Below are 57,671 nucleotides of genomic sequence, written 5' to 3'. Positions count from 1 at the left end.
GACAGCACGAAGAGGTTCAGCGCTTCGGACACACGGGTGATGTTCCCAACCAGTTGACGCTTGCCGAATTCGTGGCGACAAGGGCAGATGAGCACCTCAGTTATCCTTACCTCACATGGACTTCCGATGACTGTACTGCGGTCCGAGATGAGTGGGTTTATTGGCGTGAAGCAACGCCCGCGGATTATGCAGCCAATCAGAACACAGGCAGATGGGTGAGTATCACTCTTCCGGTGTATTGGGCATGTTGGAGGCATGACTTCAATTGGCGCAATCTTGCACGCATTGAGCATTTTGTCGACCTGCTCGTTGATTCGTGGAATAAGCAAGCGAGAGACGATTCCGACGATCAATTTGAATTGGACCTCCGCGTCATTTGCGACGAGTTTCTGCAAACAAGCCTCTGGTACAACGCCAAGAGGAAGTGTTATAGCAACGCTTGGGCGTACAGGTTCGGCGTCGCCAATCTCGCATGGGTGACACCATCACCTGATATCGGACCGCCTGAACGCATCGAATAGATACCTTCAGACATAGGACGTGTGAATGGATTACATTATCCAATTGGAGGCCATTAGATTGATCGAATATGCAACGCAAGAGCGTTCCGTGACAGCAGCGCGGTTACGGGCACTTCGGCAAATTGCGCAGAGCTGGCGACAATCCACATCCACAGATCAGCATCTGGATTATACGCCACGAACAAGACTGTCACAGACCACCAACGAAGTTCTCGGCCCGGTCACTGAACGGTATCGTTCGGCTGGGTGGAGGACCGTTAATCTGCTGGGCGGTGCAGCGCTAGTGTTGAGCGGCATCGCATGCACTTCCGCTGAGTCGGGCGACCGGCTGACCGATGTGTTAGTGAATGATGAGGTGATAGCCGAGTTGCGATATGATCCGACGGTGGTCCTTGGTTCCTCTCAATCAGAATCGGTATCGACTGTTGTGCTCAACGTCGAGGAATTTGTTTCGGAAATCGTAAGTTCCGAGGAAGGATGGCCGTCCTGGCTCTCGATCGGTGAGTCGACAATCGATTCAACTGTCGGAGAGGCTGAATACGATGCGCACATAGCGCTCGATTGGCTACATCGATACTTGCCAGCTGAAACTCAAGAAGGCAATGGCACATATGTGTGGGCATTGTACTGGACATTGGCGATGCCCCCAGCCCAAGTTCAATTGGCGATCCTTGAACGAGAGTTTGGGGTCGGAGAACTAGCTGAGCAAAACATCGCTGAGTTTCGGGCGCGCTATCCAGAGTATCTAGCGGAATTGGCAAGAGCGTGGTTAGCTGTCAACTCAGAGCACCGCCCGGGATGGCTCAGAGTCGAGTAGCCGTGAGCAGTAGCTGGAATCTCGAGGGCTGGGACGGCACCAGCAGGGTCTCGCTCACGCAGAGACGAGTAGCGGCCCGTGCGATCGATCTAGCAATTACGGGCATGTTGACACTAGTGTTGGCGTCTGCATCTGGCATGGTCTTGGCGCGAGATGACCCGGAATCATGGGGTTTGTGGACCTTTATGATCTATCCGGTGCTGTGGACCTGTTTGATGTTTGTGTCTGACGCTGTCGGGGTTGGGCTATACGGGAGCACAATGGGCAAGCGGCTTCAGGCGATACGGGTGATACGAGTCGCCAACGGCACCGTTCCAGGTTGGAGGTGCGCGCTAGGTCGCGCTTACACCGAACCGCTCGTGTTCATCGCTGTCGTCTGGGCGCCGCTGCTCCTGGTAAGAGTTGTGTGGCCGATTTTCTTTGTCAGTACATGGCTAGCCTGGGCGATATCTTGCCTGTGGTCGCTGGCGTCTATCCGTCAACTTGAAGGTCGAAGCAGCCGTGACAAGCGCGCCGGGACAGTTGTGGTCTTCACACCGCCAAGATCGCCGTAACCTGCTTGCCGCCGGTGCAGATCACGAACTACACGCCCGGCACACGCAACGGGCCCGGCCCCATCACCGGCACCTACAACGTCGCACCCGCCGCCGCGGACTGCACCGCCCGCAACGCCGGCGGCATCTCGGGAACGCCTGTGCCCGGCGGGACAGGCACCGTCCGCACCGTCGCGGTGACCGCCACCGGCACCGGCACGCTCGACATCGAAGTCGAATGCGAAGCCGACCATCACGCGACAAGCACCGCCACCGCACAGTTCCGGGCTGACGACGAAGCGGCGTGCAGCACCGAGCTGGGGGTGCTGTGGCATGGCAGCATCGCTCGCAGTGGGACGCTGAGCACGGCGAGCTGTGTCTCGGACAAGCGGACGCCGAGCTCGGGACGTTCCACGCGGACCGCTACACGTTCACCATGGCCACCGCGGGCTGGGTCACCATCGACTTGGAGGGCGCCGGGACGGGCCCCGAAAAGCTCGACACCTATCTGCTGTTGCTGTACGGGCACGGCTCGGGCGGCGTCGAGCGCAGCCGCGACGACGACTCAGGCGGCGACGGCGACGCCCGAGCCGCCGATGTGCTGCTCGCGGCAGGCCGCTACACGATCGAGGCCACCACCGCCTCCAACGCAGCAGTCGGCGCGTACCGGCTGCGCATCGGAGGCGACTTCGCTGCGCGCCCCCGACCAGCCTGTGCGCCCCCGCGCCACAGTCGGGCAGCAGATCGCCCGCACCTGGGCCCACCAGCCCGCAACCGCCAAGGTCACCGTGCAATCGGTCGCACCCGACGGGCTCGACGCGTCAATCGTCAGCGACGACGGACTGGCGACCCTCACCGCCAGCCCCGCCCGCGCAGGCGAATACACCGTCACCGTCGCCTACACCGCCAGCGGGCACACCAGCACCAAGACCACGGTCATCGACGCCGACTGCCCACCCAGACACGTCACGACCGACACACGCACCTGCACCCCACTCGCCACCGCCAACCCTGCCCGATGCTGCTTGAAAAAACTCAGGACCTGTCGCGCGAAGTCAGACGCAACACATCAGCCGATGCAGGCTTTGTCCCAGTGGCGGGTGTGGGTCGCGGTGGCGGCGAGGATCGCTGTTTGGAGAGGGCTGCGGCGGGTGGTGAATCAATCGCGGGTCAGCAGTGCTGGTGGGAGAACCGCACCCGCACCCTCACCGAGCCGGCGGCCCAGACGTGCCCGTCGGGCTTCTCGCCCGACGGCGCCGGCTGCACCGCGGACCGTGCCTCCAAGCGGTGGGTCCGCACCGCCAGCGCCCCGGCCAAGTTCCGCTATGTGCCGGCTGCGAAGTCGTGCCCTGCGGGGTATTCCGACGACGGCGCCCGCTGCGAGTCCGACACGGCGTTGACACGGTGGGACCGCACCTCCAGCGCGCCGGTCACGAGCCGCACCGCGGACGCGGTGCGTTCCTGCGACGCGGGCTTCGCGTGGAACGACACGGCCGGCAAGTGTCACAAGACGACCTATTCGGACCCGACGGCGCCGCTGACCAGGCTGGTCGGCGATCCCCCGCAGGCGTCATGCCGCGACGGCTACGACCCCGCCGCCGGCGGACGCTGCACCCGCACCACCCTCGGCGAGCCCACCGCGGTGCCCACCGGCGCGGGCTGCAACAGCGACCTGGGCACCCTCGCAGCAGGCAGCATCTCGCGCAGCGCCACGCTGGGGGCCGGCTGCACGTCGCTGCGCCGCGGCGACGCGCAGTCCCCGCACTGGGCGCGCCGGTTCTCGCTGCGGGTCGCCGCAGCGTCCACCGCCACGTTCACGGCGTCGTCGTCGGCAGCGGACACGTTCGTCTACGTGCTGACAGGGTCGGGCACCGACGTCGCCGAGATCGCATCCGACGACGACTCGGGCACAGGCACCGACGCGAAGGTCGCAGATGTCGCCTTGGCGGCCGGCACGACCTACACCGTCGAGGTCACCACCGCCGCAGCCAACACCGCCGGCGCGTTCACCCTCACCGCCGCGTTCACCGCTGTCGAGGCGCCGGTGGCGATTAGCGGCCTCGCCGACACCACCAAGGCCGGCGCCGGCACCGTCGCGGTGGCCGCCGCGTTCGCCGTGGAGCCCGCCGCCGCTGTTTGCACCGCCACAGCCGACACGCCCAGAGTCGCCCCGAAAGTGACCGTCGGCTCCGCTGCGCACCAGCGCACCGTCACCGTCACCGCGGCGGCGCCGTTCAGCCACACTGTCACGGTGACCTGCGACGCGCCGGGCCGCACCGCCACAAAGGCGGCTGTGACGCTCGCCGCGGTCGCACAGCAGGTGCGCATCAGCGGCCTCGACGACAGCGTCCCCTCCAGGGCCACCACCACCGGCGGCGTCGCCTACGCCGTCGACGTGTTCACCGTCGAGCCCGCCTCAGCACGCTGCACCGGCACCGCGAACGGCCGCGGCGCGGCCGCCCCGCAGATCAGCAGCCGCGGCGGCACCGGAACCGTGGTGGTACGCCTGTCGCCCGGCGCCGCCGCCACCGTCACGGTCACCTGCACCGCCCCCGGACACAGCCCCGGCGTCGCCCAAGCACTGTTCTCATGGGCGCCGCGACCCCAAATCGCCGCCGTCACCGCAGCATTCGCTCCCCAAGACGCCTGCACCGCAACCGCATCCGACAAAAGCGAAGACGCCGACGCGGACGTCGCTTACCGGTGCGTGCTCGCCCAAGGAGCAGCACTGGTTGCGACCCTGACCGCGGTCGCCGACCACGCCACGATCGCCGCCGCATGGGACACCGATAGCGCCGTCGCCGCCGCCCCCGCACCGGCGGCAGCCCCGGTACCGGTCATCGGCCCCGACAACGCTGCCACCGGCGACTGGCACCTCACCGCCACGGCCACGCTCGGCTGCACCGCAGACGGCACCGCCACCGCGACGGTCACCGCCGGCGTCCGCCCGGCCACCGGCACCCACACCACCGCCGTCCATATCGACTGCCAGGCCCCCGTGCGGATCGACGGCCTCGACGACGCCGCCGGCTACGCCAAGACAGGCGCCGCCGTGACGGTCGCGGAGGAGTTCACCGTCACCCCCGCCGACGCCGAGTGCGCCGCCGCCCCGGTCGGCACCGTCGCCGTGCCCGACCCCGCCCGGCCCCAGCACCGGCGACTCACAGCAGAGGTGACCGTCGGTGCCACGGTCACAGTCACCGTTGCCTGCACCGCGGACGGCTACGCCGACAGCAGCCAGGACGTCGAGCTGTCGGGGGTGGCCTCGGACTGCGATGATCCCTTGGGCAGCGTGATCCACGGCGTCACCGTGCGCGAAGGCACTGTCGCCAACGACCCCGGGTGCGTCTCGGCGGGCCGCGGCCTGAGCGGCGTGTTCTTTGCGCGTCGTCACACGTTCACCCTCGACGCTGCGGCGAGGGTCACCGTCGACGTCTCAGGCGAAGCAGGCCTCGACGCCTATGTGGTGCTGTACCGGGGCCACGACGCCGCGGCGGCAGCGGTGCTGCGCCGCGACGACAACTCGGGTCCCAGCAGCGATCCCCGCCTGCGCGGCGTGCGCCTCGCCGCGGGCGACTACACGATCGAGGCCACCACCGCCCAAGCGCAAGCAACAGGCAGCTACCGGATGTCGGTGAGCGCCGTGTACGTCTCTCCGGTGCGCATCAGCGGCCTCGCCGATGCCGCTGATGCGGGCACCGGCGCGGTGACAGTCTCAGAGCCGTTCACCGTCACACCCGCCGCAGCCGAATGCACCGCCTCGCCGCCGGCGGCTTCTGTGGCCGCGGGCAGCGGCCGGCGGCGCACCGTGTCCGCCGCGCTCGACGGGCCCGGATCGCTGAGGGTCACCGTGACGTGCACCGCGGCGCGCCGCGGCCCCGCCCAGGCCGATGTCGTGCTCACCCACGCCGGGGCGCTCACCTCCATCGCTGCACGCATCACCGCAGGCGGCGGCGAATGCACCGCAACAAGGGCGCCCCGACGAGTCGACGCCGCGTACCGGTGCACCATCGGGCGCGGAAACACCGTCACCGTCGCCGCCGACACCGCAGCCACCGGACCCACCCTCCACACCGCCTGGACCGCCACAGGCGGCATCAGCCTCGCATCGCCCGCCCAGCGCGGCGCGGTGCCGCTGTTCGCGCCCGACAACACCGTCGCCGGATGGCAGCGCACCGCGACGGCCCAGCTCGAATGCACCGCGAACGGGACCGCCACCGCCGCCGCCGCCCTGCCAGGCACCACCGCCAAGAAAACAGCACGGCTCGCCGTCACCTGCGCCGACGCCGTGCGCATCGACGGCCTCGCCGACACCGCCGACAACGGCACCGGCACCCTCACCGTCGCCCGCGGCTTCACCGTCACCCCCGCCGACGCCGCATGCACAGCCGACCCCACAACCGCCACCGTCACCGCCGGCGCCGCCAGCGCCCGCACGCTCAGCGCCCGCGTCGCCGTGCCCGGCACGCTCGATGTGACCGTCACCTGCAAAGCCGCCGGCCACGCCGACGGCGTCCGGCGGGTCGCCCTCACCGCGGCACGGCCCTGCTCAGAGCATCTGGGCACGCTCGCCACAGGCACCGTCGCACGCAGCGGCGCCATCGCCGACGACGGCTGCGTCGCCAAGGCGCGGCTGCCGCGCACCGCCACCGTGTTCTACGCCGCCCGACGCGCCCACTGGGCCAAACGGCACACCTTCACCCTCAACACGTCCGGCTGGGTCACCGTCAGCATCGACAACGCTCCCGCCAACACCGAGCCGCTCGACACCTACGCAGTGCTGCTCAAAGACGACGGCGCCAAAGGCACCGTCATCGCACGCAACGACAACCGCAGCAGACGCCGAACCGACGCCCGCCTCACCGACCTGTTCCTGCAGCCCGGCAGCTACACCATCGAAGCCACCACCAAGCAACCCCAAACCGCCGGCAACTACACGCTGCGGGTCGACGTCACCGTAACCGGACTCAAGCGGCAGTATGACGTGACCGTCGACGAGACGCTCACAATCGGGTTCGAAGCGGGCGACCGCGTGGCAAGCGTGCGGTCGATCACGCCGCCGACGCTGGAGTGGTCGACAGGGCGCACTGGAGGTCACAACTACTTGGCGGTGACAGCAGACATGGCGGGCACGCATCGGGTCGTGATGACGCTGACGAGACCGTCGTCAACAGCGGAACCGGCCCAGGTGGAGTTCAACGTCAAGGCGGCGTGCGATGACGGCCTCTCGACCAGCACCCGAAATGGTCATCTGTGCGTGCGCACCGCCGCGCAGACGCCTCCCACGAACTATCCCGAAGATCGTGTCACTGAGATTGACCGAGGCTATAAGTATCCGGTCACCTTGGGGACGCTATGGGGAGTGACGAGAGTCGCTAAAGACGCACGCGACGCCTACATGAACCCTTCGCCGGGCATCACCCGAGACTGTACTCCCACAGCCAATCGGCTCGCCGCGATCATGCTCGCGGTTCCATTGTTCGAGGTGCCCAACATCGAGAACAACACGTACCTGCGCTACCCGGCGCGATCTCCGATGGCGCTATCGCGCTGGGACCGCAGCAGCGTCTTGTACTCGAACAACAATGCGCGTCCCCCTGCGCGGGCTTTCTGGAACCCTGGCGTCGGCTTGTGGCAACTGGACGACACATGGACCGCCGCGGTGCTTGCGCTCAGTCACGCCGAGCGAGCGGAAATCCATATCGGCGGGCGGCACGTTGCCGATTACTTGGCTAGTCTGCTCTGCAAAAGGCCTGAAGGCGACATCGAGGAAGAACTTAAGAAATTCTTGGATCCACCGTGGCTGGCATGTGTCGACAAGGATAAGGTACCGCGTGAACACCGCTGCTATGAATGGTCGTACCTAAAGTTGTGGGTGAAGGCCACCGACGATTTGCACGTCACCTCATATAGCACCAAGTACCCGGGCGGCACGCTGGACTACCGGTCTGACTTCAGCACCAGCGGAGGCCTCTCAAAGCTGAAGTGTCGCTGGGGCACGAGCAGCAGATCGTTCCCATGCTGGTTCTACGACACCGAGAACGAGGAAGGCTGGATGCTGGACGAGGACCCTGCCGCGGCCACAACCGATCAGAGTCCGTTGGCAGCGCCATTCATGTCGTTCGTCGATGACAGAAACAGGTTCGCGGTGTTCCCTGAGTCGTTCCTCAATTCCCAGACGACGCTGATCAAATCGGTTCCCGTGAACAAGAATGTTCGAATGGCAGGAAACGCGACGTGGCACGCTGACCGCTACGCAGGTGCCGCGTTGCAGGTGGAGATCTGCCGAGTGGTCGCCGTCGAAGCGGGAAGCGTTTGCGATTGGGTCAGCACTATTCTCAACAGTGGCCCGCACACTTTCGCGAAGAAGCTGCGTGATGCCGGGCATTGAGCGCGCGTGTCACCGTCTCTCTCTGCTGCGTCCTCAGAGAATGCTCGGCTTTGCGACAGTTATGTGTACGCTCGCTGTCGGCTGCACTGGCGGAGAGGGAGCGGTACCCGATCCGTCTGTTCCGGTTGTTGCTTCGCACGCGACTGCAGTGATGGCGTCACCGGCTGCTTCGGACTCCGCCGCGGCCGTTGGGCCAATTGAGTACAAAACGGCGCCTCGGGCAATGCGGTCGGGGCGAGTGTCGCCGCAGACTGTTGTGGACATGGTTCCGTTCGAGGTCGCTGACTATTTCATGTCGGACGCCATTCGACGGTTGCGGTTGCCGCTGGGAGGAAGGGACCTCAGTGGCCCGTTTCTCGGTGAGCCGCTTGAGCACATTGATCTTCTGTCCGGCGTGTTCGATTTGTGCGACGACGCCGAGGCCTATGAGGCCTTCACCGGAGAAACATATCGAGAAGGTTCATTGTTTCCCAGAAACACGTATCCAGAATTGATTTCGGAGCGTGGGACGATGGGCTGCGATGGAAGCGGAACCGGGGTTGATCAGCCGCGCTGGGCGTTGCGGGCAAATGACTGGGGCGGAACCATCCGATTTGCGACCCGCGAAGATGCTCTCGCGGAACAGGAGGAACGGATTGCGCGGTACAGTAAGCGGTACGCGAATACGGTAGAAACGCCTCCTCTTGGGATACACGACGGCGTGTCAACCGATGCGCTGATCCGCTTCGCTGACGCGGATACACCGGTTGATGACGTACGGCTGCTGGAGGACTCGCTCACCGTGGTCGATGGCGTGCTGCGCGGCATGGTCCGTAACTGGTCGCGTGTGCTATGGGCATATGAGGTGACAGTGACGGCGCACGGACGCATATTTGAATGGCCGCTTTCAGTCCAGCCTGGCGAGATTGCACCATTTGAGATCGGGGCTTGGGACGGCCCGGTGGACACGCACCGCATCGGAATCGAAGTGGCCGCGCGGATGGTGCCTGAGGCGGATCTCTCGCGTGCATTCGAATTCTTCTTCGGGCGGCCCTGGTGGGGTAATGCATACGACGTGCCTTACGACTATCCGCAGCACATCCACGAGGCCCTACCGCAGGAAGGCTCCCATGAACTATACCTAGCCTACGCACAATTCGCCGAGCCTGATTCACACCCGTGGACCGCCGATCCTGGTGCGCTTGCCGGGTGGCGATCAGGCGATATCCTCGAGAGCTTGGTTACTCAAGTACGCATCGACGATTTGCGTGCGTATCTCGCACTATTTGCCTATTCATACGTTCCTGACAGCACAGAACCTTCTGAACCGGTTGTCTATGAATTGCGGCAACTAGACATCGTGGCACCCTTGAAAACGGCGCACCATGGGACTACCAGCGCGGTCGTCGACAAGTGGCCGATCTCGCGTATTGATCTCGACTGGCGAGGTGCTGTCGATCCGAGACTTCACGTCGTGTTCCATGTGCCGAATCCGCGCGACGATCCCGAGATCATCGCCGAATTGGGTGTGGATGCCAACGAACTCGCAGGTGGCGGTCTGAAGTGGGCGATCTGGATCGGAGCAGCGCGCGACAGGAGCAGGATTGAGTAGCCGCTGCAAGCGCTGTGGCTGCCACCACCGCCACGGCGCAAACTGTGGGCGGCTACCGGCTGCACCGCGACGCCACTGCATGGGTGGCGCATCTGGGGCCGCAAGGAGTCGCTGCGTCGCTATGGCTCCTACGCCGCCGACGCTCCAGGGACGTGCACTTCGTTGACTCACAGCGGCAATGCTCTGTACTACCAATTCAGCATCCCGATACGGCTGCCGGTGACCCTAGGCGTTGCAGACGCGAACGGGCACGTTTCCTCGCTGGCGCAATCAGGCGGCCGCCCGACGATCACGCTCTGGCGCTCGACCGGTCGTGGCCATCTGTCGTTCGCGGGCACAGCCCCCACAACGCTGAACAGCGCTCCGACACTCGCCGTTACCCTCGCAGCAGGCACATATGTGCTCGAGATCGCACCGTCGAGAGAAGTCTTGCATCCATCATGGACGATGCGGGTGAAATCGACGTTTCCCACAGGTCAACGGCAGTACGAAGACGTTCAACGCTTCGGAAACCTAGGTGACGTGTCTGACCAGCTGACTCTCGCTGCATTCGTCGAAGCGCGCGCCAAGAACCACGGCGACTATCCATATCTCACTTTGGCATCAGACCAATGCTCGAGTTCTCCAGACAACCGCCGATTTGGTATTGTGGATCCGGAGCGCGAACACTCTGCCGATTATCACACTGGGCTGGTTGCATACAGAGTGGTACGCGTCTACCACGCCTGCTGGCGTCATGACTTCAACTGGCGTAACTTGCCTCGAATTCAGTACCAAGTAGATCCCGCTATTCAAAGCTGGAATGATGACACGAAGAGCGAAGCAGATGTGCAATTTGGCACGGATATTAGGGCTATGTGTGACGCCACACTGACTGGCGCTGCGTGGGCAGCCGTACGAGAAACCTGTTATCGCAGGGCTGCGATCTATGAGTTCGTGGTTTCGTCGATTCCGATGGCCCCCCGACGCCCAGATCGCCGTCAAAACAGCCGCAGCTGAAGAGTTCGGGCTCACCGTCACCGCCAGATCGGCCGCAGGCGACGGCTACGGCACCGCCGCCATCGCGCTCACGCCGCGTCTGGTCCACGACCACGAGCTCACCGTGCGCGTCAGCAGCGCCAGCGCCGCAGGCCGGCTGATCAGCTTCAAGCTGACCGCCAGATGCCCCACAGCACCGCCGGTGCCCAACGGACCCACACTCACCACCAGCGCCCACAACGAAGTGCTCTGCGTCAAGACAGGCACCAGCGACCCCGCGCCGAAGGACAAGAACAGCAACGCCGTTGGCTTGTATCACGTCACTCCCGGCACGCTCAACGGCGTCCTCGAATCCGCCCGGGCTGCTATCGCAGCCCGGTCTGACCGGTTCCAGTGCGGGCTCACCCCCAACAAGCTGGCCGCGTTCATGCTCTCCATCGGATACCGGGAGGTTCAGGCGGAGTACGCGGTGCGGCCCGATCCGTCGCGCTCGCCGATGGCGCTTTCGCGCAGAGATGTCGGCAGGAATGGACGGCTGAAGAACTCTGATGGCACGTTCGCTGAGACTGTCGAGCAGTTCCATGCACGTTGGGCTGGGTATGAGACGAATCGGCAGATGCACCTGTACTCCGACGACCGACGTGAGCAGGGCCCTCCACGGGCTTTCTTCCATCCGGGGGTGGGGCTGTGGCAGCTTGACGACGCTGGCGACCCTGACGACGGCTGGGTGATGCTGAATCACGGCCAGCGGGCCAATACCGGTGCCGGGCTCAACGACTCGGCGAACGATGACTCAGGCGGGGAGGTGGTGGCGAGTCATCTCGCGGAGCGGTTCTGCGACGACCCCGGTGGGGTCGTCGCAGTCGGCGTGTTCATGAAGCAGTGGCATGCGTGCTCGCCGCTCAAGTGCATCGAGGTTTACAACAACATCTATCTCGACGGCACCGACGATCTGTACGTGACGACTGCGCACGATGCGGGCCGCTACAGTGCCGCCGGGGGTGTAAGCAGCAACGAGTGTCGTTGGAGCGATGCGCGCACCGCAACGCCGATCGTGTGCTTCGTCTACGACACCCAGCATCCGCAGGGCTGGACCGACAGTGCGATTCCCGCGACGGCGGCGAGGCCGCCCGACACCGGCGGGCTGGGCTCGAGCCCCTACGCACTGCCGTTTGTGTCGTTTACCCACGACGAGAAGCGGTTCGCGGTGTTCCCCGACAGTATCCTGGACAGCACCGAAGACGCTGTCGACACGACGCGCTACAAGGCGGTGCCCAAGACTGGGAACGCTCGAAAACTGGCGAAGACGTGGTCGACCGGCTCGTACAACGGGGCGGTTTTGGAAGTGCGCCTCTGTCGCGAACCTGACTGGGTGGTCGCAGACGGGGGCTCGTGCGGATGGGTAAGCGTCAGCGACGCCCAGTTCGCATCGCTGATGGGCCGTCCGTGATAGCGGCTGGGGCACTCACCTGCAGGGGTTGGCGGCCGGTGACGGCGGCGTGGCTGGCGGTGCTCATGATGGGGTGCAGCACGAGTTCGAGGACCCCGACGGCGAGCGATGTCTTGCCACCAGCTTCGTCTGCTGTGGCCGACGACACAGCCGGTGGAACATCGGAACCGAGCCCGCGGCTTCAAGACGCCCGCGGTTGGCGGCCCGGGCCGCGCCGCACTGCGGAGGCGGGCGGGCCGTTCAGCGAGCCCGACATGTGGCTCGGCGCGCGGACGGCGCCAGTCGGTCTGCAGCGTGCGCTCGAGCCGGGCGACCGGCCCGGACCGCTGTCGTTGAAGCTGCCCGAGTCGTCACGAAGCCAGACCGTCCCGGCCGCCATGGGCGTCACGAGCAGCGACCGCAGCCCCGAGCGGCTGGACGAAATCTGGTTCGCGCCCAGTGACGGCCCGATCGACGAGGTTCGGGTCTTGGGCCAGAGCGTCGCTGTGCGAGACGGCGTGGTGCGCGGGCTGGCGCGGAACTTGTCGCGGCGTCTGTGGGCCTACGAGTTAACCGTGTCCGCAGCAGGACACGAATTCGTGTGGCCGCTGTCGGTGCAGCCCGGAGAGATAGCGCCGTTTGAGATCCATGGGTGGGAGGACGCCCGAGACGATGAACGGATCGAGATCAGCATCGACGCTGACATGTCGTGGCACCCGGATCCGTCCCGGGCCTTCTCGTCATTTGGATCGTTGAAGACTTTGCTGGCGGGTGAGCCTGCGCGGCGACTATTGGCTGGTTCGGTGCGCGACCGCTACCCGCAGGTGACTGCCGATGTCGCACCAGACGCGGTGTCGGCAGGAGTGCTGGTGTGGGAAGGCGCCGCCTTGCGACCGCCTGCTGCATCGCATCCGAGTCTCCTCGACGAAATCGGGAGCTTGGCGGTCAGGGACCTGCGCGGCTATGGGGCGCTGTTTGACCGCGACGGCCGCGTTGTCGATGTCGCCGCGGCACCGGTGGGACGGCTGTTCTGGCCCGACGACGGAGACCCCCGCGACCCGGCCAACCTCGCCGCAACGCCGGAAGGACGGCTGTTCTGGCCCGATTACGGAGACGACTTCGAATGGCCACAAGGCACGTCGGAACCGCGCTGGGAGGCAGTGCCGAGCCTGCCCCATAGGGACATCGACCTGCCGCGTGTCCATCTGCACTTCGATGTGCACGCGCAATGGCCCGACCTGGAATGGAAGAACTGGCGGCTGCCCCCCAGCAACTGGCCTCTGCAACTGCGGGTTGAATCAGAAGACGGCGACTGGCGGCGTGAGGACATCGAAGGGGGCTTCATCTTCTGGATCGGCGCAGGGTACCCCGCTCGACAGGTGCTCGAAGAATGACGGCCTGCACCGCCGACCCGGCAACCGCCACCGTCACCGCCGGGGTTGGCGGCGCCCGCACGCTGACAGCATCGATCGCGGTGCCGGGATCGCTGAATGTGACCGTCACCTGCAAAGCCGCCGGCCACACCGACGGCGTCCGCCAGGTCGCCTCACCGCGGCGCGGCCCTGCTCAGAGCATCTGGGCACGCTCGCCACCGGCACCGTCGCACGCAGCGGCGCCATCGCCGATGACGGCTGCGTCGCCGAAGCGCGGCTGCCGCGCGCCGCGACCGTGTTCTACGCCGCCCGACGCGCCCACTGGGCCAAACGGCACACCTTCGCTCTCAACACGCCCGGCTGGGTCACCGTCAGCATCGACAACAGCCCCGCCAACACCGAGCCGCTCGACACCTACGCAGTGCTGCTCAAAGACGACAACAACAAAGGCACCGTGATTGCACGCAACGACAACCGCAGCCGCCGCCATACCGACGCCCGCCTCGCCGACGTGTTCCTGCAGCCCGGCAGCTACACCATCGAAGCCACCACCAAACAACCCCAAACCGCCGGCAGCTACGACATCACCGTCGAAGCGGTCGTGTCAGGACTCGCCGACAGCTACACCGCCACCGTCAGAACCCCCAAGACGATCACGTTCCGCTACTGGCCCCCCGACGCCCAGATCGCCGTCAAAACAGCCGCAGCAGAAGAACTGAAACCCACCGTCACCACCCGCAACGGCACCGCGACCGTCACCATCACCCCGCGTCTGGTCCACACCCACGAGGACATCACCGTGCGCGTGCGCCACCCCATCACCCCCGAACGGCCCCTCGGACCCGTCACCCTCACCGCCGAATGCCCGCCTGGCAACACACCGAGCGTCAACAACGGCGTGCTGTGCATCGCCAACAGCATCCGACAGGGCACTCCGAGAGGGAGCGCCCATCATGTGACGCCCGGCACTCTCAACGGAGTGCTCGCGTCCGCCGGGGCCGCTGCGACCGCAGCACGCGCGAAGTGCTCGACTTGCGGGATCACCGCCAACCAGCTCGCCGCGTTCATGCTTTCCATCGGGTATCACGAGCTTCGTTCGGGCGCTGCGGCGCCGGCGCCTATGTTCCCCGGCCGCTCGGACATTTATGTGCCCACGGCCAAAGTTCGCAAGAAGAACCTGTACAACTACGTCAATGACGGGGCGAATTACATCGAGACCAAGAAATCCGGCACCGGCGTATGGGACGAGCCGCGCCGCGCCTTTTTCCATCCCGGGGTGGGCTGGTGGCAGATCGACGATCGCGGCTACTGGCCCCGTCTCAATCACGGCCAGCGAGTCGACTCTGGCCTGGGTCTCAACGGAACATACGACAGCGAGATATCGGACCACGACTCGGGTGGCGAGGCTGTCGCGACCGGACTGGCGCGCAAGTACTGCAAAGACGGACTGACGTCGCTGAAGTCCTACTTGGACAACACATGGTTTGCGTGCCAGAGGGACAACACGCCCGACAGGTGCTACAAGACCTACCAGGCGATCTATGTCGTGCATGGGAGCGACAGCAACGATCTGCGTGTGACGATCGCCGAGAACACCGGCGAGTACAGCACCGACGGCGGCGTGAGCGCGCATGAATGCCGCTGGCACGGCGCAGCCGAGGATCGGTTCGGGTGCTTCTTGTTTGACACTGAGCATCCCGAGGGAAGGATAGACCTGCTCGACAAGTGGGGCTATGACACGCGGCGGAGCCCGCTTGCGGCGCCGTTCATGGCGTTCACCTATGACTCGAAGCGGCGGTTCGCGGTGTTCCCCGGTCCGGTCATGACAGCGCTCAAACAGCCGAGTCACGGCACCGACCGGGTGTTCAAGACATGGACCAAGACGGTGCCCATCGGCGTCGACGTGCGCGAAGCGGGCGCAGGCGGCTGGTCCAGCGGGAAGTCTGACCGGCTGGGCACCCCGAAAAAGACAGCGGACGATTCCGTGCTGGAGGTCGAGTTCTGCGACGACGCAGACTGGATGCTCGCTGTGGGCACTGAGCGGCAGTGCCGGTGGGTGAGCGTCGACAGTCCCGCGTTCGCGCGCTCGCTGGGTTACAGCCCGTGGCCCGGAGTCGTGCCGTGATGCGGGGCCGGCGCGGCGCGGCGCTGGGCCTGGCGCTGCTGGCCGCGGCTTGCAGTACCGCGTTGCCCTCGCAGCCCGAGGCATCCGAGCCAGTGCCGGTCCCCTCGACGGCCGGTTCGCCAAGCAGCACGGCCGGCGCAGCCAGCAGCCTGTCTGTGCTGGCAGGGGACATGGCGGTCGGGCAGGCTGCTGCGCGTTCGCGGGCGGCGCCGTCGCGTACTGCTGATGCGGTGGGGCCTTTCGGTGTGGCGGATCTGTGGATCGGGGCGGGGCCGCCGACGACGGGATTGCAGCGCTCGTTGGGGCCGGGCGATACTCCGGGGCCGCTGCTGACCCAGCCGTCGGCCAGGCCGGGGTTCTTCCGGGTGTATGACATGTGCGGGGTCACCGAGGTCAGCTACCGCGAGGGCTCCGACTTCTCGTCCGTGGTGAACCGCTATGGCTATGACACGGCGCGGCTGTTGCACCGCGGCTGTATGGAGGGACGGTTCATGGCGATTGTGGACAGCCATTGGATCGGCGTCGCCGGCGGGCCCTATTCCGAGCAGCGTTACTTCGAGCGGGGAGACCAGGCGGAGGCGTGGCTCGGTGAGCGTCGCGACGCGCACTACCAAGAAAAGACGCAAGCCGAGCGCAACGGGACAGTGCCGTCGGCAAGCCCGTACGGGTTCTATGAGAGCGTGGGGCGCAACTTCGGGTCGTGGGGGCCGTTCGGGATCGTGTTCGCGCCTACGGATGCGCCGGTGGACGAGGTGACGGTGGTAGAGGGGTCAGTGGCGGTGTCGGGCGGGGTGCTGCGGGGGCTGGTGCGGAACTGGTCGCGGCGTCTGTGGGCGTACGGGGTCGAGGTGTGCGCGGGCGGGGACTGTTTCGGGTGGCCGTTGTCGGTCCAGCCCGGGGAGTTGGCGCCGTTCGAGATCGCGGGCTGGGACGGCCCCGCAGACCCCGACCGGATCCGGATCTCTGTCGACGCGGACATGTCGTGGCACTTCGATCCGTCGCGGGCGTGGGGAAATCTCGCCGGGACACCGTCGCGGGTGCTGGTCAGCGAACTGACGGCTCGGCCGATGCGCGATTCGGTGCGCAGCCGTTATGGGCATGTGGCTGGGGATGTGCCGGTGGGCTCGGTGTCGGTCGGGGCTGTGGAACTCGATGCGCCGCTGGGTGCTCCTAAGTCGCATCTGAGCCTGCGCAGCATCGAAGAGGACATCGCCGTCGGGGACCTGCGCGGCTACGGCGCGGTGGTCGACCCCGCAGGCCGCGTCATCGACGTGGGCCCTGCGCCCGCCGTCAAGCTGACGGAGTGGGACGAGGCGACATATAGGTTCCGGGGCCACGAGGAGATCACCTCGCTGCCTCATCCGCTGGCGATGAACCATTCCGCGCCTCAACTCGTCTGCTGCGCGACGGTGCTGTTCGACATCCACCCGGTCCACGACGGCTTGGCCGCCGACGGCCACGAGATCGGCAAGCCCGGCGAGGGCTACAGCACTGACGTGCTTTTCGACGACGAGTTCATCGAGATCGGCCCCCGCAGCTACCCGCTCTATGGCGTGCTGCACGGCGCATACATCATCTGGGTCGGCGCTGCGCACCCACAGCGTGATGCGCCCCAAGGGTGACGGCCGGCATCGCCGAGCCGATTCGCTCGCGCGCTAGACGATCGGTTGCGAGGGGTGGAGGGCCCGCTGTTGTTGGGGTGAGGGTGTCCAGGCTCGGGGTGTGTATCAGCACCTCGATCCTGGAGGACCTGGGCATGAACCCGGACTTGGACACCCTCGCGACTGCACTGTATGTGTGCATCGACGACCTGTTGGCCGACAATCCTGGCTGGGCGCCGCGGCGGCCCCGGATCGGGATCGCCCCGAAGCTGTCCGACGCGGAGCTGATCGCCTAGGAGCGTGGTCGGAAAGTCGGTGGATTTCCGCGTTCGGTGTGGGGGCGCGCGGGACAATGCAGGGGTGCGCGGTTCGGCTGACGGTCAGGGTTCGTTTCTTGATGTGGATGTGATGGTGGGCGGTCTGCTGGACTCGGAGGGATTCTTGGCGACGTTGGGGCTGTGTTGCGTCTGACTTCGCGCGACAGATCCTGAGTTTTTTCAAGCAGCATCGGGCAGGGTTGGCGGTCTCAGTTCAGGAGGCCGCGGCTGATGAGTTCGCCGGACCGGAAACCGAAGAAGCTAATTACAGCAGAGCAGAAGTACGACTTGTGGGTGAGGATGCTCGTCGGCCAGGTCACCCAAGCGCCCCGCGGCCGTTGGAGGAGCGGCTGATCAAAACGTGTCAGAAGACCCCCGACCCCGCGCAGTGCGCCGTGGAGTTCCGAGTGGAGCTGCCCGCGCAGTGAGAGCTCAGTTCGCACTCGCCTCAGAGCTGCTCACCGCGCAACGCGCCCACGCCGACGTGTGGCGGTCTCGATCCACGGGGCGTTCGCAAGGCGGGGAGCCGTCGACCACCTGACCGAAGGCGAGCCCCGTACGTATCGTGCTGGCACACGAGCTGCTCGGTGCGTCACAATTTGAGGTGATTCACCCCGGGGACGTTCCAGGATGAATCAGAACAGCGCGGCGGCAGCCTGCACATCGGCCACGAGGTGGACCACCGTTGCCAGCGACGTGGTCCATCACGAGCTTGTTGGTCGGTATGGCGGGCGAGGCTGCGCAGCGATCTCGATTCCCGTCACACCGCCTGCGTAGCCTGTCGATCATGACTGAACGATTGTTTCAGGGCCTTCTTGAGGGTTCGCCTCGGGGCACCGTCGAACGGTTACGGTCGGCGGTGATGGGGGGCCGAGCCGCCGGGCCACAGCGTGAACACCTGCGTGTTGATCTTCCACGCGCCGATCCGCTCCACGGGTCCGGCGAGCCGGTGCTCATCGTCGGGCGGGCCGAAGAAGGCTTGGACCTGCTGCCTGATCGAAGCGTCCAGACCGTTGTGACATCGCCGCCGTACTGGTCGCTGCGGGACTACGAGGTCGACGACCAGATCGGTCGTGATGACGCTCTCGCTGATTACGTCAAGAGCATCGTCGTGACGTTCGACAAGATCCGGCGGGTGCTGGCCGACGACGGCACCGTCTGGCTCAACGTAGGTGACAGCTACACCTCGGGTAACCGGCGCTATCGAGCCCCTGACCGCAAGAATCGGGCGCGTGCGATGCGGGTTCGGCCGGCGACGCCCGAGGGTCTCAAGCCGAAGGATCTCATCGGAGTGCCGTGGCGCTTGGCGTTCGCGCTTCAAGATGCTGGTTGGTGGCTGCGCTCGGAGGTGATCTGGCACAAGCCGAATGCCCATCCGGAATCGGTCCGGGACCGTCCGACCAAGGCGCACGAGTCCTTGTTCTTGCTGTCGAAGAACAAGGACTACTTCTATGACGTCGATGCCGTCCGCGGACCGAACGGCCGTCGGCTGAGGACGGTTTGGGACATCAACACCGAGCCACGGCGGCGCGACGACTGTGGGGTAGAAGATCACCCTGCTGTCATGCCGTTGACGCTCGCAGCTCAGTGCATCACCATCACCAGCAGACCAGGTGACATGGTCTTGGACCCTTATGCGGGTTCCGGCACGACGCTGCTGGTGGCACGAGCACTTGATCGCAGCTGGGCCGGCATCGAGCTCAACCCGGCCTTCGTGGATCTCATCGAGCGACGACTGGCCCAATGAGCGACAGCGAGTCCCTGAGGCGCAAGATCGACGATCTCTCCCCGATGGGTGTTCGCTTCGTCGCACGCATGGTCGCTTCGCTCTTGGACCCTCCACAGGCCCAGGGGTCTGCTTCTCAGCCAACGTGGATCACGGCGGAACCTGATTGGGTCGAGTACTTCGGCCTCCTCATTTCCGCACACCACGGGCTCGCCGTGGACGCGCTCAAGGAGACTGGCTTCGAGAACGCATTTCGGGATGCCTGCGAGGCAGTTGGATGGAGCATCGATCCGCCCGCGTCGGCGACACGGCGCTTCGTCGACACCACGGTTCAGACGCCTGATGGTCGCAGAAGAAAGCTCTCCTTGAAATCGACAGCCGCTCAACGGCTGTCGAAATCGACGATTCACATCTCCAAGCTCACCGAAGCGGCGTGGATCCAGGACGTCCGATCAGCTAGGAGTCGCCGGACCCGGACGTTGGAGCTCTTCGAGGAATACTGCGCCACGGTCGATGCCATCGTGATGCTCCGAGCGTTTCGTGACGATCCGCAGTCCATTCCGTACTGCTATCAGCTCGTCGAGATACCAAGCGCGATCTTCGCGTCGTTGCAGTCGTTGCCTCTTTCGGCGTTTGAGGCAGACGGCCCGACGCTTGACTGTTCGTTCGAAGGGGAGTCTGGGGCCGCGCGCGTTTCGCTGGACAGGTCGGATGCCAAGGTGACTGTCAAGCAAATCAAGCTCTCGGCATGCGTTGTCCACGAAGAATGGGAACTCGGCGAGCGTAGGTGAATCGCCCCGGGACGTTCCTATAGATGTCAAGTGCGTGTTTTGAGGGTGGCGAGGTCGGCTCGAAGGGTGCGGTAGATCTCTCGTGCGACGAAGCGTTTGAGGCAGCGGATGGCTTCTTTTTTGGTTTTGCCTTCGCTCACGCGGCGGTTGAGGTAGCTGCGGGTTCGTTCGCAGTAGCGGAGCCGGACGACGACGATCATGTGCAGTGCCCGGTTGGCGTCGCGGTTGCCGGCGAAGTTCAGCCGGTGACGGCTGGTGCGCCCGCTCGAGGCAGGGACCGGCGCGACGCCGCACAGGTGAGCGAACGACGATTCGGAGCTGAGCCGGTCGATGTTCTGGCCGGCGGCGACGAGCAGTGTCGCTGTGTGGTGGGTGCCGCATCCCAGACGCGACAGGGTCGTGGGCGCTGCTGCGGCGACGAGCCGGTCGAGTTCGTCTTCGAGCTCGTCGGCTTCGGCGCCGAGCTGGGCGATGCGGCGCCCGAGGCTGCGCAGCGCTGTCTTGGCTGCTTGGGCGGGGTCGGCGAGCCGGTCGGGGTGGGGTCGCAGCCGTGCGCACACAGCAGCCTTGCCCCCGAGGGTGCGGCGGCAGTCGAGCTGGGCGCGCAGCTCGGCGGGGGCGGTGACGAGCAGGTCGCCGAGCTGGCACAGCGCAGCAGAGCGGGCCTTGACGGCGCTGTTGCGGGCGACGCTGAGCTGACGGATCGCCTCGACGACCCCGGTGGTGTCGGTCGCGGCTGCGGTCGCTTCGCCCGAGAGCACCTTGCGGGCAGCGGCCTCGGCGTCGATGGCGTCGTTCTTGCCGCGGCGGGCGCGAAGATGGCGATGGGGCTGGTTGACCTCGATGACCGCGCAGCCCTGCTCGCTCAGCGACCGGGCCAGGGCCGCCCCGTAGGACCCGGTGGACTCCACGCCGACCGCGGCGATCGGCCCGAACGACGCGAGCCATCGTCGAGTCGAGCAATAGCCGGCGGCCGTCGCGGGGAACGACTCGGTGCCCAGCATCCGGCCCAACGGGTCGAGCGCTGCGGCGACGTGGAAGTCGGTGTGGCAGCCGATCCCGCCGATCACCGCCTGTGGTGAGTCTGGCATCATGTTGTCCTTCATCTCGGAGCGGCTCGCGTGCCGGGACGGGACGGACATAACAGCGATGAGGCATCTGTGGGCACAGGTTCCTATGAGGTCACGTCGCTCGTCCCGGACCGGCCGCAGCTGACAAGTCCAAGAAGCGAGCCGCCGACGCCGACGAGTCCCACCCAAGGCACCCACAACACGCAGGGCCAGTTCGATAGCAAGTCAGACGCCGACGGCCCGCTCCCCGCACACATCTTCACTGTTTGATAGAGGGCGGGCTCCACCGGTGGTTGCGAGTGATCGGTCATGATGACCGGTTGTCCTGCACAGCAACCACCAGTGGAGGTGTCCAGTATGGCAGCGAGGCTGAGCGAGTTCGAGCGCGCCCGGATTGAGGTGATGAGATCGGCACATGCGCGGCTGGCACGATCAGCTCGCAGGAGCAGTCGTGCTCGGCAAACAGTGTCACGTTTGATCTCAGCGGTATTGTGTTGCACCAATCGAGTTATTGCTCCGATTGGAATTCGATCGCCGCGCCGCTCTAAACCAGCGCTCAGACGACACAATATGTTTCGCTTGCATATATTTTCTTGGGCGAATTCGATTTGCGGGGCGACATTTCTGGCTCTTCGCGCTTTTGGGATTGAGATGGCTGAGTTCGGGGCTGGCCGCAAGCCTGTAGTCGCATCAGGTGGCGTGGATGCTTACATCGTCGGCGTATGCGGCGAGGGCGCTGAGGTCGCCGGTGTCGCCGGTGAGGACGATGCCGCCTGGCTCGGCTGTGGCCACCACCAGTGCGTCGACTGCTGAGCCGCGCCCGGCGAGCGATCGCAGCACGCCGGCCCGGCGCGCCAGCGATTGGGGGACCTCTTCGACCACGATGCATGACTTGAGCAGCCGGTTCACTGCTGCGTCGGTGTGCGGCCGCCCGCTGAGCGATTCGGTCAGTACGACGGTGGGAACGAGCGGCGGCCACGGCGCAGTGCGAGCGAGTGATGTGACGAGTTGCGCGCTCTGACGTCGAGGTTCGGCCAGGCGGCTGAGTCCACCCGAATCCAAGACCAGCGAAGCCATGGAAGCCAGCGAGGATCTCAGCTCGTTGGCGCGTCGCGCAGAGGTTCCCGCGAGCGGCGTGCCTCATTTCTTCGCAGCGACTTGAGGATCTCATGCACGTGGGTATCCGCCCATTCGATGTCCTCAGCGGTGGGCGGCCCGAGTTCAGCAAAGATCTCTTGGGCGTATGCGTGGGCCTCGGCAATCTTCTCTTGACGCACGCAGTGGTCTCGCACCGCATCTTGCAGCAGGCGCGACGCTGAGAGCCCCTGCGACTTGACGACCTCATAGAGATTGTCGGACAGGTACACCTGCATCCGCGGCATACGCTCAATATACACACAGGGGCCAAGGTCGCACTCGAGTGTGATGCAGCAAGGCACTCAGGGGACGATTTTGGAGATTGGCATCTCGACGATGTCCGTCGCGCCGCGTTCGATCAGCTCGGGGATCAGCACGTTGATCGTCTGCTTCGGCGCCACCGTCTCGACGGCGTAGGCCTCGCCGCCCCACAGCTCGTTCACGGTCGGCGCTTTCATCGACGGCAGCACGTCAACCACCGCATCGAGGTGCTCGCGGGCCACATTCAGCTTCACCAGCACTTTGCCGCGTGCATCCTGAACTCCGTCGAGAAGCGTCTTGATCTGGCTCATTGCGCGCCGCTTCGCTGGATCTTCGTAGGCCGCCCTATTCGTGAAGATCTCCGCGTAGCTGGTGAGTATCTCGTCGATGATGCGCAGACCCGCAGCCCGCAGGGCCCTGCCGGTCTCGGTGGCGTCGACCACCGCGTCCACGATCTCGGGCGCCTTGGCCTCGGTAGCGCCATAGCTCAGGCGTACGTCGGCATTGACACCGCGATCGGCGAAGAAACGGCGGGTGAGTTCGGGATACTCGCTCGACACCCGCACCCCGTCTGGCAAATCAGCGAGCTCTCGGAAGTCGCTGGCATCGGGCACCGCGACCACGATGCGCACCGGCCGCGACGTGGCTTTGGAGTAACGAAGCTCGCCGAGCGAGACCACGTCACTGCTGGTCTCTTCAATCCAGTCCCGTCCGGCCACACCGAGGTCGAACAGGCCATCGGCCACGTAAGACGGGATCTCCTGAGGTCGCAGGATGCGCACGCCGTCGATACGCGGATCGTCGATCGAGGCGCGGTAGTCGACCGTCGAGCCCCTGCGAACTGGCAGGTCGGCATCGGAAAACAACTGCAGGGTCGCCTCTTCGAGCGAGCCCTTGGGGAGCACGAGCTTGAGCATGGGCGGCAACGGTACCGGCGGCACCCGGCAGGACCCCGCTGATTTTCATGGACTGAACTGCTTGGGCGGCTCAGCGGCCGCGATTACTCCGCCGCACTCTGCTGCTTGTGGATCTCCACGTAGGCCAGGCGAATCTGCTGCAGCGCCCCACGCAGCGTCTCGCCGGCGGGCAGCTGGTCAGCCAAGTTGTCCACCAGGAGTCCCAGCGCGTCGATCGGCAGTCTCGCTTCGCCCAGGTCGGGAGGTTCGCGCCGCAGATGAAGTGCCGCCAGCTCGAACAGCCCCATCATGTGGTTCTGGACGATCTCGGTCGCCGGCACCGATACGAGCTGCTCTTGGGCCTCGCGCAGCTGCGCTTGCATCTCGGCCAGCTCTTCGGGGTCGAACGGCTCGCCGGTACGCGGGTCGATGGGAAGTCCGGTCTCGGGATCGATGTCGAATGCGCCCTCGACGTCGCTGCCGCCATCGTCGGATTCGCCGGGATGGGAGAGTGGCGACTCGCTGGCGCTCTCGCGAGGAACTCGATGCTCACCTTCGGGAGTCCACAACGTGCTCATCGGCAACCTCTCCAAGTCGTTTCGCTGCGCTGGCCAGCGCCGATGCCGCAGCGCCGCCGTACCGGCCTGTGTCGGCGCGTCAACGCCACCGCCGTGCCGCCCCTAGCCAGCGCTGTTACCCTACGGCCCTTACAACTGGAACAAGCGGGGTCTGACTCCCACCGAACCGCCCGAGGGCGCGTTGCGGTACTGGGTTCGCAACGGATGCCGCGTGGACGAGGAGCGTCCTTTGGACAAGCGAGTACGGCCATAGCACGCGCAAGCGACGGTGACGCCCGGATCAACGAGGACATCAGAGTCCGCGAGGTCCGATTGGTCGCACCCGACGGTGAGCAGATCGGCATCAAGTCGGTCCCTGAGGCCCTGCAAATCGCCCGCAACTTGGACTTGGACCTCGTCGAGGTGGCGCCGAACGCCGCCCCGCCGGTCTGCCGGATCATGGATTACGGCAAGTACAAGTACGAGGCGGCACAGCGGGCCAAGGAGTCGCGACGCAAGTCGACGCACACTGGGCTGAAGGAGATGAAGTACCGGCCCAAGATCGGGACCGGCGACTTCGGCACCAAGACGTCCAAGGTCAGCAAGTTTCTCGAGGACGGCCACAAGGTCAAGGTCACCGTCATGTTCAGGGGGCGCGAAGTGTTCCATCCTGAGCTCGGCGGCCAGATTCTCGAACGGGTTGCCGAAGCGGTCGCCGACGTCGGCAAGGTCGACCAGTTCCCCCGTCTCGACGGGCGCAACATGACGATGTTGCTGAGCCCCGACCGCGCTTCCCGCCAGCGTCGCAAAGCCGCAGATCCGCCCAGCGACTGAGGGGCAGCCGGTGCGTGCGGCCTAAGGCACGGCGCCCGCTGTACCGCCCAGATCCCGCGCCGACAGCCGGTGCGGGCCACATTGATCGAGCCACCACAACCAAGGCAGCAAATCCATGCCCAAGATGAAGACCCACAGCGGCGCGAAGAAGCGCTTCAAGACCACCGGTACCGGCAAGCTCGTGCGCCGCAAGCGCAATCGCAACCACCTGCTGGAGAAGAAGTCTTCGGCGCGCAAGCGGCGACTGGCACTCGAAGGCGAAGTGTCTGCGGCCGACGCCAAGCGCATCAACCGGATGCTGGGCCGCTGAGCCCCGATCCGGCAGAACTGATCCCATCGACACGGGAGGACCAACGTGGCACGAGTCAAGCGATCCGTGGCCAGTCGCACCCGCCGCAAGGCGACGCTGGCTAAGGCGAAGGGTTACTACGGCAACAAGAGCAGGTCATTTCGGGCTGCCAACGAGCAGGTCATGCACAGCGGGCAGTACGCGTTCCGCGACCGCAGAGCCCGCAAGGGCGAGTTCCGGCGTCTGTGGATCCAGCGCATCAACGCTGCTGCACGTCAGAACGGCACCACCTACAGCCGTCTCATGCATGGGCTGGGCGTCGCCGGCATCAGCGTCGACCGCAAGAACTTGGCAGACCTCGCCGTGAGCGATCCGGCAGCGTTCGCTGCAATCGCTGAGCGAGCCGAGGCCGCCCTCACCGACGCAGCCGCCTGAGCACGCCCAGAAATCCGCCGTCCAGAGCCGCGTTGGCGCGGCTGTCGCGCTTGGTGCGCGACCGGCGTCAGCGAGATGCCTCTGGCCTGGCTGTCGTCGAGGGGCCTCGCGCAGTCGATGGCGCGTTGGCCAGCGGTGCCGTGCTGGAAGCGGTGTTTGCGCGGCCCGAGCTGGTCGGCCGCTACGCGCCCGAAGCCACTGCCGAGACGCATCCCGACGGGCGCCGACTCGGCGCGGAATACCGGGAGCGCATCGGCGCGGTCTGGTCGGTCCCCGCCGCCGAGCTCGATCCCCTCGCCGATGCCATGAATCCCCAGGGAGTGCTGGCGATCGCTCGGTTCGCCGACGCGGCGCTCGATGCGGCGGTCGGGGCGCCGCGAGTGGTGGTGCTCGAAGCGGTGCGCGACCCTGGCAATGCAGGCGCCGTCGTGCGAAGTGCAGTCGCGGTGGGCTTCGGCGCCGTGATCGCGACGGAGGGGACCACCGACTTGTGGAGCCCCAAAGCGCTGCGCGGGGCGGCAGGTCTGACATTCGGGCCCCTGGTGTGCCGGGGGCACACGACCGCCGACGTGCTCAGCGAGCTGTCGGGTGCGGGCCACGTGCGTGTACGGGCGACTCCCGACGGCGACATCGGGGTGGACGAGCTGCCCAGCGCTGACCGCATGGCGCTCGTGGTGGGCAACGAAGCTCACGGGCCATCTGCCGAAGCGATCAGCGGCACAGACGTGGCTGTTTCGATTCCGATGCAGCACCCGGTGGACTCACTCAACGTGGCCGTCGCCGCTGCCGTGCTGATGTACGCCATGAGGGCGCGCGCCTGAAAAATGCCGACCGTTCGGCGGTGCGGACTCGTACCATGCCTGCCGTGAACGGCCCAGCCACCGACGCAGACCTCGACACGCTGCTCGCCGACATCGATGCTGCCCGCAGCCAGGGGCTCGCTGCAATCGCCGCGGCGTCGAGCACCGACGAGCTGGCACAGGTCGAATCAGGGCTGTTCGGGCGCAAGTCGGCACTCGGGCCCATCAAGCAAGGTCTGGGTTCGCTCCCTGCACAGCATCGAGCAGCAGCCGGTCGAGCGCTCAACGAAGCGCAGCAGGAATTGCGCTCGGCGCACGCGGCAGCAGCCGACGAGCTGGCCGCCGTGGCACGCCATGAACAGCTGCAGCGGGAATGGCTGGACCTCACCGAGACTCCGCCGGGACCCGAGCGCGGGCACCTGCACTTGGTCACCCAGACCACTGAACGCCTCGAAGACGTGTTCGTCGGCATGGGATTCACGGTCTCCGAAGGCCCTCAAGCCGAGACCGACTGGTACAACTTCGAGGCGCTGAACCTGCCGGCCGCCCACCCCGCCCGCTCCATGTGGGACACGCTCTACCTGGACCTGGGGCAGCGCACCGAGCTCGGCGACGGCGAGGGCGGCGAGGCGTCCAACGTGCTGCTGCGCACCCACACCTCGCCTGTACAGATCCGGGTCATGGAAGCGCAGCCGCCGCCGATCTACACGATTTGCCCCGGCCGGGTATTTCGGCGTGACACCGCGGATGCCAGCCACATGCCGGTCTTCCACCAGCTCGAGGGCCTCGTGGTGGATCGAGGCATCTCCTTCGCCGATCTGGCGGGAACGCTGGAAGAGTTCACCTCTGCGTACTTCGGCAGGTCGATCTCGTCACGGCTGCGTCCCTCGTATTTCCCGTTCACTGAGCCGTCCGCGGAATTCGACATCACCTGCGTGATCTGCGAGGGCGTGGGATGCCAGACCTGCCAGCGCACCGGCTGGATCGAGCTGGGCGGCTGCGGCATGGTGCATCCCAATGTGCTCACCAACTGCGGCATCGACTTCGAGGAATGGACGGGATTCGCCTTCGGCTTCGGCATCGACCGTCTGGCGCTGATGCGTCACGGCATCGACGACCTGCGAGACATGTACTCCAACGACATCCGGTTCCTCAGCCAATTCTGATGCCGCCCCATCGACCAGTCCCTGGGGGTCAACCCCGATGAAGGTGCTGCTGAGCTGGCTGCGCGAGTTCGCGCCCATCGAGGGCGATCCCGCCGAGCTGGCCGACCACCTGAGCGACCTCGGCATGGCAGTCGAGGAGATGCGCGTCCTGCCGCCCCTCGACGGGGTCGTGGTGGCGCGGGTGGCGGGCCTGCGAGCGCATCCCGAGGCTGACCGCATCCAGCTCGTCGATGTCGAGCTGCCCGGCGCTTCGGGCGAAGGGACGCACGGCGCGCTGCAAGTGTGCTGCGGTGCGTTCAACATGTCGGTCGGCGACCTCGTGCCGCTGGCGACGGTCGGCACCACCATGCCCGGGGGACTCGAGATCGGCGAGCGTCGCATGCGCGGCCAGCTCTCCCAAGGGATGTGCTGCTCCGCAGCGGAACTCGAATTGGGCGCAGACGCCGACGGCATCCTGATCCTGCCCGGCGAATTCGAGCTCGGCGCTTCGCTCATGTCCCAGCTCGGCCTCAACGGAGATGTCCTGTACGACCTCGAGGTGAACCCGAACCGGCCCGACGCCATGTCGGTGGCCGGCGTGGCACGTGACTTGGCCGCTCGCCTCGGCATTCCCTTCCGGATTCCCGAACCAGCCATCGACGAGACCGGCGAAGACATCTCAACGGTGGCGTCAGTGGAGATCATCGACCCCGATCTCTGCGGCCGCTTCGGTGTGCGCGTCATCGGCGGCGTATCCATCGGCCCTTCGCCGCTGTGGATGCAGGCTCGGCTCACCCTGTGCGGGATGCGCCCGATCAACTCCGTAGTGGACGTGTCGAACTACGTGATGCTCGAGCTCGGGACACCCAACCACACATATGACCTGGACCTAGTGCCAGGCGGCCATCTCGGCACGCGTCGCAGCGCCGGCGGCGAGAGCGTGGTGACGCTCGACGGCGCCGAACGCGAGTTGCTCCGGGGCGACGGCGTGATCGTCGACCGTGATGACCGCCTGATCGGCATCGCAGGCGTCATGGGTGCAGCCAACACCGAGATCAGCGACGGCACCACCGACGTACTGCTGGAGCTCGCATGGTGGGACCGCCTGTCGATCACCCGCACGTCACAGCGCTTGGGCTTGCGCTCGGAGGCCTCGATGCGCTTCGAGCGCGGCACCGACCACGAGCTGGTGCCCATCGCGCTGGACCGTTTCTGCGAGCTGCTGAACCGGGTGACCCCCGGCGGGGTGTCGGTGTGCCGCGGTCGGCTCGACGGTCGGGGCGAACTGCCCGAGTCGACCCACATCCGGGTTCGCCCCGCCCGGATGAGCCACTTGTTGAGTCAGAGCTTCACCGCTTCGCAGGTACGGGCACTGCTCGAACCCATCGGGTTCGCCTGTGAGTCGGCGGCTGACGACCCGTCCGCGACCGCCGTCGATGACTCGTCTGCCGCGGGCGCATCGCACGCCGGCGACCTCGCCGAGCAGCAGCCCGCGGTTGTCGCGACCGTGCCCAGCTTCCGGCCAGACGTCGTCACCGAGACCGACGTGGCCGAGGAGGTCGCTCGCCACTACGGGTACGGGAAGCTCGGCCGCACCGTCCCGCGTTCGCCCGAGCCGGGCCGCCTGACGCCGACCCAACGTCTGCGCCGCGAGCTGCGGCGGGTGCTGGTGGGGGCCGGCTCGTCCGAAGCCATGCCCAACCCGTTCCTGGCGCCCGATGCCTTGCGCCGTGCCGGCATCGAAGGCACCGAACCCGTGCGGCTGCTGAACCCGCTCGCCACCGAGGAATCGGTGCTGCGGCCGTCGCTGCTTCCCGGCCTGCTCACCGCAGCCGCGTACAACGCCTCCCACCGCAACGACACCGTGTCGCTGTTCGAGATCGGCGTGGTGTTCGACCAGCCGGGGCCCGACGACCCGCTGCCGACAGAGACCGAGCGGTTGGGCGTCATCTGGGCTGGCGGGGAGGCTGCAGACGCCGTCCACCTGTGGGATCTCATCGTGTCGGCATTCGGCCTCGACGCCGCGCTCACGAACGAGGGCGACCTCGACGGCATGCACCCCGTGCGTGCTGCGCAGGTCATGCTGGGCGGCCACGCCGTCGGCGTCGTGGGCGAGATCGATCCGGTGGTGTGCGAGCGCCACGGTCTCGCGCAACGATGCGCCTGGCTGCAGGTCGACGTCGAGCCGCTGCTGACCGCCGCATCAACCGCTGCCGACCGGCCCTACCAACTCGTTTCGACCTACCCGTCCAGCGACATCGACTTGGCGTTCGCCGTTCCCGACGACGTCCAGGCGTCGCAGGTACGCGACACGCTGGTGGCTGCGGGCGGCGATGAACTGCGCTCTGTGGAACTCTTCGACGTCTACCGGGGCGACCAGATGACCGCCGGCACTCGATCGCTGGCATACCGCCTGCGGTTGCAAGCCGACGACCGGACGCTCACCGACGCCCAAGCAGCCGAGATCCGCCAACGCTGCATCGACGAGGTGGAAAGCACCCACGACGCCCAGCTCCGCTGAGCTGGTATCTGTGCCCCCTCAGTAGCCCAGGTCCAGATACACCGGGCCGATCAGTGGTTCGCCGGCAATCTTGTGGGCCACATTGACGGCCACTCGCTCAGCCAGCAGCACCAGACCCATCTCGGGGGTGTTGCCGATATGGGGTGTGATGAGGCAGTTCGGCAGGCGCCACAGCGGATGACTCTCGGGCAGCGGCTCGGGGTCGGTCACGTCGAGCGCGGCGCCGCCGATCTGGCCGGCCCGCAGCGCTTCCACCAGATCGTCGGTGACGATGTGGCCGCCTCGGGCCACGTTCACGACCCAGGCGTGCTCGGGCAGGGCTGCCAGTTCGGCAGCGCCGATGATCCCGGCGGTATCGGGAGTGAGCGCCAGCGCCAGCACCAGCACGTCAGTGCCCCCCAAGACATCCGCGAGTGCGGTAGGCCCGACCACTCGCGAGGCGCCGTCCATCGGCTGGGGCCGGTTGCGCAGCACCGTCACCTCGCAGTCGAACGGTGAAAGCAGGCGCAGCAGCGAGTCGGTGATGCCGCCGCCGCCCAGGATTGTCACCGAGGCGCCGAGCAGGTTGCGCCCCTGAGGTGCGCTCCATTGCCCTGCTCTCGCATAGGTGGCCATCCCCCGCATGCCGGCCAGAGCCAGCATCAGAGCGTGTTCGGCGACCGGCTCCGCGTACACGCCCTTGCCGCAGTACCACTCGATGGCGGGCCGGGCGGTCACGATGTCGACCACGGGTTCGATGCCTGCGTAGGGAAGCTGCACCCACTCGATGCCGGGATTGGCGTCGACCATTTCCGCGATCACGTGCGCCTGGGTGGGCTCGGCCCACACGAGCGCCGATGCCCCATCTGGAGCGCTCACCGTGCCCCCGCCGCGCACGACCGCCTCGACGAGCACGGGGCGCCGCCAGCAGTCGGGTTCAACGGCTACAAGCACCGTCATCGTGCATCTCCCTGTCGTGCCTTCGTCATCGTGATGCCGCGCCGCGGCGATGGTCGCCTAGCGCCCTGCGGCCATGACGCCGCCGTCGGGGAAGATGATCTCGCCGGTCACGAAGCTGGCGTCGTCGCTGCACAGATACAGGCACGCATTGGCGATGTCATTCGGTTCGCCCAGGCGGCCCAACGGCGTTTCGCGCTCACGCTCTTGCACCCACCGTTCGTTGCCCAGCACCGCACCGCTCATGGACGTCTGGATGTAGCCGGGCCCCACGGCGTTGACTCGAATGCCGTAGCGGCTGAGCTCCAGGGCGGCGCAGCGCGTCAGCATCCACACGCCGGCCTTCGACACGCAGTAGTCGGAGCTGCCCTTGAGCACGTTGGTGCCGGCGATCGAGGAGATATTGACGATCGCCCCACCGCCGTTGTCCTTCATCTTGCGAGCGACGGCTTGGTCGGTGAGCATCACGCCGGTCAAGTTGACGTCGAGCACTCGCTGCCACGATTCGAGCGACTTGTCGATGAAGTACAAGTCGCCGCGGTCAAAGCGGTCCTGTCCGGCCTGCTCCTCGATCTCCCGGCTCACGTAGCCCGAATGGGAGATGCCCGCGGCGGCCACGCATGCGTCGATGCGCCCGAAGGCATCCACCGCAGCATCGGCCATGGCGTCGTTCTGTTCCTGATCGGAGGTGTCCACCTGCACCGCCACCGCATCGCTGCCCAGCCCGTTGATCTCGGAGACGACGTTGGCCGCGCGATCGGGGTTGAGGTCGGCCACCACGATCGACGCGCCCTCGGCAGCGAAACGGAGCCCGCAGGCCCGCCCGATCCCCGACGCCCCGCCGGTGATGACGGCCACCTTGCCCGCCATGCGGCCGGCTGTACCGCCTGACGCCGCTGTGCCACTTGCTGCCATGGTTCCTCCCGCTCTCGCGCTGACACCGACCGTCCCGCCGGGTCTCCGCATCGAGGCCCTACCTGCGATGCGGTCCAGATCATGCCCTACCTGAGCACAACAGGTCGGCGAAACGGCGTTGCTCAGTCGGCGTTGCCGAACCGGGACTTCAGGCTCTCGCGCCGCCCGCGGATCAGCCGCCACGTGACCCGCTCGTGCCGGGGGGAGATTCCCATGGCCTGGCGGATGACGCGTTTGTCGATGGCGTCGGGAGACGGCGAGAAGCCGATCTCGGTAGCCATGCGGACCCCGTTGCGTGCGAAGAACGACGAGGCGATGCGCTCGAATTGGGCCAGCACCTCCATGTCGGGCTCCAGCTCGCCGGTCACCGAGCACAGGTACGCAAAGTTCTTGATGAACAGCATCAGCTCTTTGGGGATGCGCGCCCCGTTTGCCAGCAGTCCCGAGATCAGTGCCCGGAATTCTGCTGTGAACTCGTCTTCGCTCAGCTCCAGCGGATCGAAACCAGGTCGATCGAGGCGCAGGTCTGCGATGACCTGTTCGGGATTGCTGCCGGGGCCGAACGCGCCGAGGTCGATCATCCCGGAGATCTGCGACTCCAAGTCGCCGGTCAGCAGCCCGACGACGTAACGCAGGAACGCGACACGCTTGGGTCCTTCGAGCCGGCCGGTGATGCCGAAGTCGACCAGGCCGATCACCGGCGGCTGGCCCGGGGGCGTCCCTTCGGTGTCGATGAAGACGTTCCCGGCGTGGAAATCGCCGTGGAAGACGCCCGTCATGCATGCGCCGTGGAGCAGGGCATCGTTCATCTGGCGAAAGATGGCTGCCGCCTCGCCGCCGGCAAGATCGGTGGGCTGCAGCTCGCTGAGCGGGCGTCCGGCGACAGGGCTCATCACGATCACCCGCTCGGTGACTGCGTCCAGGACTGGTTCGGGAACCTGCCAGCGCCCTGTCGTCGTCGCACGCAGCGCACGATCCACCTCGAAGAGGTTCGCCACTTCGACCCGGAAGTCCAGCTCCTCGGTGATCGTCTCGGCGAACAGTTCCACCAGCGCCGGCGGGTTGGTCAGTGCAGTGATCGGTATGCGACCCACCAGCTTCGGAGCGATCCACGCCAGCACCGCAAGGTCGCGCTCGACACGCCTGCGGATGCCCGGCCGCTGCACTTTGACCATGACCCGCGTGCCGTCGGGAAGACGACCGGCGTGCACTTGGGCGATGGAGGCCGCTGCGGTCGCTTCGCTGTCGAAGTGCGAGAAGCGCTCGTCGAGTGGACCGAGTTCAGCCTCGACGACCGCACGGATCGCCGGCCACGACTCGGCGGGCACCTGGTCGCGGCACAGCCGGCATTCGGTCACGAGCGCATCGGGGAACACGCCCTCGCCCGCTGCGATGAGCTGGGCCAGCTTGATGTAGGCAGGGCCGAGCTTGGTGGCAGCCAGCCGCAGGCGCCGATAGGTCTGCTCACGTCGCTCGTCGGGACCGAGCCGCCGGTCCAGCAGGCGACCCGCGTAGACGGCCCAGCCGATGCGAGTTGCAGTGGTCACGAGTCGAAACAGCGGAGGGAATCGCGGGCGTGCGATCAGCTCAGGGACACTGGCGTGGATCGCCTGGCGCAAGGGCGCGATCTCAGCCAGGTAGCGGTCTCGCTCAGCTGAGGTGCCGAGATCGATTGGTGTGTCGTCAGGCGGCAGTGTCCCCGCGGGCACGCGGGACGACAGCGGCGGGGCGTTGAGCCGCAGGTGCATGCGCGACGGACCCCAGATCCCCAAGGAGAGCGGCTTCCATTGCACGGGTTCGCTCAGCTCGAAGCTCTCGACGCGGTCGACGAAGACACGCAGCGCCTCAGCCAGCTCCGCCCGGGCCAGGAAGGCGCCGAGGCAGTGGTGTGCGCCGCTGCCGAATGCCAGATGCGGGTGCTCGCGGGTGACTGCAGGATCGAACTCATAGGGGTCAAACCCGTCTGGCTCGGCCTCTGCGTGGCTGTCGTCGCTGGTCGTTGCCGCATGAACCGGGCATCCTCCGCTCAGGCTCGCGGCGTGCAGGCCGATCATGACCACGGTGCCAGCCGGGAACAGCAGATCGTTCACGACAACGTCGGTGGTAGCGACCCGCATCGCCGTGCGCACGGCCCCGATGTAGCGCAGCGATTCCTCCACGTACGCCGGAATGCGGTCGGGATCGGCGCGCAACGCTGCGTAGTGCTCGGGCCGGTCAGCGAGAACTGCCAGGGTGGCGCCGAGCTGGTTGCGCGTGGTGTCGGTGCCTGCAATCAGCAATGCCTCGACCATGCCGATGAGCTCGTCTTCGCTCAGCCGGTCGCCTTCGTCGGAAACGCCGATCAGCTCGCTCAGCAGGTCGTCGGCGGGTTCGAGGCGCCGACGCTCGATCAGGCCGACGACGTACGCGCCCAGCTCGGCTTGGGCGACCGCGATGTCGCCGAGCCTGCCCACCACGGCCTCGGCGTCGCCGTCGAACAGTCCGAAGATCGTCTCGGCCCACCGGCCGAATTGGCCCCAGTCGTCGTCGGTCACACCGAGCAGTCGGCAGATGACCGGCACCGGATACGGATCGCACAATTCCGAGACGACTTCGCCGCCGCCCGCCGACACCAGACCGTCAATCAGCGTCGTCGCATGGGCAGCCATGAACGGACGCAGCCGGTCTGCTGCGGCAGGTGTGAACGCACGACCGAACAGCCGTCGCAGGCGGCGGTGGTCGTCGCCTTCGACTGCCAGCACGTTCGGGCGGGCCCGCATCGCTTCGCCGCCGCGGCTGACAGGCGCGTCCCGGCGGGCTCGCGCCATGAACGCGCTGAAGTCCACCGCTGCGCGCCCGGTGCCGTCGACGCCAGTGCGGCCTGACGCGGTGCCGGCCAGCTCAGTGCCGTCGAGCATGGCGATGGCTGCGAGCATCGAGATCCACGCAGGATCACGCAGGATCGAGCGGGCCTCGTCGTAGCCGTGGACGAACAGCCCGAACGGCGTTCGAACGACCCAGTCGCCGGTGCGATCGAGTTCCCGGCTCATCGCCACCAGATCGGCGAACTCCCCGATGGCGAAGTCGGCAAATGGCACCGCCCCTTCGTCGTCGACCGAGCGCGTCGGCGTGTGCTGCGGTTCCGTTGCGGCCGCGGTGCTGCTCACGGCCCCCATCTCATCACGCCCGCCGGCAAATGCCACCGCGCATCGCGTGGGCATCGGTCGACCACCCCGACAGACTGACGCCGTGCAGCAATCCCGTCGTCTGGCCGCGGCAGTCATCGTCGCGGTGGCATTGGGAGGCTGCAGCGTCCAGGAGTCCACCCGCAGCGGCGGTCTCGTTGCGCCGACCGGCCCCGCAGTCACCGCTTCGGTGCCGGTGCCCACCGTCGTAACGGTCGCCGCAGGCAAACCCATCGCAGCCACTCTGTCAGGCACCTTCCCGCCCCCCGAGACCACGAGCGATGACGTCTTGGGCGCGTTGGAGCCGCCCGCGGAGACGTCGCGGGCCGCAGGTTCACCGCAGACTGCCGCCTCGGACACCAAGGCCACGGCCGACGACAACGAGTCGCCGCCGCAGACCGTTGCGCCGACGGCGCTGCAACCAGCCACGACTGACGTGGACTCGCTTGCCCACGTCCGGGACGTTCTGGCGACCGCAACGCCGCCTGTGGGCTTCGGCGAAGGCGTGCTGGGCGTGACCGGCTCCGCCGGCACGCGGCTGTGGCCAGTGGTCATTGCCGACACACCCCAAGCACGCCAGCGCGGTCTCATGGGAGTTGACGATTTCTCGGCGCTCGGCGGCTATGCAGCAATGGTGTTCGTCTTCGAGACGGACATCTCGGGCGCGTTCTGGATGCGCGACACGCCGCTGCCGCTGCGGATCACCTTCGTCACCGCAAGCGGCTCGGTCGTGTCGGCCATCGACATGGTTCCGTGCTTGGCGCCGACCCCTTCTGAGGAGTGCGAGCGTTATCACGCCGGCGGCCCGTATCGCATGGCGATCGAGCATCCCGTCGGCCCGGCCTTCGACATCGGTCTCGACGGCGCCACCTTCGTCGAGGTCACCATCGAGTGATGAACGAGGGCAGCCAAGCCTTCGATCTCGGACTCGCCGACGCTGAACTGGTTGAAGTGACCGTCGAGTAGCACCAGGCCATGCGATGTTGGCGCATGGCCCCCAGGCTCATCCGACCCAGAACCATGTGCCGCAGACCCACGAGACGGCAGCCGGATCGCGCTATCGCCAACTACGCTGCGATGCCGCGGCCGCCCCATGCGCTGCTGCGCTGCCGACATGATGGGAGTTGGGCCGGGACCATGCTGAGATTCGCCGAAGAAATTCTGCTCCTGCTGCTGCGAGACGACGACGGCAAGCTGATACATGTTCCTGAGCGCACGCTCGACCGGGTAATTGCCGGCTCGGTGCTCATGGATCTGGCGATGGAGAACCGGATCGACACCGATCTGGAGAAGCTCATGCTGATCGACTCGACGCCGATCGGCGACGGCCTGCTGGACCCCACGCTGGCTCACATCACCGCCCAGAGCTCAGAAAGCGACTCGCGCTACTGGGTGGAGTTCGTGGCGGCACGGGCCGAAGGCATCCGCGAGGAGGCGTTCGCCCGCCTCGTCGACAAGGGAATCCTCGAGCGCAAGGACGACCGCCACCTGTGGGTGTTCCGGTCTCGCCGCTACCCAATGGTCGACGGCAAGGCCGAGCGCGAGGTGAAGCTGCGCATCATGGGAGTGCTGTTCAGCGATGAGATCCCCAGCCCGCGTGACGTTGTGATCATTGCGCTCGCCGATGCCTGCGGGATATTCGGCGAGCTGCTGTCGAAGGCCGAGCTGGAACAAGCGACGCCGCGCATCGAGCAAGTGCGCAAGCTGGACCTGATCGGGCAAGCGATGACCCAGGCGATCCGCGACATCGAGATGTGGCTGGCCAGCTCCACGGTCAGCCGCTTCATGCTCTAGGCGTCTTCCCGCAGACAGCGGGTGCGTGTGCCCGCTTCTAGAGTCGCGACATGGCAGACAGCACGGCGGATCCCGCGCAGATACCACTGGAAGAACTCGACGCGGCGTATGCCGCGATCATGAACGAGATCGTTGCCACTGGCGTCGCGCCTCACTATGCCGAATTGGCCCGCACACTGGGCATCGAGCCGATGCGTGCCAAGGCCGTCATCACGAGGATCATCGATCTCACGCCCGGCTGGCTTCATCCAGGCACCGACTACATCGCGTCGTTCCCGCCGTTCAACAACCAGCCCACCCAATACCGGGTGAGCGTCGACGGCGAGCAGCGCTGGTTCGCCCAATGCGGCTTCGAGGCCCTGGCGTGCCGCTGGCTGTTTCCGGGCCGGACTGTCACGGTGGATGCGCCGTGTTTGCTGGGGGGCGATCCGCTGCGGATCGTGATGCGCGACGAGGAGATCACCTCGATCGAACCGCCGACCATGGTCGGCTACACCCGCAGCATGGTGGGAGGCGACGCCGCAAGCCGGCCATTCCGCTGAGCGGGCATGAACCTCTTCCGGTCGGAAGAGCACGCTCGCATCTGGGAGGAATACGACCCCCGCATGGCCCACTTGCTGCGGCCAGTGGAATGGTGGGCCCACACGTTTGCATCGCCGATGTTCCGGGCACGTGCCCGCAGCGACTTCATTTCCTGGGCGAGCGGGTCCGAGGGCGCCGCGGCGTTTGGCGAGCTGCGGGAACGGATGTCGCCGCCCCGGCCCGATGTGCGCGCTACGACAGCGGCGGCGGCGGGGCTCAGCAAGGTCGACATCAGCGCAGTCGACGGGGCTTCGCCTGATGACCGCAGCGTCGAGCACAGCCTGATGCGCACCTGGCCTGCAGCGGTGCCGACCGAGACTGCCCGACACTGGCGCAACACCGCCAGAGCGATGATCGTGGCCGTACCCGCCGACCCGCTGCCCGGTGCTGACCCACAGTTGTGGGCTGACACTCGACGGTCGGCGGTACGCGACGTCCAGGCCGCCGCCGGCTGGCTCGCGCGAGCCGACGTGGGTGCCGGCGACGTGCGGCTCACCCACCGCTTGGCACAGATGGGCTGGGGGGGCGAGGTGGACGATCAGCCCGGCTGGACGGCCATGGAGCAATCTGCGCGGGCCATCCTCAAGTGCCAATCGCTGGCCGAGCTCACCTAGCCAGCGCGAGCACCGCGTTCAGCGTGGCCTGAGCGCCCGCCGTGGCGTGGGACGGCAGGATCGACTCGGCTTCGTTGTGCGACAGGCCGTCGGCGCAGGGGATGAACAGCATCCCGGTGGGCGCGACCATGGACACGTAGCAAGCATCGTGGCCGGCACCCGACGTGATGTCGACCGGCTCGAAACCTGCCGCGACGGCGCCTTGTCGCACGGCATCCACGACGGCAGCGTCGAACACGATCGGCGGCGAGTACCAGATAGGAGCAATCTGTGGGCGAGGGAGCGACCGCCCGCTGTGTCGTCTGTCGCCGCTCGATGCAGCGCTGTGTTGCCTGACGCCGCTCGATGCGGCGCTGTGCTGCGGGCCGAACGCCGGGCCGTCGGCGAAAGCGAGCAATTCGTCGTACATGGCTTCCAGCTCGGCGGCGTCAGGATGGCGCAGATCCACCGTCAGCGAGACCGAGCCCGCCACGGTGTTGCGCGAACCGGTGCCGACCGACAGGGTGCCCACTGTGGCGCGCCCCTCTGGTGCCCGGCGCGCCGCGATCTCGTCGGCTTCGCACACCAGCCGGGCGGCGGCCACCATGGCATCGGCGCGGTGCTCCATCGGGGTGCTGCCAGCGTGCGCCGATTGGCCCTCGATCGACACGTCGTACCAGCGGATTCCCTGCACCCCGGTGACAGCGCCGAGCGTCACCCCGGCAGCCTCCAGGATCGGGCCCTGCTCGATGTGCGGCTCGATGTAGTGCCCGATCGGTCGGCGACCCTCACCGCCTGGGGCGCCGCATGGCGCGTCGCCGGCATATCCGATCCGCGCTAGCTCACCACCGAGCGTGGTGCCGTCGACTCCGGGCGCCGCCAAACCCTCGTCCAGGCTGAATGCCCCTGCATAGACGCCGGAGCCGATCATGGCCGGAGGGAATCGTGCCCCTTCCTCATTCGTCCACGACACCACTTCGACCGGGGCAGCGGTGATGAGGTCGTTGTCGTGGAGCACGCGCAGCACCTCGAGGCCCACCATCACGCCGTAGGCGCCGTCGTACTTGCCGCCGGTGGGCTGGCTGTCGAGATGGCTGCCGATCACCACTGGTGCACGCCCGGGATCGCTGCCCTCACGACGGGCGAACAAGTTGCCCATCTGGTCGACATGAACAGTGCAGCCCAGCTCACGCACCCACGCCACGAATTGGTCACGCCCCGCCCGATCCTCGTCGGTGAGCGCCACCCGGGCCACACCGCCCGCCGCGGTAGCGCCTATCTCTGCGAGGGAGTGAAGCGTTTCCCATAAACGCTCGCCGTCTACTGCGTACTCGCTGGAGTTCACCGTCGCCTACTTCGCCTGCCGTCGTGTATCTCGTTCTGTGGTCAAGAATGCCGCCTGGAGCGGCGCCATTGCGCAAGATTCGTGCAGCGCTCGTTCTGTGCGCAGAAATGCCGCCCCGCAGGGCTGCAGGATTCAGGGCAGCGTGCGGCAGTCAACGTGCGAAGACGCGTCTCAGTTGAGCGGGCGGGCCGAGGGGGGCATCGGGCTCGGCAGAGCCGTGTCGCCCGTCAGCGCCTCGTCGACCGCTGCGGCGCACGCTCGGCCCTCGGCGATCGCCCACACGATCAGGCTCTGGCCGCGGCCCATGTCGCCGCACACCCAGACCCCGTCGACGCTCGTGCGGTAGTCGTCGTCACGCGCAACGTTGGAACGCGCATCGGTCTCGACGCCGAGCTGAGCGAGCAAGCCTTCCTGTTGCGGTCCTACGAAGCCCATCGCCAGCAGCACGAGCTCGCATTCGAGCTCGAAGTCGGTGCCCTCCACCTCGGCGAACCGACCGTCGCTGAACACGGCCTCGTGCGCCCGCAGCGCCCGCACGGCACCTGAGCCGTCGTCCAGGAACTGCTCGGTATTCACCGAGTACACCCGGTCGCCGCCTTCCTCGTGAGCCGAGGAGACCCGGTAGACCATCGGATAGGTCGGCCACGGGTTGGCCGACGACCGTTCGTCGGGCGGCCGCGGCAAGATCTCGAATTGATGTACTGAGGCGGCGCCCTGACGGTGCGCGGTACCCAGGCAGTCGGCGCCGGTGTCGCCGCCGCCGATGATCACCACCCGCTTGCCTTCGGCGCTGATCGGCACATCGACCGGGTCGAGGTCGCCTTCCTGCGCCTTGTTGGCCCACGGCAGGTACTCCATTGCCTGGTGGATGCCGTCGAGCTCGCGACCCGGAATCGGCAGATCGCGCCACTGGGTTGCACCGCCTGCGAGCACGAGCGCGTCGAAGTCGGCCTGCAGGTCCGCCACCGGGATGTCGACGCCGACCTCGACGCCGGTGCGGAACTTCGTGCCCTCCGCGCTCATCTGGTCGAGACGCCGTTCGATGTGGTGCTTTTCCATCTTGAACTCGGGAATGCCATAGCGCAGCAGGCCGCCGAGCCGATCGGCGCGTTCGAACACCGTGATGTCGTGGCCTGCGCGGGTGAGCTGCTGCGCCGCAGCGAGCCCAGCCGGTCCCGAGCCCACCACGGCCACGCTGTAACCGGTGCGCGAAGCCGGCAGCTCGGGGCGCACCCAGCCCATCTCGAAGGCCTTGTCGATGATCGCGACCTCGACCTGCTTGATCGTGACCGGATCGGCGTTGATGCCGAGCACGCACGCACCCTCGCACGGCGCCGGGCACAGCCGGCCGGTGAACTCGGGGAAGTTGTTGGTTGCGTGCAGTCGCTCGATGGCGTCGCGCCAGCGGTCGCGGTACACGAGATCGTTCCAGTCAGGGATGATGTTGCCGAGCGGGCAGCCCGAGTTGCAGAACGGCACGCCGCAGTCCATGCAGCGGCTGGCCTGGGTGCGCAGGTCCTCGTCGGCGAACGGCTCGTAGACCTCCCGCCAGTCGCGCAGGCGCACCGGAACCGGGCGCCGCGTCGGCAGCTCCCGGTCGTGCCGCATGAATCCCCGGATATCACCCATGCGCAGCCGCCATTACTGCCTCGTCGGGGTCGTGGCCGAGCTCGGCGGCAGCGGCCCGGGCCTCGAGCACCCGCCGGTAGTCCTTCGGCATCACCTTGCGGAAACTGCGCACCTCGCTGTGCCAGCGACGCAGGATGCGCTGGGCCGGGGCCGAATCGGTCTCGGCGAGGTGCTGGCGCAGAACTGCTCGCACGGATTCGGCATCGGCGTCGTCGAGCTGCGGCTCCAGATCGACCATCTCGGCGTTCAGATTCCGCCAGAAGAGGTCGTCGGGGTCGTACACGAACGCCGCCCCGCCCGACATGCCTGCACCGAAGTTGCGGCCGACGCTGCCGAGCACCACCACCATGCCGCCCGTCATGTACTCGCAGGCGTGATCGCCCACTCCCTCCACGACAGCGGTCGCTCCGGAGTTGCGCACGCAGAAGCGCTCGCCAACCGTGCCGCGGATGTATGCCTCGCCGCTCGTCGCTCCGTACAGGATGACGTTGCCGGCGATGATGTTGTCCTCGGCGACGAATGCTGCGTTGATTTCTCGAGGCGGCCGCACCACGAGGCGCCCGCCCGACAACCCCTTGCCGAGGTAGTCGTTGGCGTCGCCGTACAGCCGCATCGTCAGCCCACGCGGCACGAACGCACCGAAGCTCTGCCCGGCCGACCCGATGAACGTCAGGTCGATCGTGTCATCGGCCAGGCCGTCGCCGCCATGCGCGGCGGTGACTCGGTGGCCGAGCATCGTTCCGACGGTCCGGTTCACATTGCTGATCGGTAGCTCCGCCCGCACCGATTCGCGACGCTCAAGCGCAGGTGCTGCCAATTCGATGAGCTGGCAGTCGAGGGCCCGCTCCAGGCCATGGTCTTGGCTCTGTGAGCAGTAGCGATCCTGGGGCCACGGCGTCTCGGGCTCCGCAAGGATCGGTGACAGATTCAGCCCGTGCGCCTTCCAGTGAGCCACTGCGGCGGTGGTATCGAGCCGATCCACGCGTCCAATGGCCTCCGGCAGTGATCGGAAGCCCAGCATCGCCAGGTATTCACGGACTTCCTGCGCGATGTACTCGAAGAAGTTGACGACGAACTCGGGTCGGCCACCGAAGCGTTTGCGCAGTTCACGGTTCTGGGTCGCCACGCCCACGGGACAGGTGTCGAGATGGCAGACGCGCATCATGATGCAACCCGAGACCACCAGCGGGGCCGTGGCAAAGCCGAATTCTTCGGCGCCCAGAAGTGCTGCCACGATCACGTCGCGGCCCGTCTTCAGCTGCCCGTCGGTCTGCACGACGATCCGATCTCGCAGGCCGTTCAGCAACAGCGTCTGCTGTGTCTCGGCGAGGCCCAGCTCCCACGGGGCGCCTGCGTGCTTCAGCGACGTCAGCGGCGAGGCCCCGGTACCGCCGTCGTGCCCGGAGATCAACACCACATCGGCCTTGGCCTTCGACACGCCGGCGGCGACGGTGCCCACGCCCACCTCGGCAACCAGCTTGACGTGCACGCGCGCCTGCGGGTTGGAGTTCTTGAGATCGTGGATGAGCTGCTTGAGGTCTTCGATCGAATAGATGTCGTGGTGGGGCGGCGGGCTGATGAGCCCGACGCCGGGTGTCGAGTGGCGTGTCTTGGCGATCCACGGCCAGACCTTCGGACCCGGCAGCTGGCCGCCCTCGCCCGGCTTGGCGCCCTGGGCCATCTTGATCTGCAGATCGTCGGCGTTGGTCAGGTACTCCGAGGTGACGCCGAAGCGCCCGGACGCGACCTGCTTGATTGCCGACCGCCGCAGATCTCCGTTGGGATCCGGCACATAACGCTCAGGATCCTCGCCGCCTTCGCCGGTGTTGGACTTGCCACCGATGCGGTTCATGGCGATCGCCAGCGTCTCGTGCGCTTCGGCCGAGATCGAGCCATAGCTCATCGCTCCGGTGGAGAATCGCTTCACGATCGCAGAGACCGGTTCGACCTCGTCGATCGGGATCGGCCCGCCGGGCGCCGGACGCAGCTCGAAGAGGCCGCGCAGGGTCGCCAGCTCAGTGGACTGATCGTCTACCAGCCCGGTGTACTCCTTGAAGACCTCGTAACGGCCGGCGCGGGTGGAGTGCTGCAGCTTGTAGACGGTCTCGGGGTTGAACAGGTGGTACTCGCCCTCGCGCCGCCACTGGTACTCGCCGCCCGCCCACAGATCGCGGTGGGCAGCCTCGGCGGGGTTGTCGAGGTAGGCGAACCGGTGCCGCTGCGCAACCTCGGCGGCGAGCACGTCGAGACCCACACCGCCCAGCTTCGAGGTGGTTCCCGTGAAGAACCGGTAGATGACGTCCTCCCCGAGACCCACAGATTCGAAGACCTGCGCCCCGGTGTAGCTGGCCACGGTCGAGATCCCCATTTTGGACATCACCTTGAGCACACCTTTGGTGCATGCCTTGATGTAGTTGCGGATCGCTGTGCGTTGGTCGACTTCGGTGATGACGCCTCCACGCACCATGTCGTCGATCGACTCGAAGGCGAGGTACGGGTTGACGGCGCTGGCGCCGTAGCCCAGCAGCAGGGCCATGTGGTGCACCTCGCGGGCATCCCCGCACTCGGTGACGAGGCCCACCATCGTGCGGGTCTTGTTGCGCACCAAATGGTGATGCACGGCGCCTGTCAGCAGCAGCGAGGGAATGGGCGCGTTCTGCGCGTCGCTGTAGCGGTCCGAGAGGATGATGATCTGGGAGCCGTCGGCGATGGCCTCGTCGACCTGCGCGCATACGTCGGTGAGGGCGCGCTCGAGGCCCGCACCGCCCTCAGCGACCGGGTACAGGCCGTCGACCGCGAACGGCTTGTACTGGTGCGTCATGTCGGCCGCTGTGTCGTTCGGGGCTGCGGCGCTGCTTGACGCTGCTCCATGCGGCGCTGAGGCCCCTGACGCTGCTCCTTGCGGTGCTGAGGCCCCTGGCGCCGCTCCTTGCGGTGCTGAGGCCCCTGGCGCCGCTCCATGCGGCGATGTGCCGTTCGTTTGTGATCGGGCGGCCCGCAGATCCTCGTCGATGTACAGGATTTTCGCCAGATCCTCGTTCGACAGGATCGGGGAGGGCAGCACAATCTGCCGGCACGACTCGGGACCTGGCATCAGCAGGTTGCCCTCGGGGCCGATCTTGGCCTTCGTGGAGGTGACGAGTTCTTCGCGGATGGCATCCAGCGGCGGGTTGGTGACCTGTGCGAACAGCTGGCTGAAGTAGTCGAAGAGCAGCCGCGAGCGTTTCGAGAGCACCGCGATCGGCGTGTCGGTACCCATCGAACCGATCGGTTCGGTGCCCGTACGGGCCATCGGCGCGATGAGGATTCGCAGTTCCTCGGTGGTGTAGCCGAACGTGCGCTGGCGCAGCGTCACCGAGGCGTGCTGCGGCGTCAGATTGAATCGAGGCGGCAGGTCTTCGAGATGTGCGAGCCCGTCGGCCAGCCAGTCCCCGTACGGCTTGGCATTCAGCAGGTCGCGCTTGATCTCGTCGTCGCCGACGATGCGGCCCTGTGCGGTGTCGACGAGGAACATGCGTCCTGGCTGCAGGCGCCCCTTCTGGATGATCTTCGCCTGATCGATGTCAGCCACGCCGACTTCGGACGCCATCACGACGAGACCATCGGAGGTGACCCAGTAGCGGGAGGGCCGCAAGCCGTTGCGGTCGAGCACGGCGCCCACGACGTTGCCGTCGGTGAAGGCGATGCTGGCCGGACCGTCCCACGGCTCCATCAACGAGGCATGGAATTCGTAGAAATCGTGTTTGTCCTGGGGCATACGGGCATGGTTTTCCCAGGCCTCCGGAATCATCATCAGCACGGCATGGGGCAGGCTCCGCCCGCCGAGATGGAGCAGCTCGAGCACCTCGTCGAAGCTGGCGGTGTCCGAGGCGCCGGGCGCGCACACGGGGTACGTGCGCTCCAGATCGTTGTTCCCGTCGGCATCGGTGAACAGCGGGCTCGACAGCGTGCCCTCTCGTGCCCGCATCCAGTTGCGGTTCCCCATCACCGTGTTGATCTCGCCGTTGTGGGCGAGCATGCGATACGGGTGTGCGAGGGGCCACGAGGGGAAGGTGTTGGTGCTGAAGCGCGAGTGCAGCAATGCGAGCGCCGATTCCATGCGGGGATCGACCAGGTCGGGATAGAACTCCGCGAACTGGCTGCAGGTCAGCATTCCCTTGTAGACGAGGGTGCGGCACGACAGCGACGGGAAGTACGGGGCGGGATCGATCTCGTGCTCGGTGCGCTTGCGAGCGACATAGACACGCCGTTCAAGATCCAGCCCGCGCAGGTCTGCGGGGGACGGTGCAGCCACGAGCAGCATCCGGAACACCGGCATCGGATCGGTGGCGAACTTGCCCAGCGACGACGGGTCGGTGGGAACCTCTCGCCAGCCGAGCACCTGCAGACCTTCTTCGACCATGATCGATTCGATGGCTGCGGCGGCAACGTCGGCATCGGTGCGCGGCAGGAAGGCTGTGCCGGCCGCGTAGCTGCCGGCTGGCGGGAGTTCGAAGTCGCAGACGTCGCGCAGGAAACGGTCGGGAACCTGAACAGTGATGCCGATGCCGTCGCCGACATTCGCCTCAGCCCCGGTGGCGCTGCGATGGTCGAGGTTGACCAGGCACTGCAGGGCCTGATCGACGACCGCCCGGCTCGGCACACCCGACATGTCGGCAACGAAGCCGACACCGCACGAGTCATGCTCGAACGCCGGGTCATAGAGGCCTTGTGCCGCAGGCGGCGTCGCGAATGGGCCGACGCGTACCGCAGGCCGGTCTTCGGCTCCTGGCACCACGCCCGCGGTCGCCGTGTCCGTAGTCACAGTGTCATGGATGGGCATCGGCGACGTCCCGGTGAGATGTCAGCACCGGCTTCGCCGGTGCGCATGCGAGTCGAGTTCCGGTGTCGGGACTCGGGGGCTGCAGGGACGTCGTTGGCCCTGCTGGGCAGGGAACGACGATACCCGCTCCGCGAGTGAACACTTTCCGCCACCACCTGTTAGCCGTCCACTGCTCAGACAATTCAGTGGGCAGCGCGATCTCGCGGATGTGCGTCGTTCAGTACCTTGATGATCGCTCGCGGGGAAATGAGTGTGATGTCGCCGGAGTCGGAGATCGACCGTTGGAATCGTTGGAGCGGATACTCCCGTGCCGATCTCGAGAAGGTCCAGCGCTCGACCGCGGAGCGACGTCGGCGGCTGCGGGTCTGGTCGTGGTCGGGTGCTGTCTTGATTTACCTCACGCCGTTCGGGTTCGCCTTCGCTGGTCCCGAGAGCGAGTCCTTCTCGTCGCGCTTGGTGGACGCAGCGATTCCTGATCCGTTCGCGTGGATCGTGCTGATCTTCATCTTGGGCGGTGCAGGCGCGGCAAGAAGGAGCAGCCTGACCGACGACGAGGCGCGTGCCCTCGGTGACGAGGCTGAGGAGCAGGCGCGTGAGGACCGGGAGTTCGCTAGATGGCTCTGGACGGGACGTGGGCGCGGGCCTGGCCAGAAATGAGACACGGGACGCCACGGGCCCTTTAGCATAGGTGCATAAAATTGCATAATTCCGCATAGAACTGCGGTGTGCCTGCTAGGCTGACCTGCGGTCGCTGATCGCGCATCGGATCCGCGCCAAGTGCGCACACTCCAAGAGGATGAGGACATGGCCGACTCAGCCGCACCGCACGACATAGGGAATTCTGAAGCGGTCGCTGCCCCCAAGAACAACGCTGGGGCCGCGCATGGCGCGGCGCGGATAGGGATAGTGGGCGCATCCGGCTACACGGGTGCGGAGCTGCTGCGGCTCGCAGCCGCACATCCGTCCTTCGACGTAGTCGCCGTTTCGGGAGATACCCAGGCGGGTGCCGCAGTGCGCGACCTGTATCCCAGCTTGGCGGCCGACTATGGCGACCTTCGCTACTGCGCATACGACCCGGCGATCTTCGTCGGGCTCGACGTGGTGTTCCTGGGCTTGCCGCACATGGCCAGCGCACCCGTTGTTGCCGACCTGTACAAGCGGGTCGGCTGCGTGGTCGACCTGGGCTCAGATTTCCGACTGGTCGACGCGGCCCTGTACCCGCAGTGGTACGGGGCAGAGCACCCACTACCGGAGTTGCTGGGCGAAATTCCCTACGGGCTTCCCGAACTCGGCCGCGAGGCGTTGCGCGGCGCCGCGGGAGTCGCCGTTCCCGGGTGCTATCCCACCGCAGCGGCGCTGGCCTTGGCGCCGTTCGCCCGTGGCGGGTTCATCTCGACGAGCGGGGTGGTGATCGACGCCGCGTCGGGGGTCAGCGGCGCGGGCCGGGCGCCGAAGCCCGCCACGACGTTCTCGACCGTCGACGAGGACTTCGTGGCGTATGGCTTGCTGGACCACCGCCATACGCCCGAGATCGAGCAGGCAACCGGGTGCCAGGTGCTGTTCACGCCGCACCTGGCACCGATGGTGCGCGGCATCCTGGCGACCTGCTACGCCCGACCTCGCGAGGGCATGACGACCGACGACGCACTCGGCGTGCTCGCGGACTTCTACTCCGACGAGCCGTTCGTGGTGATCCATCGCGACGCCCCGCACACCAAGGCGACACTCGGTGCGAACACGTGCCACCTGAGCGCACGAGTGGATCCCCGCACCGGTTGGCTCGTGGTGCTCAGCGCGATCGACAACCTGGTCAAGGGCGCGTCGGGCGGCGCCGTGCAGTGCGCCAACATTGCGCTCGGCCTTCCCGAGACAGCCGGTCTCCCGACCACGGGGCTGATGCCATGACGGGCGCCGACGACATCCACGCTCAGCAGGTCGAACGTGCGGAGCTGCTCGTGGAGATGCTGCCGTACATCAGCCAGTGGCGGGGCAAGGTGGTAGTCGTCAAATTCGGCGGCAACGCCATGGTCGACACGGCGTTGACCGATGGCTTCGCCGCCGACATCGTGCTCCTGCGCCAGATCGGGCTCGCACCGGTCGTCGTCCACGGTGGCGGCCCGCAGATCGGCGATCTCATGGCGCGCCTCGGCAAGACATCGGAGTTCCGCGACGGGCTGCGAGTCACCGATGCGGAGACGCTGGACATCGCACGCATGGTGCTGGTCGGCAAGGTCAACCGCGACATCGTCGGCGCAATCAACGTCCACGGACCGTTGGCTGTGGGCATTTCAGGCGAAGACGGCCGGGTCATCACCGCAACCGCCCGCAATCCCGATCTCGGTTTCGTGGGCGACGTCACCGACGTGAACACCGACCTGCTCGAGCGCCTGCTCGCCGAGGGGCTGATCCCGGTCATCTCCACCATCGGCGCGGATGCAAAGGGGCAGGCGTACAACATCAACGCAGACACCGTGGCCGGTGCCGTGGCAGCGGCTCTGGATGCTGAGAAGGTCGTCTACCTCACCGACGTCGCGGGGTTGCTCGACGATGTCGACGATCCAGGCTCGCTCGTGCGCCGCGCCACGGCCGACTCGCTCGCCGCACGTCTGGTCAGCGGGCAGATCGCGGGCGGGATGATCCCGAAGATCGAGGCCTGCATCAGCGCCGTTCGCAACGGCGTCAACAGCGCACACCTGCTCGACGGCCGCATCCCGCACGTGGTGCTCGTCGAGCTGTTCACCGACGCCGGAGTCGGCACGATGATCACTCGTGATCGGCCGCACTCGATTGTGAATTGACAGATTCGTCCACGAAGTAACCAAACGCCTCTGCGATGCGCGACCCCACAAGCACCCCCAGAACACCAGCACCACTCGACCCACCGACAGCCCAACGGGCCATCCCACAGAAAGGCCACGAGTTCATGACACAGACCACGACAGCGACAAGTGCCACCAACGGACTCTCGTCCCATGCCGCCGCCATGGGCGCCGCAGCGCTCGAGCACTGCCCGCTCATGTCCACCTACGGTCCGCCGCCGGTCCAATTCGTGCGTGGCAGCGGCTGCGAGCTGTATGACCGTGACGGCAAGCGCTACCTCGATTTTCTGGCAGGGCTGGCAGTGACGTCGTTGGGCCATTCCCACCCGGCCGTCGCCGATGCGCTCAATGAGCAGGCGCGCACGCTGCTGCACGTGTCGAATCTCTTCGGCACCGAGCCCCAGGTCGAGGTCGCCCAGACCATCGACCGGCTCCAAGGGGGCGGGGGACAGGTCTTCTTCGCCAACAGCGGCGCCGAGTCGCTCGAAGGGGCGATCAAGCTGGCGCGCAAGTACGGCGGCCGAGGTCGCCACGTCGTCGTCAGCGCGCTGCGGTCATTCCATGGGCGCACTCTGGCAACCCTGCACGCCACCGGCCAGCCCGAGAAGCACGAGACGTTCCAGCCGCTGCCCGAAGGCTTCCGCCACGTGCCCTACAACGACGCTGACGCGCTCGAGGCGGCGCTGGACCCGAGCTGCTGCGCGGTGCTGCTCGAAGTCGTTCAGGGCGAAGGCGGCGTCAACGTCGCCGACGGCGAGTACCTGCGTCGCGTCCGCGAGATCTGCGACGAGCGTGCCATGGCGTTCATTGTCGACGAGGTGCAGACCGGTTTGGCCCGCACCGGCGAGTGGTTCGCATGGCATCACCACTTCGACCCCGCCGGTGGACCGACCGGTGCTGCCAGACCCGACATCGTGACGATGGCCAAGGCACTGGGCAACGGGGTGCCGATCGGTGCAATCTGGGCGCGCCGGGAGGTCGCGGGCGCCTTCCAGCCGGGCGACCACGCGACCACCTTCGGCGGGCAGCCGCTGGCTGCGAGCGCCGCGCGTGCTGTGCTGCGCACGATGGAGGCCATCGATGCGCCGGGCCTTTCCGCAGCGCGCGGCGAAGAACTGGCGGGCAAGCTCATGGGCATCGACGGCGTTGTCGACACCCGCGGGCTGGGCTTGCTCATCGCCGCCGAACTCGACACCCCCGCCGTCGGCCGCAGCGGTCCCGAAGTGGCCGCAGCGTGCTTGGAGGCCGGTCTCGTGATCAACGGCATCACCCCGACAGCAGTGCGCTTTGCGCCGCCCCTGGTGGTGTCGAGCGAGCAGATCGACGAGGGCCTGGCGATCTTTGCGAGCGTGCTCGCCGGCGCAGGGAAACCGGGCTGATGCGTCACTTCCTCGAAGTGGACGACTTGTCGGCCGATGAGCTGCGATGGGTACTCGACGTGTCGTCGCGCCCTGTCGCTGATGCGCCCGCAGTGTTTGCCGGCTGCGGCGTTGCATTGGTGTTCGAGAAGGCCTCGAACCGCACACGCAACTCGATGGAAATGGCTGTGAAGCAGCTCGGCGGTCACCCGGTCTACATCCGGCCCGAAGAGGTGGGGATGGACGTCCGCGAGACTGCCGAGGACATCGTGCGGACGCTGGCTTGCTACCACGCACTCATCGCTGCTCGTGTCTACCGACACAGTCACCTTGAGCGCATGGCGGCCTGCGAGGTGGCACCGGTCGTGAATCTCCTGTCCGACGAAGCCCATCCGTGCCAGGCACTGGCAGACCTTCTGACCATCTCGGAATGCGTCGGGCTCGAACGCACCACGCGGGTGGCATTTGTCGGCGATGCCAACAACGTGTGGCGGTCGCTGGCCATCGGCTGCGCGCTGCTGGGAATCGAGAGCTCGCTGGCGGTACCGCCGAGCTACGCGCCCACCACCGAGACGCTCGAACGGCTTGACTCGCTGGGTGGCCGGTGCATGGTCACCGACGACCCGGCGGAGGCCGTCATGGGTGCCGATGTGGTCTGTACCGATGTGTGGACTTCGATGGGCCAAGAAGACGAACAAGCCGAGCGTCTCGCTTCGTTCGGTCCCTACCAGGTCACCGAAGAACTGATGTCTCGTGCCGCTTCCGGCGCGGTCTTCCTGCATTGCCTGCCCGCACATCGAGGCGAGGAAGTAGCAGCCGGGGTCATCGACGGCCCGGCCAGCAGAGTGTGGCAGCAGGCCGAGAATCGCATGCACGCCGCCAGAGGCCTGCTGGCATTCCTGATGGGCCCAGCGCTGCATGGAGCAGCGCCAGCCGGAACCGCGCACGGAGCGGCGTCATGACCACCAAGGCGCAGCGGCAGCATCTCATCCGCGAACTGCTGGCCGGCCACGAGATCGGCAGCCAGGCGCAGCTGGTCAGCCTGCTGGCCGAGCGCACCGTGGACGTCACCCAGGCCACGGTCTGCCGCGATCTCGACGAGATGGGCGTCGCCAAGATGCGCACTGCAGGGCGCACCGTCTACGCGGTGCCCGAGGCCGACGCGCCGGAGACGCTGCCGCCCAACACTCTGCGGCGCGTGTTCGGTGATTGGGTGCTCGATGTGCGTTTCTCGCAGAACATCGTCGTGCTGCGCACGCCGCCGGGATCAGCACACGTCGTCGCCTCGGCCATCGACCGCAGCGACTTCGAAGGCGTGGTCGGCACGGTGGCGGGCGACGACACGCTGTTCATCGTGGCCACCGAGGAACTCGGCGGCCCCGCTGTGGCCGAGCACTGCCGGGAACTGGCCGACTTGTGAGCTTGCAGGCCGATGTTCTCTGACGACACCGCTGGCGGTGACACGGCGCGCGGTGCGCGCCCGGGCGCCGCGGCCCGAACCGGCCCCACCACCCTGTGGCATGGCCGGTTCGCCGGCGCGCCCGCGGACGCCCTCGCCGCGCTCAACGACTCCCTGCCGTTCGATCAGCGCATGTTCGCCGAGGACATCACTGCGTCGCGGGCTCACGTGTCGATGCTGGCCAGCGTCGGCTTGCTGTCCGGGGACGAGCGCGACGCCATCGCGGACGCCCTCGACGAGGTCGAGCGGGAGATCGCCGAGGGCGCCATGGTCTGGGCCCTGTCCGACGAAGACATCCACACCGCCGTCGAGCGCCGGGCAACCGAGCTCTGCGCTGCCGCTGCGAAGATGCACACAGGCCGGAGTCGCAACGATCAGGTCGCGACCGATCTGCGCCTGTGGACGCGCAACGCGCTTGACGAGCTGACGCAGCTGGTGGTCGACTTGGCGTGCACGCTCGCTCGCAGAGCTCGACATGCACACGAGACGGGTCTGCGACTGCCGGGCTACACACACTTGCAGCAGGCGCAGCCGGTGGGGCTCGCTCATCACCTGGCGGCGCACGCGTGGGCACTGCTGCGAGATGTCGAACGGCTCGGCGATGCCAGGCGTCGCACCGACGTGTCGCCGCTCGGCGCCGGCGCGCTCGCAGGATCGACATTGCCGCTGGATCCCTCCCTGACCGCCGCAGCACTGGGGTTCGCGCGAATCTTCGAAAACTCCCTCGATGCCGTCAGTGATCGCGACTTCGTTGCCGACGCGCTGTACGCGCTGGCGATGACCGGTGTGCACCTGTCACGCCTCGGTGAGGAGCTGGTGCTGTGGTCGAGTGCCGAATTCGGTTTCGTGACGCTGGATGACACATTCGCCACCGGTTCGTCGATGATGCCGCAGAAGAAGAATCCTGATGTCGCCGAATTGGCGCGCGGCAAATCGGGGAGATTGATCGGCCACCTGACAGGTTTGCTGGCGACGCTGAAGGGACTGCCGCTCGCCTACAACAAGGACCTCCAGGAAGACAAAGAGCCGCTGTTCGACGCGTTCGACACGGTGCGGCTGGTGACCTTGGCGCTCGACGGTCTCATGGGGACCGTCGCGTTCAATGCAGACGCCATGGCCGCAGGCGCCGACGACCCGTTCGTGGCGGCGACCGACCTGGCCGAATGGCTCGTGGCCCGCGGCACGCCGTTCCGCGACGCGCACGAGCTCATCGCCGGACTCGTGCGTGAAGCGCTGCACGGCCCCGATCCCGCAACGCAGCCCGGTCGGCTGGCCGCTCTGGTGAGGGCGCACCCCGATCTCGGCGCCGAAGCCGCGCAGCTGCTCACGCCCGGGTCAGCACACGCCAGGCGCACGACGCCGGGCGCGGGCGGCCCCGATGCTGTCGCCATCCAGCTGGAGCGTCTCGACGCGGCACTCGAAGCTGCCGTCCCCGGCGGAGGCTGAGCCGAATGGCGAACCCGTGGCCCGAGCGGCCCGTGAGCCCAATCGCATGAGGCACGGGGAACAAGAGCGGGCAATAGTGGGTGCCGCGCCGACGAGGTTCCCGATCTGCGCGTCCTGCGGGGACGGCCGCTGATGGCGTTCGCGGCTGTGCCCCTGCCGCCGGGCTTCTATGAGCGGCCAGCAATCGAAGTCGCGCCGGATCTGGTCGGCAAGCTGCTTGTGCACGATGACGGGACGATTCGAGCGGGCCGGATCGTGGAAGTCGAGGCCTACAGCGGCAGCGGCGACCCCGCGGCGCACTCGCGCAGCGGCCCGACCGCCCGCAACGCCTCCATGTTCGGGCCGCCAGGACGGCTCTACGTGTACCTCATCTACGGCTTGCACTGGTGTGCGAACGCCGTGTGTGGGCCCGCTGGGGTGGGCGATGCGGTCCTGTTGCGCGCACTCGAGCCGGTACGCGGTGTCGAGGCCATGACGGCCCGCCGGCGCCGGTCGGGACGATCCGTCGGCTGCGCGGACTTGTGCTCCGGCCCAGCCAAGCTGACCGAGGCTCTCGGTGTCGACGGCACCCACGATGGCTGCGACCTGACGACGGGCGACGGCCTCGCCATTGTGGACGATGGCTGGCTGCCTGATGGCCTGGTGAACACGACCCGCATCGGCATCAGCCGCGGCACCGACCTGCTGTGGCGCTGGTACGTCGACGCCAGCCCGCATGTGAGCCGGCGATGAGGCTGGGCTCGGCACCGGATTCGCCGGTGCGCTTGGGCTCGGCACCGGATTCGCCGGTGCGCTTGGGCTCGGCACCGGATTCGCCGGTGCGCAGCGGGTTCGCCCGCCAGACCGACATCGACGCACTGCCTGATGATCTCGCAGCCGCAGCCACGACGGCGCGCGCATTTGTCCCTCGGGACCGCACTCAATCGGTCCACCGGCGGCGATTACTCGGCTTCGCCGCCCGTCACCCCGATGCGCTGCACCGAACGTGCGAGGTCGGGCACCTGACCGCATCTGCATGGGTGGTGAATCACGACGCAACGAGGGGGCTGGTGCTGCTGCACCGCAAGATCGGTCGCTGGCTGCAGCCGGGCGGACACGCCGATGGAGAGGGTGCCCTGGCGAGCGTCGCGCTGCGCGAGGCGACGGAGGAGACCGGCATCGACGGCCTGGAGGTCTGGACCGATCCGATCGACGTTGACGTTCACTTGTTCGTCAATCGCCGGCGCACTGAACCCGACCACCTCCACTTCGACGTGCGCTTCTTGGTCCGCGCGCCGCAGCATGCGACGCCCAGCGGCAACCACGAGTCCGAAGGCCTGAGGTGGATCTCGCGTCGTGAACTCACCGACCCTGGGCTGGGTCTCGATGTCAGCACGCGCCGGCTGGCGCAATACGGCTTCGATCTCGCCCGCACCGTCGGCCCAGGGCGCGACCAATAGTGCTGTCGTCCCGCACGGCTGCCGTGCGCGGCCAGTGCCGGAACGTACGGTGAAGCTGTGCGCGAGGTGCTGCTGGCGGTCGAGAACGTTGTCCTGCTGCTGTGCGGTTTGGTGGCGGGCTGGATAGCGGTCACCTACCTGCCGGGCCCCGTGCTGGGGGTGATCGCGATCACCGTGGTCCTGGCAGTCGGCGGCCGGATGCTGTTCAACGGGACCTTCTGGACAGCGGGAATCGGTCTGGTCATCGCTGGCGTCGCCGGCGCCGGGTTCTACATCGCCGACGCAGTGACTTCGCTGGGGGGATGAACGCACCCGCCAGCGGTAGGCGGACGAGCCTTCACAGGTAGCGTGACCAGGTGGGCTTCGGCACTGTGCTGATTGTCGCAGCGGCGTTCGCGGCGCTGATCATGGCCGGTGGAATCGTCGACATTCTGCGGCTCGGCCGAGTTCGGTTTGCGACCGCCGGCAAGCGTCGTTGGCATTGGATCCTGCTGATCATCTACAGCGGACCGCTCGGCGTCTTGCTGTATGCAGCGGCGGTCCGGCCGCAGGTCGCCCATCCGGAGCGTTACGTCGATGATCAGCAGAACGGTCTCGCGAATGGTCCCAGCAGCGCTGCGGTCGGCGGCCACGCCCGATGAGCAGCGGCGCCGATCTCGCCATCGAGGTCTCCCGACTGCACAAGCGCTACGGCGACAACGAGGCCGTGGCCGGCGTCGACCTGTCGGTCGAAACCGGAGAGATGGTGGCCTTTTTGGGTCCCAACGGCGCGGGCAAGACCACCACTGTCGAGATTCTCGAAGGTCTGCGCACCCGAACGTCGGGAGACGTGCGGGTGCTCGGTGTCGATCCTGAGCAGGCCACGCCCGCCTGGAAGGAGCGCATCGGCGTTGTGCTGCAGGGCGCCAAGCACGAGGGCGACTTCACCTCGTCGGAGATCGTGACGATGTGGTCGGCCTACTACCGGTCGCCCCGACCGACCGCTGAGGTGCTGGAACTCGTGGGGCTGTCGGAGGCCGCCGCAACCCGAACGCGCCGGTTGTCGGGCGGGCAGCAGCAGCGGCTCGCGGTAGCGCTAGCGCTCGTAGGCGACCCCGAGCTCGTATTCCTGGACGAGCCGACGACCGGTTTCGACCCTGCTGCTCGCCGCGAGGCGTGGCAGACCATCGGCGGCCTGCGGACGCTGGGCGTGACGGTGATGCTGACTACCCACTACATGGATGAGGCCGACTTTCTGGCAGACCGGATCGTGGTGATCTCGCGGGGCCGAATCGTGGCCGATGGCACTGCCGCCGAACTCGCGGCGCATGCAGCGATGCCGTCGCAGATCAGCTGGGATGCTGCAGAGTTGAGCAGTGACCGGCTGCCCCGCCAGTTGAGGGATCTGCTCGGCGCCGACGAACCCTGCGCGCCGGCAGGATCACCGGACGCCCGAGCGGTGCCGCCCGCACGGCCCACCATCGCCACACAAGACGTCGACGCCGTGGTGCGAGAGCTGCTCGCGGCAGCCGGGGGGGCCGGCACACGATTGGACTCGCTTGCAGTCCGGCCGCCGACCCTCGAGGACACCTATCTGGCGCTGACAGGAGACGAGTCCACCGCAGGCGAGTTCACCCGAGACAGTCCGTGAGGGGTCTGCACCAGCTTCGCAGCGAGGCGTCGTTCAACTTGCTGGGTTTCCGGCGCAGTCCGGCAGCCACCTTCTTCACGGTGATCCTGCCGCTCATCTTCCTGGTGATCTTCACCTCGATCTTCGGCAACGAGGTTGTCAGCTCGACCGGGGCGCGTGTCGCAACGTCGTATGTCCCCGGGATCCTGGCGCTGGCACTGGTCTCCGCGAACTTCATGAATGCGGCCATCGTCACGGTGATCCGGCGAGAGAGCGGCGTGCTCAAGGCCATGCGGGCAACGCCGCTGCCGCCATGGGTCTATGTCGGCGGGCAGGTTGCCGCGTCGCTGGTACTGACCGCGTTGATGACAGCGCTCGTGATCGGCATCGGTTGGCTCGGATACGGCGTCGGAGTCCAGTCGGGCGCGTTGCCGAGCCTGTTCATCACTCTCGTCGTGGGCGCCGCTGCGTTCTCGGCGCTGGGCCTTGCGATCACGTGCGTGTGCCCCAGCGAGCAGGCCGCGCCGGCGATCACCAACATGTGCGTGCTGCCGCTGTACTTCGTCTCCGACGTGTTCATCCCGTCGGAGGGAGCGCCGCGCTGGATGACGCTCATCGGCGACATCTTCCCCATCAAGCACCTAGCTCTCGCGCTGGGTCGCACCTTCGACCCGTTCGTCGAGGGAGTTCCATGGCCGGTAGGGCGCTGGCTGATCCTCGGCGCCTGGGGTCTGGGCGGGGCGCTGATCACCGTGCGCTACTTCCGCTGGACGCCGCGCGGCTGACTTCGGGGCAAATCGGTGACCGCCCGGCAGACTGGCCGGGTGGACGTCCTGGCGGATCTTGAGGCACGTGGTCTGATCCATCAGACGACAGACCGTCAAGTGCTCGCGCAGCGCTTGGCGAGCGGCCCGATCACGGTCTATTGCGGCTTCGATCCCACTGCCGCCAGTCTTCACGTGGGCAACCTCATGGGTCTGCTCACGCTGCGGCGGCTGCAACTGGGCGGGCACCGCCCGATTGCCCTCGCCGGGGGCGCCACCGGCATGGTCGGCGATCCCAGCGGACGCTCAACCGAGCGAAACCTGCTTGATGACGACGCGCTGGCCCACAACCTCGAAGGGATCGTTCCCCAGCTCCGGCAATTCCTCGACTTCGACGACGGCCCGTACGCGGCCAGACTGCTCGACAACCGCGCATGGACCGTCGGAGTCGGCGTCCTCGACTTCCTGCGAGACGTCGGCAAGCACGTCACGGTGCAGCAGATGGTCGGCAAGGAGTCGGTCCGCAACCGTCTCGACGAGGGCGACGGCCTGTCGTACACCGAATTCAGCTACATGCTGCTGCAGGCCTACGACTACTTATGGCTCGCGGAGAACGTCGAATGCGAGCTGCAGGTCGGCGGCTCGGACCAGTGGGGCAACATCGTGCTCGGCATCGACTTGATCCGGCGCCGGCTGGGACGTCCCGCCCATGCACTGACGTGGCCGTTGCTCGCGCGCAGCGACGGCACGAAGTACGGCAAGACCGCAGGTGGTGAGACGCTGTGGCTCAGCGCTGACACCATGAGCCCCTACCGCTTCTACCAGGCGTGGATCGGCGTGGACGATGTCGATGTCGCGA

Annotated in this window: 47 protein-coding genes and 3 pseudogenes (2 of these 50 cut by a window edge); 37 read left to right on the top strand and 13 right to left on the bottom strand. The window is 66.8% G+C overall.

Features of this window, described 5'->3' with window-relative positions; translation table 11 throughout:
• The 3 genes in view from ACOGJB_RS04125 to ACOGJB_RS04115 are tightly spaced (at most 25 nt apart) and all read left to right on the top strand, a layout consistent with a single transcriptional unit that may run on beyond the window.
• Positions 1 to 521 carry the end of a phospholipase A2 gene (locus tag ACOGJB_RS04125; RefSeq protein WP_419839548.1) on the top strand. Its footprint begins 6,862 nt before the window's first position, so 521 of the gene's 7,383 nt are visible here — the last part of the coding sequence; its start codon lies off the left edge, out of view; its stop codon occupies positions 519 to 521.
• Between the two features lie 25 nt (positions 522 to 546).
• On the top strand, positions 547 to 1,338 hold the full coding sequence (locus ACOGJB_RS04120) for a hypothetical protein (protein WP_419839547.1): 792 nt from the start codon (positions 547 to 549) through the stop codon (positions 1,336 to 1,338).
• A complete protein-coding gene (locus ACOGJB_RS04115) occupies positions 1,320 to 1,892 on the top strand; it encodes an RDD family protein (RefSeq protein ID WP_419839546.1) in 573 nt (190 codons plus the stop codon). The genes ACOGJB_RS04120 and ACOGJB_RS04115 overlap by 19 nt, the downstream gene beginning before the upstream one ends.
• Positions 1,893 to 1,965: 73 nt before the next feature.
• Here ACOGJB_RS04115 and ACOGJB_RS04110 read toward each other — a convergent pair whose 3' ends face one another.
• On the bottom strand, positions 1,966 to 2,100 hold the full coding sequence (locus tag ACOGJB_RS04110) for a hypothetical protein (RefSeq protein WP_419839545.1): 135 nt from the start codon (positions 2,098 to 2,100) through the stop codon (positions 1,966 to 1,968).
• A 99-nt stretch (positions 2,101 to 2,199) separates the two neighbouring features.
• Here ACOGJB_RS04110 and ACOGJB_RS04105 point away from each other — a divergent pair, with 99 nt between their 5' ends.
• From ACOGJB_RS04105 to ACOGJB_RS04060, 10 genes and pseudogenes are all read left to right on the top strand, one after another.
• On the top strand, positions 2,200 to 8,262 hold the full coding sequence (locus ACOGJB_RS04105; protein WP_419839544.1) for a hypothetical protein: 6,063 nt from the start codon (positions 2,200 to 2,202) through the stop codon (positions 8,260 to 8,262).
• 262 nt (positions 8,263 to 8,524) lie between these two features.
• Positions 8,525 to 9,853 carry a hypothetical protein gene (locus ACOGJB_RS04100; RefSeq protein ID WP_419839543.1) on the top strand — a complete coding sequence of 443 codons (1,329 nt, stop codon included), beginning with the start codon at positions 8,525 to 8,527 and terminating at the stop codon, positions 9,851 to 9,853.
• Positions 9,854 to 10,015: 162 nt separating this feature from the next.
• A complete protein-coding gene (locus ACOGJB_RS04095) occupies positions 10,016 to 10,852 on the top strand; it encodes a phospholipase A2 (RefSeq protein ID WP_419839542.1) in 837 nt (278 codons plus the stop codon).
• Positions 10,782 to 12,281, top strand: a complete 1,500-nt coding sequence (locus ACOGJB_RS04090) for a hypothetical protein (RefSeq protein ID WP_419839541.1) — start codon at positions 10,782 to 10,784, stop codon at positions 12,279 to 12,281. The genes ACOGJB_RS04095 and ACOGJB_RS04090 overlap by 71 nt, the downstream gene beginning before the upstream one ends.
• A gap of 134 nt (positions 12,282 to 12,415) precedes the next feature.
• Positions 12,416 to 13,654: a hypothetical protein gene (locus ACOGJB_RS04085; protein ID WP_419839540.1), complete on the top strand. Its 1,239-nt coding sequence runs from the start codon at positions 12,416 to 12,418 to the stop codon at positions 13,652 to 13,654.
• A 274-nt stretch (positions 13,655 to 13,928) separates the two neighbouring features.
• Entirely contained in the window at positions 13,929 to 15,758 is a 1,830-nt protein-coding gene (locus tag ACOGJB_RS04080) for a hypothetical protein (RefSeq protein ID WP_419839539.1), read from the top strand.
• Positions 15,737 to 17,380 carry a hypothetical protein gene (locus ACOGJB_RS04075; protein ID WP_419839538.1) on the top strand — a complete coding sequence of 548 codons (1,644 nt, stop codon included), beginning with the start codon at positions 15,737 to 15,739 and terminating at the stop codon, positions 17,378 to 17,380. Before ACOGJB_RS04080 ends, ACOGJB_RS04075 begins: the two co-directional genes overlap by 22 nt.
• 134 nt (positions 17,381 to 17,514) lie before the next feature.
• Positions 17,515 to 17,649: pseudogene (locus tag ACOGJB_RS04070) on the top strand (IS982 family transposase); the annotation flags it as partial.
• Positions 17,650 to 18,538: 889 nt separating this feature from the next.
• Positions 18,539 to 19,423, top strand: coding sequence for a DNA-methyltransferase (locus tag ACOGJB_RS04065; RefSeq protein ID WP_419840677.1), 885 nt, complete (start codon positions 18,539 to 18,541; stop codon positions 19,421 to 19,423).
• Entirely contained in the window at positions 19,420 to 20,193 is a 774-nt protein-coding gene (locus ACOGJB_RS04060; RefSeq protein ID WP_419839537.1) for a hypothetical protein, read from the top strand. The genes ACOGJB_RS04065 and ACOGJB_RS04060 overlap by 4 nt, the downstream gene beginning before the upstream one ends.
• A gap of 26 nt (positions 20,194 to 20,219) precedes the next feature.
• On the opposite strand, the gene ACOGJB_RS04055 is transcribed toward ACOGJB_RS04060, so the two are convergent.
• From ACOGJB_RS04055 to ACOGJB_RS04035, 5 genes are all read right to left on the bottom strand, one after another.
• Positions 20,220 to 21,287 (bottom strand): IS110 family transposase, encoded by a 1,068-nt coding sequence (locus ACOGJB_RS04055; RefSeq protein ID WP_419839536.1) that lies wholly within the window; start codon positions 21,285 to 21,287, stop codon positions 20,220 to 20,222.
• A gap of 666 nt (positions 21,288 to 21,953) precedes the next feature.
• A complete protein-coding gene (locus tag ACOGJB_RS04050; protein ID WP_419839535.1) occupies positions 21,954 to 22,340 on the bottom strand; it encodes a hypothetical protein in 387 nt (128 codons plus the stop codon).
• A 17-nt stretch (positions 22,341 to 22,357) separates the two neighbouring features.
• Positions 22,358 to 22,645, bottom strand: coding sequence for a hypothetical protein (locus tag ACOGJB_RS04045; protein WP_419839534.1), 288 nt, complete (start codon positions 22,643 to 22,645; stop codon positions 22,358 to 22,360).
• Between the two features lie 57 nt (positions 22,646 to 22,702).
• Positions 22,703 to 23,578, bottom strand: a complete 876-nt coding sequence (gene hisG / locus ACOGJB_RS04040) for an ATP phosphoribosyltransferase (RefSeq protein WP_419839533.1) — start codon at positions 23,576 to 23,578, stop codon at positions 22,703 to 22,705.
• 83 nt (positions 23,579 to 23,661) lie between these two features.
• Positions 23,662 to 24,135, bottom strand: a complete 474-nt coding sequence (locus ACOGJB_RS04035; RefSeq protein ID WP_419839532.1) for a hypothetical protein — start codon at positions 24,133 to 24,135, stop codon at positions 23,662 to 23,664.
• Between the two features lie 249 nt (positions 24,136 to 24,384).
• Here ACOGJB_RS04035 and infC point away from each other — a divergent pair, with 249 nt between their 5' ends.
• The 6 genes from infC to ACOGJB_RS04005 all read left to right on the top strand — a co-directional run bounded on the left by infC (position 24,385) and on the right by ACOGJB_RS04005 (position 30,138).
• A complete protein-coding gene (gene infC / locus ACOGJB_RS04030) occupies positions 24,385 to 24,948 on the top strand; it encodes a translation initiation factor IF-3 (RefSeq protein ID WP_419840676.1) in 564 nt (187 codons plus the stop codon).
• A 115-nt stretch (positions 24,949 to 25,063) separates the two neighbouring features.
• Positions 25,064 to 25,258 carry a 50S ribosomal protein L35 gene (rpmI, locus tag ACOGJB_RS04025; RefSeq protein WP_419839531.1) on the top strand — a complete coding sequence of 65 codons (195 nt, stop codon included), beginning with the start codon at positions 25,064 to 25,066 and terminating at the stop codon, positions 25,256 to 25,258.
• Positions 25,259 to 25,303: 45 nt separating this feature from the next.
• Positions 25,304 to 25,672, top strand: coding sequence for a 50S ribosomal protein L20 (gene rplT, locus ACOGJB_RS04020; protein ID WP_419839530.1), 369 nt, complete (start codon positions 25,304 to 25,306; stop codon positions 25,670 to 25,672).
• A 32-nt stretch (positions 25,673 to 25,704) separates the two neighbouring features.
• Positions 25,705 to 26,493 carry a TrmH family RNA methyltransferase gene (locus ACOGJB_RS04015; protein WP_419839529.1) on the top strand — a complete coding sequence of 263 codons (789 nt, stop codon included), beginning with the start codon at positions 25,705 to 25,707 and terminating at the stop codon, positions 26,491 to 26,493.
• Between the two features lie 35 nt (positions 26,494 to 26,528).
• Positions 26,529 to 27,638, top strand: a complete 1,110-nt coding sequence (pheS, locus tag ACOGJB_RS04010; RefSeq protein WP_419839528.1) for a phenylalanine--tRNA ligase subunit alpha — start codon at positions 26,529 to 26,531, stop codon at positions 27,636 to 27,638.
• A 37-nt stretch (positions 27,639 to 27,675) separates the two neighbouring features.
• On the top strand, positions 27,676 to 30,138 hold the full coding sequence (locus tag ACOGJB_RS04005) for a phenylalanine--tRNA ligase subunit beta (RefSeq protein ID WP_419839527.1): 2,463 nt from the start codon (positions 27,676 to 27,678) through the stop codon (positions 30,136 to 30,138).
• Between the two features lie 18 nt (positions 30,139 to 30,156).
• On the opposite strand, the gene ACOGJB_RS04000 is transcribed toward ACOGJB_RS04005, so the two are convergent.
• The 3 genes from ACOGJB_RS04000 to ACOGJB_RS03990 form a co-directional block, all read right to left on the bottom strand.
• Positions 30,157 to 31,077 carry a D-isomer specific 2-hydroxyacid dehydrogenase family protein gene (locus ACOGJB_RS04000; protein WP_419839526.1) on the bottom strand — a complete coding sequence of 307 codons (921 nt, stop codon included), beginning with the start codon at positions 31,075 to 31,077 and terminating at the stop codon, positions 30,157 to 30,159.
• 57 nt (positions 31,078 to 31,134) lie between these two features.
• A complete protein-coding gene (locus ACOGJB_RS03995; protein WP_419839525.1) occupies positions 31,135 to 31,989 on the bottom strand; it encodes an SDR family NAD(P)-dependent oxidoreductase in 855 nt (284 codons plus the stop codon).
• Positions 31,990 to 32,111: 122 nt separating this feature from the next.
• The gene (locus ACOGJB_RS03990) at positions 32,112 to 35,135 is read right to left on the bottom strand and encodes a cytochrome P450 (protein WP_419839524.1); all 3,024 of its coding nucleotides are present in this window, start codon (positions 35,133 to 35,135) and stop codon (positions 32,112 to 32,114) included.
• Positions 35,136 to 35,217: 82 nt separating this feature from the next.
• Between ACOGJB_RS03990 and ACOGJB_RS03985 the strand changes: the two genes are divergently transcribed.
• From ACOGJB_RS03985 to ACOGJB_RS03970, 4 genes are all read left to right on the top strand, one after another.
• A complete protein-coding gene (locus tag ACOGJB_RS03985) occupies positions 35,218 to 36,048 on the top strand; it encodes a DUF192 domain-containing protein (RefSeq protein WP_419839523.1) in 831 nt (276 codons plus the stop codon).
• A 242-nt stretch (positions 36,049 to 36,290) separates the two neighbouring features.
• Positions 36,291 to 36,947: a GOLPH3/VPS74 family protein gene (locus tag ACOGJB_RS03980; protein ID WP_419839522.1), complete on the top strand. Its 657-nt coding sequence runs from the start codon at positions 36,291 to 36,293 to the stop codon at positions 36,945 to 36,947.
• A gap of 50 nt (positions 36,948 to 36,997) precedes the next feature.
• Positions 36,998 to 37,489, top strand: a complete 492-nt coding sequence (gene merB, locus ACOGJB_RS03975) for an organomercurial lyase (RefSeq protein WP_419839521.1) — start codon at positions 36,998 to 37,000, stop codon at positions 37,487 to 37,489.
• A gap of 6 nt (positions 37,490 to 37,495) precedes the next feature.
• The gene (locus ACOGJB_RS03970; RefSeq protein ID WP_419839520.1) at positions 37,496 to 38,143 is read left to right on the top strand and encodes a hypothetical protein; all 648 of its coding nucleotides are present in this window, start codon (positions 37,496 to 37,498) and stop codon (positions 38,141 to 38,143) included.
• Here ACOGJB_RS03970 and ACOGJB_RS03965 read toward each other — a convergent pair.
• The 4 genes and pseudogenes from ACOGJB_RS03965 to ACOGJB_RS03950 all read right to left on the bottom strand — a co-directional run.
• Positions 38,136 to 39,467 (bottom strand): M20 family metallo-hydrolase, encoded by a 1,332-nt coding sequence (locus ACOGJB_RS03965; protein WP_419839519.1) that lies wholly within the window; start codon positions 39,465 to 39,467, stop codon positions 38,136 to 38,138. The two genes, ACOGJB_RS03970 and ACOGJB_RS03965, sit on opposite strands and share 8 nt — an antisense overlap.
• A 171-nt stretch (positions 39,468 to 39,638) precedes the next feature.
• Positions 39,639 to 41,096 carry a glutamate synthase subunit beta gene (locus ACOGJB_RS03960; RefSeq protein ID WP_419839518.1) on the bottom strand — a complete coding sequence of 486 codons (1,458 nt, stop codon included), beginning with the start codon at positions 41,094 to 41,096 and terminating at the stop codon, positions 39,639 to 39,641.
• Positions 41,089 to 43,938 (bottom strand): annotated as a pseudogene (gene gltB / locus ACOGJB_RS03955) (glutamate synthase large subunit); the annotation flags it as partial. The pseudogene gltB and the gene ACOGJB_RS03960, both read right to left, overlap by 8 nt.
• A 165-nt stretch (positions 43,939 to 44,103) precedes the next feature.
• Positions 44,104 to 45,870 (bottom strand): annotated as a pseudogene (locus ACOGJB_RS03950) (glutamate synthase central domain-containing protein); the annotation flags it as partial.
• A gap of 276 nt (positions 45,871 to 46,146) precedes the next feature.
• On the opposite strand from ACOGJB_RS03950, the gene ACOGJB_RS03945 reads away from it, so the two are divergent.
• The 14 genes from ACOGJB_RS03945 to tyrS all read left to right on the top strand — a co-directional run.
• Positions 46,147 to 46,575: a hypothetical protein gene (locus tag ACOGJB_RS03945; protein WP_419839517.1), complete on the top strand. Its 429-nt coding sequence runs from the start codon at positions 46,147 to 46,149 to the stop codon at positions 46,573 to 46,575.
• Positions 46,576 to 46,722: 147 nt separating this feature from the next.
• Positions 46,723 to 47,823 carry an N-acetyl-gamma-glutamyl-phosphate reductase gene (argC, locus tag ACOGJB_RS03940; protein WP_419839516.1) on the top strand — a complete coding sequence of 367 codons (1,101 nt, stop codon included), beginning with the start codon at positions 46,723 to 46,725 and terminating at the stop codon, positions 47,821 to 47,823.
• On the top strand, positions 47,820 to 48,716 hold the full coding sequence (argB, locus tag ACOGJB_RS03935) for an acetylglutamate kinase (RefSeq protein WP_419839515.1): 897 nt from the start codon (positions 47,820 to 47,822) through the stop codon (positions 48,714 to 48,716). Before argC ends, argB begins: the two co-directional genes overlap by 4 nt.
• A 125-nt stretch (positions 48,717 to 48,841) precedes the next feature.
• Positions 48,842 to 50,116, top strand: coding sequence for an acetylornithine/succinylornithine family transaminase (locus ACOGJB_RS03930; RefSeq protein ID WP_419839514.1), 1,275 nt, complete (start codon positions 48,842 to 48,844; stop codon positions 50,114 to 50,116).
• Positions 50,116 to 51,057 (top strand): ornithine carbamoyltransferase, encoded by a 942-nt coding sequence (gene argF, locus ACOGJB_RS03925; RefSeq protein ID WP_419839513.1) that lies wholly within the window; start codon positions 50,116 to 50,118, stop codon positions 51,055 to 51,057. The genes ACOGJB_RS03930 and argF overlap by 1 nt, the downstream gene beginning before the upstream one ends.
• Positions 51,054 to 51,515 (top strand): arginine repressor, encoded by a 462-nt coding sequence (gene argR / locus ACOGJB_RS03920; RefSeq protein ID WP_419839512.1) that lies wholly within the window; start codon positions 51,054 to 51,056, stop codon positions 51,513 to 51,515. The genes argF and argR overlap by 4 nt, the downstream gene beginning before the upstream one ends.
• Before the next feature lie 12 nt (positions 51,516 to 51,527).
• Positions 51,528 to 53,000 carry an argininosuccinate lyase gene (gene argH / locus ACOGJB_RS03915; protein ID WP_419839511.1) on the top strand — a complete coding sequence of 491 codons (1,473 nt, stop codon included), beginning with the start codon at positions 51,528 to 51,530 and terminating at the stop codon, positions 52,998 to 53,000.
• Positions 53,001 to 53,132: 132 nt separating this feature from the next.
• Positions 53,133 to 53,732 (top strand): DNA-3-methyladenine glycosylase, encoded by a 600-nt coding sequence (locus ACOGJB_RS03910; protein WP_419839510.1) that lies wholly within the window; start codon positions 53,133 to 53,135, stop codon positions 53,730 to 53,732.
• On the top strand, positions 53,729 to 54,439 hold the full coding sequence (locus tag ACOGJB_RS03905) for an NUDIX hydrolase (RefSeq protein WP_419839509.1): 711 nt from the start codon (positions 53,729 to 53,731) through the stop codon (positions 54,437 to 54,439). Before ACOGJB_RS03910 ends, ACOGJB_RS03905 begins: the two co-directional genes overlap by 4 nt.
• A gap of 57 nt (positions 54,440 to 54,496) precedes the next feature.
• Positions 54,497 to 54,745 carry a hypothetical protein gene (locus tag ACOGJB_RS03900; RefSeq protein WP_419839508.1) on the top strand — a complete coding sequence of 83 codons (249 nt, stop codon included), beginning with the start codon at positions 54,497 to 54,499 and terminating at the stop codon, positions 54,743 to 54,745.
• 50 nt (positions 54,746 to 54,795) lie between these two features.
• Positions 54,796 to 55,080 (top strand): hypothetical protein, encoded by a 285-nt coding sequence (locus ACOGJB_RS03895; protein ID WP_419839507.1) that lies wholly within the window; start codon positions 54,796 to 54,798, stop codon positions 55,078 to 55,080.
• Complete coding sequence (locus ACOGJB_RS03890) at positions 55,077 to 56,069, top strand: ABC transporter ATP-binding protein (RefSeq protein ID WP_419839506.1); 993 nt, start codon at positions 55,077 to 55,079, stop codon at positions 56,067 to 56,069. Before ACOGJB_RS03895 ends, ACOGJB_RS03890 begins: the two co-directional genes overlap by 4 nt.
• Positions 56,066 to 56,833, top strand: a complete 768-nt coding sequence (locus ACOGJB_RS03885; protein ID WP_419839505.1) for an ABC transporter permease — start codon at positions 56,066 to 56,068, stop codon at positions 56,831 to 56,833. Before ACOGJB_RS03890 ends, ACOGJB_RS03885 begins: the two co-directional genes overlap by 4 nt.
• Before the next feature lie 39 nt (positions 56,834 to 56,872).
• On the top strand, positions 56,873 to 57,671 hold the 5' portion of the coding sequence (gene tyrS / locus ACOGJB_RS03880) for a tyrosine--tRNA ligase (RefSeq protein ID WP_419839504.1). The gene runs 473 nt beyond the window's last position; the window shows 799 of its 1,272 coding nt (coding positions 1-799); it begins with the start codon at positions 56,873 to 56,875; the stop codon falls past the right edge of the window.

The organism is Candidatus Poriferisodalis sp. (assembly GCF_965208895.1).
GTDB lineage: Bacteria > Actinomycetota > Acidimicrobiia > Acidimicrobiales > Poriferisodalaceae > Poriferisodalis.
The sequence above is the reverse complement of the archived record's forward strand: the minus strand, read 5'-3'. Positions and strand labels throughout refer to the sequence as shown.

What these genes read in the sequence shown, in the direction of transcription:
- ACOGJB_RS04090 (WP_419839541.1), top strand. Translation starts at nt 10,782, where the DNA reads ATGAGTTCGTGGTTTCGTCGATTCCGATGGCCCCCCGACGCCCAGATC.
- ACOGJB_RS03930 (WP_419839514.1), top strand. Translation starts at nt 48,842, where the DNA reads ATGACACAGACCACGACAGCGACAAGTGCCACCAACGGACTCTCGTCC.
- ACOGJB_RS04060 (WP_419839537.1), top strand. Translation starts at nt 19,420, where the DNA reads ATGAGCGACAGCGAGTCCCTGAGGCGCAAGATCGACGATCTCTCCCCG.
- argR (WP_419839512.1), top strand. Translation starts at nt 51,054, where the DNA reads ATGACCACCAAGGCGCAGCGGCAGCATCTCATCCGCGAACTGCTGGCC.
- ACOGJB_RS04045 (WP_419839534.1), bottom strand. Translation starts at nt 22,645, where the DNA reads ATGCCGCGGATGCAGGTGTACCTGTCCGACAATCTCTATGAGGTCGTC.
- ACOGJB_RS04035 (WP_419839532.1), bottom strand. Translation starts at nt 24,135, where the DNA reads ATGAGCACGTTGTGGACTCCCGAAGGTGAGCATCGAGTTCCTCGCGAG.
- ACOGJB_RS03960 (WP_419839518.1), bottom strand. Translation starts at nt 41,096, where the DNA reads ATGGGTGATATCCGGGGATTCATGCGGCACGACCGGGAGCTGCCGACG.
- argB (WP_419839515.1), top strand. Translation starts at nt 47,820, where the DNA reads ATGACGGGCGCCGACGACATCCACGCTCAGCAGGTCGAACGTGCGGAG.
- hisG (WP_419839533.1), bottom strand. Translation starts at nt 23,578, where the DNA reads ATGCTCAAGCTCGTGCTCCCCAAGGGCTCGCTCGAAGAGGCGACCCTG.
- ACOGJB_RS03970 (WP_419839520.1), top strand. Translation starts at nt 37,496, where the DNA reads ATGAACCTCTTCCGGTCGGAAGAGCACGCTCGCATCTGGGAGGAATAC.
- ACOGJB_RS04120 (WP_419839547.1), top strand. Translation starts at nt 547, where the DNA reads ATGGATTACATTATCCAATTGGAGGCCATTAGATTGATCGAATATGCA.
- ACOGJB_RS04100 (WP_419839543.1), top strand. Translation starts at nt 8,525, where the DNA reads ATGGTTCCGTTCGAGGTCGCTGACTATTTCATGTCGGACGCCATTCGA.
- ACOGJB_RS04050 (WP_419839535.1), bottom strand. Translation starts at nt 22,340, where the DNA reads ATGGCTTCGCTGGTCTTGGATTCGGGTGGACTCAGCCGCCTGGCCGAA.
- ACOGJB_RS03910 (WP_419839510.1), top strand. Translation starts at nt 53,133, where the DNA reads ATGGCGTTCGCGGCTGTGCCCCTGCCGCCGGGCTTCTATGAGCGGCCA.
- ACOGJB_RS03905 (WP_419839509.1), top strand. Translation starts at nt 53,729, where the DNA reads ATGAGGCTGGGCTCGGCACCGGATTCGCCGGTGCGCTTGGGCTCGGCA.
- merB (WP_419839521.1), top strand. Translation starts at nt 36,998, where the DNA reads ATGGCAGACAGCACGGCGGATCCCGCGCAGATACCACTGGAAGAACTC.
- ACOGJB_RS03945 (WP_419839517.1), top strand. Translation starts at nt 46,147, where the DNA reads ATGATCGCTCGCGGGGAAATGAGTGTGATGTCGCCGGAGTCGGAGATC.
- ACOGJB_RS04055 (WP_419839536.1), bottom strand. Translation starts at nt 21,287, where the DNA reads ATGATGCCAGACTCACCACAGGCGGTGATCGGCGGGATCGGCTGCCAC.
- ACOGJB_RS03890 (WP_419839506.1), top strand. Translation starts at nt 55,077, where the DNA reads ATGAGCAGCGGCGCCGATCTCGCCATCGAGGTCTCCCGACTGCACAAG.
- ACOGJB_RS04065 (WP_419840677.1), top strand. Translation starts at nt 18,539, where the DNA reads ATGGGGGGCCGAGCCGCCGGGCCACAGCGTGAACACCTGCGTGTTGAT.
- argC (WP_419839516.1), top strand. Translation starts at nt 46,723, where the DNA reads ATGGCCGACTCAGCCGCACCGCACGACATAGGGAATTCTGAAGCGGTC.
- ACOGJB_RS04000 (WP_419839526.1), bottom strand. Translation starts at nt 31,077, where the DNA reads ATGACGGTGCTTGTAGCCGTTGAACCCGACTGCTGGCGGCGCCCCGTG.
- ACOGJB_RS04115 (WP_419839546.1), top strand. Translation starts at nt 1,320, where the DNA reads ATGGCTCAGAGTCGAGTAGCCGTGAGCAGTAGCTGGAATCTCGAGGGC.
- argH (WP_419839511.1), top strand. Translation starts at nt 51,528, where the DNA reads ATGTTCTCTGACGACACCGCTGGCGGTGACACGGCGCGCGGTGCGCGC.
- pheS (WP_419839528.1), top strand. Translation starts at nt 26,529, where the DNA reads ATGCCTGCCGTGAACGGCCCAGCCACCGACGCAGACCTCGACACGCTG.
- ACOGJB_RS03980 (WP_419839522.1), top strand. Translation starts at nt 36,291, where the DNA reads ATGCTGAGATTCGCCGAAGAAATTCTGCTCCTGCTGCTGCGAGACGAC.
- ACOGJB_RS04110 (WP_419839545.1), bottom strand. Translation starts at nt 2,100, where the DNA reads ATGTCGAGCGTGCCGGTGCCGGTGGCGGTCACCGCGACGGTGCGGACG.
- argF (WP_419839513.1), top strand. Translation starts at nt 50,116, where the DNA reads ATGCGTCACTTCCTCGAAGTGGACGACTTGTCGGCCGATGAGCTGCGA.
- ACOGJB_RS04005 (WP_419839527.1), top strand. Translation starts at nt 27,676, where the DNA reads ATGAAGGTGCTGCTGAGCTGGCTGCGCGAGTTCGCGCCCATCGAGGGC.
- ACOGJB_RS03995 (WP_419839525.1), bottom strand. Translation starts at nt 31,989, where the DNA reads ATGGCAGCAAGTGGCACAGCGGCGTCAGGCGGTACAGCCGGCCGCATG.
- rpmI (WP_419839531.1), top strand. Translation starts at nt 25,064, where the DNA reads ATGCCCAAGATGAAGACCCACAGCGGCGCGAAGAAGCGCTTCAAGACC.